The organism is Agromyces sp. P2_B3 (assembly GCF_056404815.1).
In genome coordinates, this window is the sequence record NZ_JBFUDH010000001.1 from 507,068 (window position 1) to 564,738 (window position 57,671).

Below are 57,671 nucleotides of genomic sequence, written 5' to 3' on the forward strand. Positions count from 1 at the left end.
GCGACGGATGCTCGGGATCGTTCCACTACGCCGTCGACCTCGGCACCGGATGCTCCGCGCCGATCTATGCGGCCAACAGCGGCGTCGTGACGTTCTCGGGGTGGTCGGGCACCTACGGCAACTTCATCAAGATCGACCACGGCGGCGGGATCTCCACGGGCTACGCCCACATCCGCGACGGCGGCCGGTTCGTCGGCGTCGGCGCGTGGGTCGAGGCCGGCCAGAACATCGCGTCGAGCGGCACCACGGGTGCGTCCACCGGATGCCACCTGCACTTCGAGGTCTACTCCGGCGGCAGCCGCATCGACCCGGTGCCGTTCATGGCCGATCGGGGGATCCGCCTTGGCTGACCACCGCACGCGTCCCGTCTCCCGGGTGAAGCCCGCGACCGTGTTCTCCACGGTGGCGGTCGGCGCGGTCACTGCGTCGGTCGTCGCGGCGGGCGGGCCCGCGATGGCCGAGCCCGACTATCCGTCGTGGAGTGAGATCGAGCAGGCCAAGCAGAACGAGCAGACCAAGCAGGCCGAGATCGACCGCGTCGGCGCGCTGCTGGTCGGCCTGCAGCAGGCAGCGGATGCCGCGGCGCAGGCGTCGATGATGGCCGACGAGGCGTGGCGCATCGCGATCGACCAGCGCGACCGCGCGGCCGAGCGGGAGCGCACGCTCGGCACGCAGGCCGACGAGGCCGACGCCGTCGCCGAGATCTCCAAGATGCGCGCGGGACTGCTCGCCGCGCACCTCGCGAAGACCGCGGGCGCCGACCTCACGGCCGAGCTCGTGTTCTCCGGCGACGACTCGACGAAGCTCCTGCAGCAGCTCGGCATGGCGTCGAAGCTCGGAGAGCAGTCGAACGAGGTCTACGAGCAGGCGGTCGCCGACCGCAACACCGCCGACTCGCTGCGCGACCAGGCAGCGGATGCCGCGGCCGAGCGCCAGCGCCTGGCCGCGTTGGCCGAGCAGCGCGCCGACGAGGCCCGAGCCGCCGCTGATGCGGCCGCCGCCGCGGTGGCCGAGCAGGAGCAGAAGTCGACCGAGCTCTACGCGCAGCTCGCGAGCCTCAAGGACACGACGGCCGACTTGGAGCGGCGACGCGTCGAGGGACAGGCGCAGGAGGCCGCGGAGGCGGCCGCCCGCGCTGCGGCCGCCGCAGCGGCGGCGGCAGCAGCAGCCCAGCAGCAACAGCCGGCCTCRCCGGGCGGCGGCTCCGGAGGCGGCGGAGGCGGCTCGGGCGGCGGCGCGCCCGCGCCGAACCCGGCACCGGCCCCGCCGAACTCGGGCGCGGTCGAGACGGCCATCTGGTTCGCGAGCCAGCAGCTCGGCGAGCCGTACCGGCTCGGCGGCGCAGGCCCCAACGTCTGGGACTGCTCGGGTCTCACGAAGGTCTCGTACGCGCAGGCGGGCATCTCGATCGGCACGCACTCGGCGACGAACCAGTACTACACGCTCGCCGGGCGCGGCCTCGCCGTGCCGATGTCGCAGATCCAGCGCGGCGACCTGCTGTTCTGGGGCTCGGGCGGCGACTACTACCACGTCGCGATCTACCTCGGCGGGGGCCGCATCCTCGAGGCCCCCCGCGAGGGCGTACCGGTGCGCGAGTACTTCATCTGGGGCTCGCCTTCCGCGGCCGCCCGCCCCGCCGGCTGACGCTCGGCGCCTCCTCGGCCGCAGCCCGGCCGGTTGCGGCCTCACTCCCGCCTCGGCCTTCGGCCTCGGTCCGAGCGCTCCATCCGAAATGTAGGAACTTCTGTCTGCTCGGCGGCGCGGCGAGCGCCGACGCGCCGCACGCACGCTCCAACTTCCTACATTTCGGTGGCGAGCGACGGCATCGCGAGCGCGGCCCGAACACGCGAGAAGGGGCGGGCCGCCAGGCCCGCCCCTTCGTCGTGACGGATGTCGCGCGCACGCGGCATCCGCTCAATTCATGCCCTGGTCAGTGACCGGGGAACTTCTCGATCGCCTTGGCGATGAGCGACTCGGCCTCTGCGGCGTCCGCCCAGCCCTCGGTCTTGACCCACTTGCCGGGCTCGAGGTCCTTGTAGTGCTCGAAGAAGTGCTCGATCTCCTTGCGCGTGAACTCGGGGATGTCGTTCACGTCCTGGATGTGGTTCCAGCGGGGGTCGCCGGCCGGCACCGCGACCACCTTGGCGTCGCCGCCGCCGTCGTCGGTCATGTGGAACACGCCGACGGGGCGCACCTTGACCCCGACGCCCGGGAACAGCGGGTAGTCGAGCAGCACGAGCACGTCCAGCGGGTCGCCGTCGTCGCCGAGCGTATCCTCGAAGAAGCCGTAGTCGGTGGGGTAGACGAAGGTCGTGTAGAGCACGCGGTCGAGGAACACGCGACCCGTCTCGTGGTCGACCTCGTACTTGTTGCGGCTCCCCTTCGGGATCTCGATGATCGCGGCGTACTCGCCCATGTGGTTCTCCTCGTGGTTGGAAGCTCGTGCTCGAACTCGGCCCGCGGCCCGGTCGGAACGGGGCGCGATCGGCGGAATAAGGTTACTTGATGCCTTCCGACGAGCTGCCTGCCGAGCGTCGTCCCCGCCTGACGCCGCCGATCGCCGACGTGCGCCGGGCGGTCAGGGCGGTGCTTCCGGATGCCGCGGGCGCCGCCTCGTCCGATGCCGCCCCGCTCGTGCTCGTGGCCCTGTCGGGCGGCGCCGACTCGCTCGCGCTCGCCGCAGCGACCGCCTTCGAGGCGCCGCGCGCCGGACTCAGCGCCGGCGCGGTGATCGTCGACCACGGGCTGCAGGATGCCTCCGCCGAGGTCGCCGCGCGAGCCGCCGACGCCGCGCGCGCCCTCGGGCTCGACCCGGTCGTGGTGCGCCGGGTCCAGGTGACGGGGGAGGGCGGCCCCGAGGCATCCGCCCGTGACGCCCGCTATGGCGCGCTCGATGCGGTGGCCGCCGAGACCGGCGCGGCGCTCGTGCTGCTCGGCCACACCCTCGACGACCAGGCCGAGACCGTGCTCCTCGGGCTCGCCCGCGGGTCGGGCACCGCGAGCCTCGCGGGCATGCCGGCCCGCTGGGGCCGCTACGCGCGTCCACTCCTCGGCATCCGCCGCTCGACCACGCGGCAGGCGTGCCTCGACGCGGGGCTCGAGCCGTGGGACGACCCGCACAACGCCGACCCCGCCTACACGCGCGTCCGCGTGCGGGAGCGGGTGCTGCCCGTGCTCGAGGCCGAGCTCGGGCCGGGAGTCGCCGAGGCGCTCGCCCGCACGGCCGAGCAGCTGCGCGAGGACGACGAGGCGTTCACCAGCCAGATCGACGAGTTCATCGAGGAGATCTGCGAGCCCGCCGAGGCCGGCATCGCGGTCTCGGTCGGGGTGCTCGAGGCGAACCCCGCGGCCCTCCGGCAGCGGATCATCCGGCACGTGCTGTCGAGCGAGTTCGGCGTCGCGCTCTCGCGTGCGCAGACGCTCGAGGTCGCCCGCCTCGTGACCGACTGGCACGGGCAGGGTCCGCTCGACCTGCCCGGCGGCGTGCGGGCGTCGCGCTCGGGCCGGCACGTGTTCTTCTCCACCACGGGCTCGACCGAGGTGCTGCCGCACGACCACTGAGCCCGCGACCACTGAGGCGGGCGGGCACAGCGTAGGCTCGTGGCATCCGTTCGCCCACGACACCAGGGAGCACAGGCATGGACGCGCGCGAGATCGAGGCCGACCTGACCGAGGTGCTCGTCACCGAAGCCGAGATCCACGCGAAGCTCGCCGAGCTCGCCCGGCGCATCGAGGCCGACTACGAGGGCAAGGACATCCTGCTCGTCGGCGTGCTGAAGGGCGCCGTCATGGTCATGGCCGACCTCGCCCGCGAGCTGCGACCGCACGTGAACATGGACTGGATGGCCGTGTCGTCGTATGGCGCGGGCACGCAGTCGAGCGGCGTCGTGCGCATCAACAAGGACCTCGACACCGACCTCACCGGGCGCCACGTGCTCATCGTCGAGGACATCATCGACTCGGGCCTCACCCTCAGCTGGCTGCTCGGCAACCTCGAGTCGCGCGGAGCGGCGTCGGTCGAGATCTGCGCGCTGCTGCGCAAGCCCGACGCCGCCAAGGTCGAGGTCGGCGTGAAGTACCTCGGCTTCGACATCCCGAACCAGTTCGTCGTCGGCTACGGGCTCGACTACGCCGAGCGGTACCGCAACCTCCGCGACGTGGCGATCCTCGCGCCGCACGTCTACAGCTGAGCGGGCGGCGCCGCCCGGCGGGTGTGCACCGCAGCAGGCTCGCGGGTGACCGCCCGGCTTCCGGCCCTGTGCCGGGGGCGACGCAGGCCCTAGAGTCATCGCCATGGGCGATGGCCGGCGCCGCACCACTCTGCGCGACGCTGGCGCTGCCTTCGCAAGCAACTGGCTGAACCCGAACCTGCGCCGTGCGCAGCTCAGCTTCCTCGGCGCCTGGACCGCCGAGTGGGCCTTCACCGTGGCGCTCGGCATCGTCGCCTACCGCGACGGTGGTGTGGCGGCCGTCGGGCTCGTCGGGCTGCTGCGCATGGTGCCCTCCGCGATCCTCGCCCCACTGCTCTCGCCGATCGCCGACCGGGGGCGCCGCGAGCGGGTCCTCATCCTCGTCTCCATCGTGCGCGGCATCGCGACCGCCGCTGCCGCCGTCGTCGTCGCGGTCTCGGGCCCCTCGGCGGTCATCTACGCGCTCGCCGTGCTGTCGACGATCGCGGCCACCCTCTACCGCCCGGCGCATTCCGCCCTCCTGCCCTCGCTGTGCAGCACCGGGCACGAGCTCGCCAGCGCCAACATGGTGCGCGGCCTGCTCGACTCCGCGGCGACCCTGGTCGGGCCGCTGCTCGCGGCGGTGCTCCTCCAGTTCACCGGGGTGGACGTCGTCTTCTGGGTCGCCGCGGGCGCCTCGTTCCTGGCGGCGGCCCTCCTGGTGCGATTGCGCTACGACGCCCCACCCCGGCCGGCCGCGCCGAGCCGTCCGAACCTCATCCGTGAGGCGGTCGAGGGGGTGCGGGCGGTCGCCGGCAATCGCGACCTGACCCTCATCCTCGGGCTCGCGGCGGCGCAGGCGCTGACCCGCGGGGCGCTGACGGTCTTCTCCGTGGTGGTCGCCATCGAGCTCCTGGGCACCGGCGAGCCCGGCGTCGGGGCGCTGATGACCGCGGTCGGGGTGGGCGCGGTGCTGGGGTCGCTCGGCGCGTCGCTCCTCGTCGGATCCGGGCGCCTCGGCGGGTGGTTCGCCGTCGGGGTGGGCCTCTGGGGGCTGCCGCTCACGCTCGTCGCCCTCGTCCCCCAGCAGTCGGCGGCGCTGGCGCTCCTGGCCTTCATCGGAGTGGGCAATGCCCTGATCGACCTCGCCGGCTTCACCCTCATCGCCAGGATGGCCCCCGACGAGGTGCTCGGACGCGTCTTCGGCGTGCTGGAGAGCCTCGTGGCGGTCTTCATCGGGATCGGTGCCGTCGTCGCCTCGACGATGATCGAGTGGTTCGGCGTCCAGACCGCGCTGATCGCGATCGGGCTGGTGTGCCCCGTGCTCGCCGTGGTGTCCTGGCGTCGCCTGCGCGGGCTCGACCGGTCCGTCGACGCGCTCGATGCCCAGATCGGGCTGCTGCAGCGGGTGCCGATGCTGCGGCCGCTGCCACTGCCGTCGATCGAGCGGCTGGCACGCGGCCTCGAACCGGTCGCCGTCCCCGCGGGCGCGGCCGTGTTCACGCAGGGCGACGTCGGCGACCGCTACTACGTGATCGCGTCCGGCGACGCCGACGTGGTGGGCGACGGCCGGGTGGTGGCGTCGCTCGGCCCGGGGGAGGGCTTCGGCGAGATCGCCCTGCTCCGGCGCACCCGTCGCACGGCGACCGTCGTGGCGAGGAGCCCGCTCGAACTGCAGTCACTCGGCTCCGAGCGGTTCCTCCCCGTGGTCCTCGGCTACACCGCGAGCGCGACCGAGGCCGCCGCGACGGTCGACGACCTGCTGCACCGCTACGAGCCGACGGAGTCGCACGGGGAGCCGCCGCCGCCCCCTCCGTGAGCGGGCGCCCCGAACGGGTTCATTGTGCACCGGGGGCTTTGGTGCGACCCTTGGGCATGGAATCCGGCCGCGCCGTCCTGCTCATCGCCGACATCGGTGGCTACACCGAGTACATGAGCACCCATCGGATGAGCCTCGCGCACGCCGAGGTGAACACCGCGCGCATGCTCGACAAGATGATCGACGCCGCCCCGGGCTTCGACCTCATCGAGATCGAGGGCGACGCCGCGTTCCTCTCGAGGCAGGCCGCCGACGATGACACGGATGCCGCGGTCGACGACATCCTCGACGCCGCCGTCGCGATGCACCGGGCCTTCCACCTCGAGCGGCGGTACGTCGCGGCGAACCTGTGCCCGTGCAACGGATGCAAGGGCGCCGCCGACCTCAAGCTGAAGTTCGTCGCGCATGTCGGCGACGTGGCCATCCAGAGCATCCGCGATCGGGTGAAGCTCGTCGGGATCGACGTCATCCTCGTGCATCGCCTGCTGAAGAACCCGGTCGGGGTCCCCGAGTACGTCCTCGTTTCCGAGGAGCTGTACCGCACGGGGGAGGACGCGATGCGCGGCCCCGTGCACGAGGTCGAACCCGAACTCGAGGGCTTCGGCCCGGTGCACGCCTACTTCGTCGACGTCGCCGACCTCGACGGCTCGGCGGAGCCGTTGCCCGCGCCTTCGCTCGGCGGCCGGCTCGGGCGCACCTTCGCGGCGGCCGGCAAGGGGCTGCCCTACATGGTGGGGCTCAAGGGGTATCGCGCCGCGGCATCCGCCGGCTGAGCAGCCGCGCCCGACGGCTGCTGACCAGCCCTCAGCGAACACGTGGCCTGCATCCAGCATCGCGACGGTAGCCTTGCACCACCATGAACATGAAGAAGATCCTGCGCGGGCCGATCATCTACATCCTGCTCGCGATCGTCGCCGTGTGGATCGGATCGAGCCTCATCACCGCCTCCGGCTTCAAGGAGGTCTCGACCCAGCAGGGCCTCGAGCTCCTCAGCGACGGCAAGGTGGCCTCGGCGAAGATCGTCGACGGCGAGAACCGCGTCGACCTCACGCTGGCCAAGCCCGATGACGAGCTCGGGTCGCAGGTGCAGTTCTACTACGTCACGCCTCGCGGCGAAGACGTGGTGAACGCGGTCGACGCGGCGAACCCGAAGGACGGCTTCAACGACGAGGTGCCGCAGCCGAACTGGTTCCTGTCGATGCTCGGCATCCTGCTGCCGCTCGTGCTGATCGGCCTCTTCTTCTGGATCATGCTGTCCGGCATGCAGGGCGGCGGCAACCGCGTCATGCAGTTCGGCAAGTCCAAGGCCAAGCTCGTCTCGAAGGAGAGCCCGAAGGTCACCTTCGACGACGTCGCCGGTGCTGACGAGGCCATCGAGGAGCTCCAGGAGATCAAGGAGTTCCTCAAGGAGCCTGCGAAGTTCCAGGCCGTCGGTGCCCGCATCCCCAAGGGCGTGCTGCTCTACGGTCCTCCCGGAACGGGCAAGACCCTCCTCGCGCGCGCCGTCGCGGGCGAGGCCGGTGTGCCGTTCTACTCGATCTCGGGCTCAGACTTCGTCGAGATGTTCGTCGGCGTCGGCGCGAGCCGCGTTCGCGACCTCTTCGACCAGGCCAAGCAGAACGCTCCGGCGATCATCTTCGTCGACGAGATCGACGCCGTCGGCCGGCACCGCGGTGCGGGCCTCGGCGGCGGCCACGACGAGCGCGAGCAGACCCTGAACCAGCTGCTCGTCGAGATGGACGGCTTCGACCCGAAGACGAACGTCATCCTCATCGCGGCGACGAACCGCCCCGACATCCTCGACCCCGCGCTGCTGCGCCCGGGCCGCTTCGACCGCCAGATCGGCGTCGACGCGCCCGACCTCAAGGGCCGCCAGCGCATCCTCGAGGTGCACTCCATGGGCAAGCCGCTCGCCAAGGGCGTCGACCTCGAGGTGCTCGCGCGCAAGACGCCGGGCTTCACGGGCGCCGACCTGGCCAACGTGCTCAACGAGGCCGCGCTGCTCACGGCGCGCTCGAACGCGCAGCTCATCGACAACCGTGCCCTCGACGAGGCCGTCGACCGCGTCATCGCCGGTCCGCAGCGCCGTACCCGCGTCATGAAGGACAAGGAGAAGCTCATCACTGCCTACCACGAGGGCGGCCACGCCCTCGCCGCGGCGGCGATGAACTACACCGACCCCGTGACGAAGATCACGATCCTGCCGCGCGGTCGCGCCCTCGGCTACACGATGGTGCTGCCGCTGGAGGACAAGTACTCGATCAGCCGCAACGAGCTGCTCGACCAGCTCACCTACGCGATGGGCGGCCGCGTCGCCGAGGAGATCGTGTTCCACGACCCCTCGACGGGCGCGTCGAACGACATCGAAAAGGCCACCTCGACCGCGCGCAAGATGGTCACCGAGTTCGGCATGAGCGCGAACGTCGGCGCCGTGAAGCTCGGCCAGTCGCAGGGCGAGGTGTTCCTCGGCCGTGACATGGGCCACCAGCGCGACTACTCCGAGGAGATCGCCGAGCGGGTCGACGCCGAGGTGCGCTCGCTCATCGAGCAGGCGCACGACGAGGCCTGGCAGGTGCTCAACGACAACCGCGACATCCTCGACCACCTCGCGGCCGAGCTGCTCGAGCACGAGACGCTCGACCACAACCAGATCGCCGAGATCTTCAAGGACGTGCGACGCCTGCCCGAGCGCCCGCTCTGGCTCTCGAGCGACCGTCGCCCCGTCTCCGACCGCCCGCCGATCGCCTTCCCCACCGCGAAGGCGCCGATCGACCAGGGCGCCGTCGACGGCGGCGTGGACTCGGGCGACACGCCCCTCGAGGAGCCGGCCGCATCCCGCGCATCCCGCTCGAAGCCGCGGCCCGCGACGGCGTAGTCGACCGACCCGAAGAGGGGGTGCCATGGCCGGTGTCGACACCGGGCGCATCGAGCGCGCCGTGCACGAGATCCTGCTCGCGATCGGCGAGGACCCGACGCGGCCCGGCCTCGAGCGCACCCCCCAGCGGGTCGCCGAGGCCTACGCAGACTTCTTCGGCGGGCTCCAGGTCGACCCGCTGAGCCACCTCGCCGACACCGTGCCCATCGGGGCGACGGATGCCGGGGTGCCGGCGACCTCCGACGCCGTCGTGCTGCGCGACCTCGCGTTCCGGTCGGTGTGCGAGCACCACCTGCTGCCCTTCGTCGGCACCGCCCACGTGGCCTATCTGCCCGGCGACCGGGTGGTCGGGCTCGGCCGCATCCCCGCCGTGATCGAGACGCTCGCGGCGCGGCCGCAGCTGCAGGAGCGGCTCGCCGAGGAGATCGCGGACACCCTCCAGGCGGGTCTCGACCCCAAGGGCGTGCTGGTGGTGCTCGACGCGCAGCACCGCTGCGTCACCACCCGTGGCTCCCGCCAGGAGCGCAGCTCGACCATCACGATCGCGAGCCGCGGCGCGCTCGCCGAGCCGGCCGCGCGCAGCGAGATCATCGCGCTCATCGGAGCCCACGAACGTGACTGATCCGGTGCCCACGCTGGTGATGGGCGTCGTGAACGTGACGCCCGACTCGTTCAGCGACGGTGGGCGCTGGTTCGACGCCGAGGCCGCCGTCGCGCACGGCCTCGAGCTCGCCGCCGAGGGCGCCGACGTGCTCGATGTCGGCGGCGAGTCCACGCGTCCGGGTGCCGCGCGCGTCGAGCCCGACGAGGAGCTGCGCCGGGTCGTGCCCGTCGTGCGCGAACTCGCCGGCCGCGGCATCCGGGTCAGCGTCGACACCATGCGGGCGGCCACCGCCGTCGCCGCCGTGGAGGCGGGGGCCGAGATCATCAACGACGTCTCGGCGGGGCTCGCGGATGCCGCGATGGCGCCCATCGTGGCCGAGACGGGCGCGCACTACGTGGCGATGCACTGGCGCGGGCACTCCGACCGCATGGACTCGCTCGCGGAGTACCGCGACGTGGCGGCCGAGGTGCGCGACGAGCTCGCGGCCCGCGTCGACGCGCTCGTCGCCGCGGGCGTGGCCTCCGACCGGATCATCCTCGACCCGGGGCTCGGCTTCGCGAAGCGCGGGGCGCAGAACTGGGAGCTGCTCGGGCGGCTCGACGTGCTCGGCGAGTTGGGGTTGCCCATCCTCGTGGGGGCCTCGCGCAAGCGGTTCGTGGGGTCACTGCTCCCCGAGGGGTCGCCGATGGAGGACCGCGACCTGCCGACCGCCGTCATCAGCGCCCTCTCCGCACAGGCCGGAGCCTGGGGGGTGCGCGTGCACGACGTGCGCGGCACGAGGCGGGCGCTCGACGTCCTCGGGGCGTGGCAGAGTGGACGACGTGGCTAGGACGCGCGACCGTATCACCCTCACCGGCCTGCGCGTGCGCGCGCACCACGGCGTCTTCGACTTCGAGCGCGAGCACGGGCAGGAGTTCGTGATCGACGTGTCCGTCGCGGTCGACCTCGCCGCCGCGGCATCCGGCGACGACCTCGGCAGCACCGTGCACTACGGCGAGCTCGCCGAGGCCGTGGTCGCGGCCGTCGAGCGCGACCCGGTCGACCTCATCGAGACGGTCGCCGAGCGGGTGGCCGCCGTCGCGCTGGGCTACCCGGCGGTCGACGAGGTCGAGGTCACGGTGCACAAGCCCGAGGCGCCCATCCCTGTGCCGTTCGCGGATGTCGCGGTCACCGTCGTGAGGGGGCGCGCATGAGCCGCGCCGTCATCGCCTTCGGCGCCAACCTCGGCGAACGCGAGGCCACGATCGCGTCCGCGACGCGCGCCCTCGCCGAGTCGCCGGGCGTCGAGCTCGTCGCGGTCTCGCCCGTGTACGAGACGGCCGCCATCACCGACGCGGGCGTCGACGCCGACGCGCCGGGCTACCTCAACGGCGTGGTCGTGATCGACACGGTGCTCGCGCCGCTCGACCTGCTCGACCTCCTGCAGGCCATCGAGACCCAGCACGGCCGCGTGCGCACGACGCACTGGGGCGATCGCACCCTCGACCTCGACCTCATCGACGTCGACGGCATCGAGCTCGCGAGCGAGCGGCTCACGTTGCCGCACCCGCGCGCCTGGGAGCGCGCGTTCGTGCTGCAGCCGTGGCTCGACGTCGACCCCGACGCCGTGCTGCCCGGCCGCGGGCCGGTCGCCGTGCTGCGCCGCGAGGCCCGCGACGAGGTGGTGCGCCGATGAAGCGCACCCACGCGTCCACGATCGTCGCGTTCGTGCTCGCCGGCGTCGTCGCGGGCTACCTGATCGATCTGGCCATCGTCTCCGCCGGGGCGAACGCCATCGTGCCGCCCCTGTCGCTGCCGATCACCCTCACGGGCGTCGGCGTGCTCGTCGTGGCGTTCGCGTGGCCGGTGCGCCGGGCCGTCAAGGGCAAGGCCACCAAGCACCTCGACCCGTTCCGGGCGATGCGCACGGCCGTGCTCGCGAAGGCGTGCAGTCTGAGCGGATCGCTCGTGTTCGGGTTCGGCCTCGGCATCACGGTGTTCCTCCTCACCCGCAGCGTGGTGCCCTCGCCCGAGACGGTCTGGATCGCGTTCGCCACCGCGATCGGGGCAGGCCTCCTGCTCGCCGGCGGCCTCGTCGCCGAGGCGTTCTGCACCCTCCCGCCCGACGAGCCCGAGACCGAGAAGGAAGGGCACGTGCATGCCTGAGATCCGCGACGCCCACGCCGGCGAGCCGCCGGCGGTCGAGCCCGCGGCACCCGGTGACACCGGCTGGCTGCGCGTCTCGCCGAAGTACATCGTCGTCGAGGTGGTCGGGTCGCTCATCGGCATGGTCGTGTTCGTCGGCGCCTTCACCATCGCCTACCTGCTGTGGGGCCAGTGGTGGGCGCTCTGGGCCGCCATCGTCATCGGCGTCGCGTCGCTCGTGGGCATCGCGTTCGAGCCGCGGCGCGTGCGGTCCATCGGCTACCGCCTGCGAGAAGACGACCTCCTCTTCCGGCGCGGCATCATGTTCCAGCGGCAGGTCGCCGTGCCCTACGGCCGCATGCAGCTCGTCGACATCACCCGCGGCCCAGTAGCGCGCGCGCTCGGCCTCGCCGACCTCAAGTTCGTGACGGCCGCCGCCTCGACCGCCGTGACCGTGCCCGGCCTTCCGATGGAGGAGGCCGATCGGCTGCGCGACCAGCTCGTCGCGCTCGCCGAGACCCGCCGGGCGGGGCTGTGACCGCACCGGTCCGGCATCCGCCGGTCACGAACCTCGCCGACGGCGAGTGGCACCGGCTGCATCCGGCGAGCCCGCTCCTGCGTGGCGGCCTCGTGTTCATCGCCGTGCTCGGCTTCATCATCGCCAACCTCCGCGAGCGCGTCGTCGACATGTTCCTCGTGCTCTTCGCACCCGACCTCGACGACGGCTTCGACGTGCAGTACGAGCAGTGGCAGGGCGACTGGGCGAACGACCCGATCGGCGGCATCGTCACGAACGGGCTCGTCGGCTGGGCCATCCTCGCCGTCGCCCTCGTCATCGTCGCAGTGATCATCGGGTTCTGGCTGTCGTGGCGCATGCACACGTTCCGCATCACGAACGAGGCGGTGGAGGTGCGCAGCGGCATCCTGTTCCGCTCGCATCGGAGCGCCCGGCTCGACCGCATCCAGGGCATCAACGTCACGCGTCCGCTTTTCGCGCGCCTGTTCGGCACGGCCAAGCTCGAGGTCTCCGTGGCGGGGCAGTCGGCCAATGTCCAGCTCTCCTACCTCGGGTCGGCCCTCGCCGACGGACTGCGCGCCGACGTGCTCCGGCTCGCGTCGGGCGCGCGCGCCGAGCGGGCGGCGCTGGCTGCGGATGCCGCGGGCGCGACGCTTCCCGACTCGTCGAACCCTGCGCCCGGCACCCAGCAGCGCGCCAACGTCTCCGCGGTGCTCGGCCAGCGGGTCGACGAGTTCCTCGCGCCCGAGCTGGACCCGTCGCTCGCGCCCCCAGAGTCCGTGGTGCACCTGCCCCTCGGCCGGGTCATCGGCTCCACGCTCCTCGGCGGCTCGACGGCGTGGGCGGTCATCCTCGTCGCGATCATCGTGGTCGGCGTCACCACGGGGCAGCTGTGGGTGCTGTTCTCGTTCGTGCCCGCCGCGATCGGCCTCGTGAGCTACGTCTGGTCGCGCATCACGAAGTCGCTGCGGTACTCGATCGCCGGCACGCCCGACGGGGTGCGCATCGGCCACGGCCTGCTCTCGACCGGCAACCAGACCATCCCGCCGGGGCGCATCCACGCGATCGAGGCGAACCAGTGGATCCTCTGGCGCGCATTCGGGTGGTGGACGATCCGCATCAACGTGGCGGGCCAGTCGGTCAGTGCCGGCAACGATGCCGCGCAGCGCACCCTCGTGCTCCCCGTCGGCACGGTCGCCGACGTGCACCGGGTGCTCGGACTCCTGCTGCCCGACTCGGCGGCGGCGGTCGATCCGCTCGTCGACGCGGGCCTCACCGGCCGCGACGGCGGCGGGGGATTCTCGCGCACGCCGCGCCGGGCCGCCTGGCTGCGTCCGTTCTCCTGGCGCCGCATCGGGTGGGCGGCGGGCGACGGCGTCGTGCTCATCCGCCGGGGGTGGCTGCTGCGCAGCCTCGCGTTCGTGCCGCTCGCCCGCATGCAGTCGGTCGCCGTGAGCGTCGGTCCGGTGCAGCGGATGCTGCGGCTCGCCTCCGTGCGCATCCACACGGTCGCCGGCCCGGTCGTGCCGAACCTGCCCGACGCCGAGCGCGACGAGGCCGATCGCCTCTTCCAGCGGCTCGCCGACGAGGCCGTGGAACGGGCCGCGAGCGACACGTCGCACCACTGGGGCGCGCCCACGATCACCGGGGAGTCCACCGATGCCGGCTGAGCGCGCGGGCCGGCTCGGCGTCGGCACGATCGGCGCGGGGCGGGTGGGCGCCGTGCTCGCGTCCGCCCTGGCCAACGCGGGGCACGCGCTCACCGGCATCGCGGCGGTCTCGGCGCCGAGCCGCGAGCGAGCCGCGGTCATGCTGCCGGGCGTCCCCGTGCTGCCCATCCCCGACATCGTCGAGCGCAGCGAGCTCGTGCTGCTCGCCGTGCCCGAGTCCGACCTCGCGGCCCTCGTGGGCGGGCTCGCCGATGCCGGGGTCTGGCAGCCGGGGCAGCTCGTGCTGCACACGGCCGCCCGGTTCGGCACGGGAGTGCTCGACCCGGCACGACGGGCCGGGGCGATCCCGCTCGCCGCGCATCCCGCCATGTCGTTCACGGGCACGAGCATCGACCTCGCCCGCCTGCCGGGCACCTGGTTCGCCGTCACCGCGCCCGCGCCCGTGCTGCCGATCGCCCAAGCGCTCGTCGTCGAGATGGGCGGCGAGCCGTTCGTGGTCGCCGAGGACGACCGCGCGGCCTACGCGGAGGCGATCGACACCGCGGTGTCGTTCTCCACGGCGATCGTCGACCAGGCGAGCGGCCTCCTCGACGGCATCGGCGTCGGTCGCCCCGGCGCAGTCCTCGCGCAGCTCGTGCGCAGCTCCGTGGAGAACGCGCTCGCCAGGCACGACGCCGGACCGCTCGTCGACGGGGCGGGTACGATCGACGAGGTCGACACGGATCGGCCGCTGGGAGGTGGCGAGTGACCGAGGTCGCCGCGGGCACGCGCACGGTGCCGACCATCGCGGAGCTCAGGGCCCTGCTCGACGAGCGACGCGCCGCCGGGGCATCCGTCGCCCTCGTGCCCACGATGGGCGCACTGCACGACGGCCATCTCGCCCTGGTGCGCCGCGCACGGGAGCTCGCCGACGTGGTCGTGGTGTCGATCTTCGTGAACCCGCTGCAGTTCGGCCCCGGTGAAGACCTCGACCGCTATCCGCGCACGCTCGACGCGGATGTCGCGGCGCTCGCCGGGCTCGGCGTCGACATGGTGTTCGCGCCGTCGGTCGACGAGATGTACCCGCGCGGCCGTGACGCCGGCACGACGGTGCAGGCCGGACCGATCGGCGAGCGCTACGAGGGTGCGTCGCGCCCCGGGCACTTCAACGGGATGCTCACCGTCGTGGCGAAGCTGTTCGGCATCGCGCAGCCCGACGTGGCGCTCTTCGGGCAGAAGGACGCCCAGCAGGTGCACCTCGTCTCCCGCATGGTCGCCGACCTCGACCTGCCGCTGCGCATCGAGACGGTGCCCACGGTGCGCGAGCCCGACGGCCTGGCGCTCTCCAGCCGCAACCGCTTCCTCGGCGAGGCCGAGCGACGCGCCGCGCTCGTGCTCGCCGAGTCGCTGCGGGCCGCCGAGGCCGCAGCCGGCGAGGGCCCATCAGAGCTCCTCGCCGAGGGCGTGGCGGCCTTCGGCGACCACGACGGCGTGAGCCTCGACTACTTCGTCGTCGTCGACCCCGACACGTTCCTCCCCGTATCCGAGGACTTCCGCGGACGTGCCCTCGTGCTCGTCGCGGCGCTGGTCGGGTCGACCCGCCTCATCGACAACGCGTACGTCGAGGTCGGCGCGGCGGGCTGAGGTCTCGAGGCTTGGGTCTCGAGGCGTGAGGTCCCGTGGGCCCAGGCCCGCGACATCCGCTCAGGCTCGCCCAAGTAGGCTGGTGCACGCACGTTTCCGCGAACCGAGAGTGAACGATGGCCCAGACCCAGACGGATGCCGCGACCGAGCCCACGGCCCCCGAGACCGGCGCCGACGAGATCAGCGCCGACGAGATCTCCGAGCAGAAGGCCGTGCGGCTCGCCAAGCGCGAACGGCTGATCGCGGCATCCGATGACCTCGGGCTGGGCGCCTACCCGGTGCGCCTGCCGATCACGGCGACGATCCCCGAGGTGCGCGACCGCTTCGTGGGTCTGGGCGTCGACGAGGCGAGCGGCGAGCATGTCGGCCTCGCCGGGCGCGTCGTCTACTCCCGCAACACGGGCAAGCTCTGCTTCGCGACCCTCCAGTCGGGCGATGGCAGCCGCATCCAGGCGATGGTGTCGCTGGCAGAGGTGGGCGAGGAGTCGCTCGCCGAGTGGAAGGAGCTCGTCGACCTCGGCGACCACGTCTTCGTCGAGGGGGAGGTGATCACGAGCCGCCGCGGCGAGCTGTCGATCATGGTCAACGGGTGGCGCATCGCATCGAAGGCGATCCTGCCGCTGCCGAACCTGCACAACGAGCTGTCCGAGGAGACGCGCGTGCGCAGCCGCTACCTCGACCTCATCGCTCGTGAGCAGGCCCGCCGCAACGTCATCGACCGCGCCAAGGTCAACGCGAGCCTGCGCCGCACCTTCGACGGGCTGAGCTTCATCGAGGTCGAGACCCCGATGCTCCAGGTCATGCACGGCGGCGCCTCCGCCCGCCCCTTCGTCACGCACTCGAACGCGTTCGACACCGAGCTCTACCTGCGCATCGCGCCCGAGCTCTACCTCAAGCGCGCGGTCGTCGGCGGCATCGAGCGCGTCTACGAGATCAACCGCAACTTCCGCAACGAGGGCGCCGACTCCACGCACAGCCCCGAGTTCGCGATGCTCGAGGCGTACGAGGCCTACGGCGACTACACGACGATGGCCGACCTCACGCAGCAGCTGATCCAGGATGCCGCGATCGCCACGAGCGGCTCGCACGTCGTCACGTGGGCCGACGGCACCGAGTTCGACCTCGGCGGCGAGTGGGACCGCATCTCGATGTACGGCACGCTGTCGGATGCCGTGGGGGAGCCGATCACCGCCGAGACGCCGATCGAGCGGCTCAAGGAGCTCGCCGACGCCGAGGGCATCGAGATCGACCACCCGCTGCCCGGCAAGTTCGTCGAAGAGCTCTGGGAGCACCACGTCAAGGGCTCCCTGCACCGCCCCACGTTCGTCATGGACTTCCCGCTCGACACCTCGCCGCTCGTGCGCGCGCACCGGTCGACGCCGGGCGTCGTCGAGAAGTGGGACCTCTACGTGCGCGGCTTCGAGCTGGCCACCGGCTACTCCGAGCTCGTCGACCCGGTCGTGCAGCGCGAGCGCTTCGTCGAGCAGGCGAAGCTCGCGGCGGGCGGCGACCCCGAGGCGATGCGCCTCGACGAGGAGTTCCTGCGCGCGCTCGAGTTCGGCATGCCGCCGTCGGGTGGCATGGGCATGGGCATCGACCGGCTGCTCATGGCGCTCACCGGCCTCGGCATCCGCGAGACGATCCTCTTCCCACTGGTCAAGTGAGCCGACCTTCCCACCGATGAGCGGATGCCGCAGATGAACGACTACCTCCCGAAGCGCGAGCTCGAGCCCGACCCCGACCCGAAGCGCCCGTCGAACACGCGCCTCGCGATCTGGATCATCGTGGGCGCGATCGGCCTGTACCTGCTCGGCTCGGGCATCTGGGGCATCGTCACCGGCGGCTGACGCCGAAACCGGGCCGAACCCGTATCCTTGAGGGGCTATGAACGAATTCTGGGCGAACGCCATCTGGTCGGTCGCGCCGACCGTGCTCATCGGGCTGATCTTCTGGTTCGTGATGCGCGCGATCATCCGCGCCGACCGCAGTGAGCGCAAGGCGTACGCCCGCATCGAGGCGGAAGAGCGAGCCAAGCTCGGGCGCGAACACCCCGCCGGATGACGATCGACATCACGACGTCGCAGATCACTGCGCTCGTCGCTGCTGCGGTCATCCTCATCGACCTCGTCATCCGCGTCATCGCGGTCATCGTCGTGCCGCGCAATCGCCGGCCGACGGCGGGCATGGCGTGGCTGCTCGCCATCTTCTTCATCCCCATCCTCGGCATCCTCGTCTTCTGGCTGATCGGCAACCCGAAGCTCCCGAAGCACCGCCGTGAGAAGCAGGCCGAGGTCGACGAGTTCATCCGCGAGTCGACGCACGGCGTCGAGCGGGTCAGCGACAGCACCACGTGGCCGCGCTGGTTCGACGGGGTGGTGCGCCTCAACCGCACGCTCGGCGCGATGCCCCTCATCGGCTCGAACAGCGCCAGCCTGATCGGCGACTACCAGGGCTCGCTCGACGCCATGACCGAGGCGATCGACGGCGCCGAGCGCTACGTGCACGTCGAGTTCTACATCTTCGCCTACGACCGCACGACGGCGGCGATGTTCGACGCGCTCGGCGCTGCCGTCGCGAGGGGCGTCGAGGTGCGGGTGCTGCTCGACCACATCGCGTCGTTGCGCGTGAAGGGCTACCGCAAGACCCTGAAGCGCCTCGACCGCATGGGGGTGCGCTGGCAGCTGATGCTGCCGGTGCAGCCCCTGAAGGGCCGCTACCAGCGGCCCGACCTGCGCAACCATCGCAAGATCCTCGTCGTCGACGGCGAGGTCGGCTTCATGGGCTCGCAGAACATCATCGACCGCTCGTACAACAAGCGGTCGAACATCCGTCGCGGCCTGAAGTGGAAGGAACTGGTCGCCCGCGTCGAGGGCCCGATCGTCTCGGGCCTCGAGGGGATCTTCCTCACCGACTGGTACCTCGAGACCGGCGAGGCGCCGATGCGCGAGATCGTGCCGCTCGGGCAGGCGGGCGAGGCGCAGGACTTGGACTGCCAGGTCGTGCCGAGCGGACCGGGGTACAACAACGAGAACAACCTGAAGCTGTTCCTCGCCCTGATGTACGCGGCGCAGGAGCGCATCATCCTCACGAGCCCCTACTTCGTGCCCGATGAGGCGATGCTCCGGGCGATCAGCGGCGCCACCCAGCGCGGCGTGCACGTCGAGCTCTTCGTCTCGGAGATCGGCGACCAGGCCCTCGTCTACCACGCGCAGCGGTCGTACTACGAGGCGCTGCTGCGCGCCGGCGTGAAGATCTGGCTCTACCAGTCGCCGTTCATCCTGCACTCGAAGCACTTCACGATCGACGAGGACGTCGCCGTCATCGGGTCGAGCAACATGGACATCCGTTCCTTCGAGCTCAACATGGAGGTGTCGCTCCTCGTGCGCGGCGCGTCGTTCGTGCGCGAGATGCGCGCGGTCGAGGACGGCTACCGGCGGAACAGCCGCGAGCTCACGCTCGACGAGTGGCTGACCCAGCCACTGCGGTCGACGATCCTCGACAACCTCGCGCGGCTGACCTCCGCGCTGCAGTAGGCGTCACCCGTCGGCGCCGGACGGTCGGCCGGATTCTGAGGAATCGTTCCGTTTCTTCCGCAGAGTCGATAGAGTCCGACTGAGGCAGCACCCCGCGAACTCCGAGTGCTCGGGGTCTCGGGGTGCGGCTGAGAGGACGTTCATGTCTCGCACCCGGGCCGTCTCCCTTGCGGCAGTCGCTGCGTTGCTCGGCGCCTTCCTCGCACCCATCGTGGTGGCCGGGCCGGCGAACGCCGCGACGCTCACGCCCTCCGGTCTCGACACGGGGTTCCAGCTCGATGGCGACAAGACGGGCGGCACGCCGCCGAACACCTTCGACTGGGACAGCTTCCTGACGCCGCCTCAGCCCGACGGCGATTTCACGTTCACCCCGACCGGCGCCTACACGACCGCCGACGGGTACCCGTCGACGGGCATCCTCGACGCCACGTTCGACTGGGACAACGGCTCGCTCGCCGCCTCGTGCTCTGCCACGGGGACGGATGCCACGGGCGCGCCCGGCAGCCAGACGCCGAACACCATCCCGTGGGCGCCCGGACCCTCGAACGTGAACGACAAGGGCGATCTCTGCAGCACGGCGTCGGCCTACGAGGTCGTGACCTCGCCCGACGGCATCCGGCACCTCGTGCTCTACAACTACTGGACGCGGCTGGTCGGCAACGGCAGCCTCAGCGTGCTGCAACTGCTCGAGGGGCCGGCGCTGGGCCGTTGCGACGACATCCTCGTGGTGTTCGACTACGACTCGAGCGGGTCGACCGTGACCGTGCAGTTCCGGCGCTGGGCACCCGTCCTTGGTGATGCGTGCGCGAACCCCAATGCTCCCGGGGCGTGGCTCCCGACGGGCGACCCGATCGACTTCGCATGGGCCGTCGGCGTGCGCACCGAGGGTCCCCTGCCGGTCGGGAACCAGCCGCAGGCGACGTTCGGCGAGTTCGGCGTCGACCTCACCGCCGCCGGTCTCTTCAGCCCGCAGGAGTGCACGACGTTCCGGGTCTCCACGATGCTCACCCGCACGGGCGCGGACTTCGGCGCGCAGACGCAGGACTACTACGTGCCCGACGCGGACGCGCTCACCGTGGCGAACTGCGGCACGCTCAGCGTCACGAAGGACACGCTGCCCGCCGGCATCGACAGTGACGATCGCTTCGACACCCTCATCGACCGCACTGGCGGAGGGATCGTGCTGCCGGCGACGGACGCGACCGAGATCGCCGACGACATCGGCATCGGCGAGACGAACACCTACGAGGGCGTGCTCGCGGCCGACGATTACCAGTTGGTCGAGACCGTCTCGGGCCCGTGGGCGATGCAGTCGATGCGCTGCGCCACGGTGCAGCCGGGCACCAGCCAGGCCATCGAGTTCGTCCTCGACGATCCGTCCGACGTGTTCACCGTGTACCCGTCGACCATCACGACGTGCCGCATCGTCAATGCCACCTCGACGGTGACCGTGACGAAGCAGACCCTGCCCGACGGTGCGGCCCAGGCCTTCGCCTTCGACATCGGCGGGCAGTCGGCATCGCTCAGCGACGGCCAGAGCGCGACGTTCGCCTTCGCGCCCGGCACTGAGGTGGACATCTCCGAGGTGGTGCCCGACGGCTGGCTCGACAGCGCCGAGATCACCTGCAACGCCCCCGGCGCGATCGTCGACGAGACCGTTCCGAGTGCGACCGTGACGACGGTCGCCGGACTGGATGTCGCGTGCACGTTCACGAACACCCAGCTCGCCACCATCCGCATCGCGAAGGAGCTCTTCGACCCGGCCGGCGGCGGCACGTTCGACTTCACCGGCGACTGGACGACCGGGGACCCCCTCCTTCCGGCCGACGGCTCGTTCTCGATCGACGCCGCGACCGGCGACGGCGTCGACTACTTCGCCACCTTCACGGGCGTCGAGCCGGGTGACTACAGCGTGACCGAGCTCCCCGACGCCGACACCCTCTTGGTGACGCTCCTCTGCACCATCGACGGCCAGGACGTCTTCTTCGAGGACACGCCGACCGCCGACTTCACGCTCGCCCCCGGGGCGACGGTGACCTGCTACTACACGAACGCGGTTCCGGGCCAGATCTTCGTGCTCAAGGAGACCGTGCCGTTCGAGTACGACCAGGACTTCGCCTTCGAGTTCGAGTCCGAGGGCGACCCGACCGTCCCGTTCACGCTCAACGCCGGCGTGCAGGACCAGGCGACGTGGGCGAGCGACCCGCTGCCGGGAGGCACCTACACCGTCACCGAACTCGGCGGCGTCACAGACTGGGCGCTCACCGACATCACGTGCAACGTGCCCGGCGGCAGCTTCACGCCGAATCTCGACGATGGCACCGCGGTGATCGAACTGCCCGACACCGGCATCGCCGGATGCCGCTTCACGAACACCGCGACACCCGGCCAGGCGACGGTCACGAAGACCGCGACCGGGATCGCCGACGGATTCGACTGGTCGTTCGACTTCGACCTCGTGAACGACGACACCGGGGAGGTGCAGACCCTTCCGGTCGACACCGCGAATCCGGCCGCGACGTTCAGCGACCTGATGCCGGGCGTGAACTACACGCTGCGCGAGGTGCCGGCGGCCGGCTGGACCTCCACGCTGGCGTGTACCGGCCTCGACGACCTCGACCCCGCGACGGTCGGATGGCAGTTCGTCGGGCCGCCCGCCTTCGACCTCGAGTGCACCGCCGAGAACACGGCGACTCCCGGGGACGTCACCATCACCAAGAGCGTCACCACGGTCGCCGACACGCTCGACTGGGGCTTCGAGTTCACCCTCGATCCGGCCGACGGCGTCACGCCCGGCGCCACCCAGACCGTGACCGGCACGGGGCCCACGACGGGATCGGCGACGTGGCAGGGGCTCCTGCCGGGAGTGACCTACACGCTCGTCGAGACCGATGCCGACGGCTGGATCGAGGGCCAGATCCAGTGCCAGGCGGGTCAGCTCGCCGACCTCGACACCGCCGCGGCGGGCTTCCAGTTCGTCGCCCAGCCAGGGCTCAGCCTCGCCTGCACCGTGTCGAACACGCCGGAGCCCATCGACCTGACCATCACCAAGACGGCGCTCGGCGGTGACGGCACCTTCCAGTTCGTGCTGACGCCGATCGATCCCGTGGGCGAGGCGATGGTGGGCTCCACCGCGACGAGCGGCGGCACTGGCGTCGCAACCTTCACCGACCTCGTCGCGGGCACGACCTACCGGCTCGAGGAGCTCGAGTTCGCCGACTGGATCAGCGGCGAACTCGTGTGCGACGTCACCCGGGCCGGCGGCGGAATAGAGGACCTCGTCCTCACGGCCTTCACGGTGCAGGCGGGCGACAACGTGGCGTGCTCGATCACGAACGAGGCCGTCGGCACGATCGTCATCGCGAAGAACGTCGAGGGCGACGACGGCACGTTCTCGTTCGTCGGCGACTGGGCCGAACCGCCCGACTTCACGATCGAGACGACGGAGGGCACCGGTTCGGCCGTGTTCCCCGGGGTCGCACCGGGCACCTACACGGTCGAGGAGCTCGCGCAGGCCGGATACGAGAACACCGACCTCGTCTGCGTCGACGGTGACGACGGCGGCACCCCGTCGAGCGACCAGGGACTCGTCGGCACGATCGAGCTCGATCCGGGCGAGACCGTCGTCTGCACCTACACGAACGCGCAATGGGGGTCGATCGTCGTCGACAAGACGACGGTACCCACCGGCTCGCCGCAGTCCTTCGACTTCGAGTGGGGGCCTGACGGTGAGGCATTCTCGCTGACCGACGAGGCGGACCCGTACTCCACCGGGCTGGTCCCGCCGGGCACCTACACGGTGACCGAGACCTCCGAGCACCTCCGGTGGCGGCTCACCGGACTGGAGTGCGTCGGCGCCGAGGTCGAGCCGATCGTCGACGGCCGGTCCGTCGAGGTGGTGGTGCCGCTGGCGACCACCGTGTTCTGCACGTTCGAGAACACCGAGCTCACGGGCGTGACGGTGCAGAAGGACCTCATCGGAGCGCCGGTCCTCGACGGCAGCGGCAACGTGACGGTGCGCTACGGGATCACCGTGACGAACACGTCGTCGTTCGAGCAGCCCTACGACCTGCGCGACCGGATCCGGTTCGGCGGGGGCATCACCATCCAGAGCGCCACGGTCGCCTCGGCCGACGGCGTCGTGGTGAACAGCGGCTGGGACGGACGGAACGACGTGCTCGTCGCCGCGGCGGCGCTGCTCGGCTCGAGCGCGGTGCACACCTACACGGTGACCGTGGTCGCGCACGTGCCACCGAACCTCACGCTCGAGCAGGCCGACTGCGCGGTGGCCTCCGGACAGGAGAACTCGGGCTTCCTCAACACCGCGACGATCTCGTTCTGGGACGGCGAGGGCTCCGACGAGGATGACGCGTGCGCGAGCGTGCCCGTCGCGGTGCCGACGGTGCTGTCGTCGACCGGCGTCAGCCTCACGGCGCTGTGGGTCGGCCTGCTGCTGATGCTCGGCGGAGCAGCCGCACTGCTGGCGCGCCGGGCGCGTTCGCAGCGTCGCTGACGACCGGATGCCGCCTCGCCGCCGTCAGTGACGGGGCTTCAACCGCACGGTCGACAGCTCGGGCGCGGGGAGCGGGTCGCCGTCGAACCCGTCGACCGCGCCGAAGCGCCCGTCGGGGTTGTCGCGTCCGATCACGTCGGCCTGCCACTCGCGCCGGAACTCCACGATCTCGTCGTGGTTGCGGCCGATGAAGTTCCACCACATCACGAGCTCCTCGCCGAACGGCACGCCGCCGAGCAGCACGACCCGAACCGGCTGCGCGCCGGCCTCGAGCACGAGCCGCCGACGACCGGGCTCGACGTACGCGAGCTCCGACCAGGCGACCTGGGTGGTGGCATCCGCACCGTCGATCTCGATGGCCACCGGCCCGGCGTCGACGAGCACGCCGTGCTCGAAGGCGGGGTCGAGCTCGAGCTCGGTGCGCCCATGCGCGGGCAGGTCGACCTGGGCACCGAGCAGGGGCGAGAAGACGGTCACGTCGGAGTCGACGCCGGCGAGCGTGCCGACGAACACTCGCACGGTGGCGTCGCCGACCGCGACGGGCACGGTCTCGGCGTGCTCGAAGAACGGCCCGATGTGGCGGGATGCCTCGGGCAGTGCCACCCACAGCTGCACGCCGTGCAGGCGCGTCGTTCCCTGCGTCGAGATCTCGGAGTGCGAGATGCCGCGACCGGCGGTCATGAGGTTGACGGCGCCAGGACGCACCAGCTCGTGGCTGCCCGCGCTGTCGCGGTGCTCGATCTCGCCCTCGAACAGCCAGCTCACCGTCTGCAACCCCGTGTGCGGATGCGGCGGCACGACCATGCCGCCCGACTCGGAGACGTCGTCGGGGCCGTAATGATCGGCGAAGCACCACGCGCCGATGGTCGTGCGCCCCCGCTGCGGGAGCGTGCGCCGCACGCGCATGGCCCGGGGGCCGCCGAGCGGGACGTCGCGGGGCGCGAGCACCTGCACGACCGGACCGGTCGGTGCGTCGGGCGGGCACAGGAGCTCGACCGGATCGCGTTCGAGGTTGCTCATGTCGGCATGCTACCCGCGCCACAGGACACCGGTGCGGGATGCGCGCAGCGAGGGCCACGCAACTCGCGTCGGAGCCCTCGTTTTGCCGCTGCCGCCCGCTAGCATGGCGGCATGGCTCCCTCCGTGCGTCTCCGTCGCGTCGGCTTCGCCGCCGTCGCGCTCGCGTCCGTGTTCCTGCTCTCCGCGTGCAACCCGTCGGGCAACGTCGCCGAGAGCTTCTCCGGCCTCCCCGTGGCCGAGGAGGCCGAGCCGATCGACGTCGACCCCGAATCGGGCGGCGAGGTCGACGACGCCTCCGAGGAGGAGGTCGAGGGCGTCGAGTGGGACAGCGACAGCGGTCAGCCCCAGGTCGCGTGGTGGGAGCAGGGCGGCCAGATCGTCATGGTGGTCTTCGGCAGCTCGACCTGCCCGACCGTCGGCCAGCAGATCCGCACCCTCGAGAAGGCCGGCGAGGGCAACCGCGTCGCCATCGACCTCGTGCAGCGCCCCGAGACCGAGGTCTGCACCCAAGACCTCGTGCCGCACACGACGGTGTTCTGGACGCCGACCGACGTCACCACGACCGAGCCGCTCGTCGTCGAGGTCGCCGGCGACGAACTCACCATTCCCATCAAGTAGCCGATCGGCTGAGCGGGTCGACGGCTCACGGTGTCGATCGGCGCAGCACCAGCAGGTCGCCGATCTCGCAGCCGAGCACCTCGCAGATCGCCTGCAGCGTCGAGAAGCGGATGGCGCGGGCGCGGTCGTTCTTCAGCACGCTCAGGTTCACCACGCTGACGCCGACCCGGTCGCTGAGTGCCTTCAGCGTCATGCCGCGCCGTTCGAGCAGCTCGTCGAGGCGGCAGTGCACGTCGGAGGCGTCGTCGGGCTCGGCCGGGGCCATCAGACGAGGCCCTCGGTGTCGCGCTGCAGGCGCTCGCCGACCTGGAATGCCGCGCCCACCACGCCGAGCGCCATGATCCCCCAGAATGCGACCCAGTCGGTCGAGAACAGCACCCCGTCGTAGCCGTACTCGCTGACCGCCGACAGTGCTCCGTTGACTCCCATCGTCGTGAAGAGCCCGCCGAGGATCCAGCCGACGAGGAGGGTGAAGGTCGCCCACCAGATGACGCGCACGTTGGCCCTGCTGAACGCGCGGCCCCGCCCGACGTTCCAGGCGAAGGCGGCGAGCAGCGCGATCACCACGATCGTCGCGAGGCCGGCCACGATGGGCTGGGCGACGAGCGCGAACTGGGTTGCGGCCGCGGGGTGCGGCACCGTGACGACCGCCTGGGTGACCTCGACCTGCACCGGTGCGCCGTCGGGGCCGATGGGCAAGGGTGCGGTCTCGTCCATGAAGGGCACAAGCACCGGCACGTCCCGCGCCGGCAGCACCTCGAGGAGCCGCGCGACCGTGGCCCACGCCGTGCCGACGATGCCGAGTACGGCGAACCCGATGGTGACGAACATGGCCGCCTGATCGCTGCGGCGCAGGGCCGTCGGCGAGGTGCTGAGGGACATCCGGATCTCCATATCGATCTTCGATACCAACGAATATCGATATGGTAGGGCTGGGCTCCGGTCTGGTCAAGCGGTGCGCCCACGGCGAACACCCGCCCACGCGGCATCCCGAGTGTTTACGCTCGATGTATCGACGCCCCCGAATCCAGCCGGCGCCGGTGAGGAGTTGAGGATGTTCGAGAGATTCACCGACCGAGCCCGTCGTGTCGTCGTCCTGGCCCAAGAAGAGGCCAAGATGCTGAACCACAACTACATCGGCACCGAGCACATCCTGCTCGGTCTCATCCACGAGGGTGAGGGCGTTGCCGCCAAGGCGCTCGAGTCGCTCGGGATCTCGCTCGACGCGGTGCGCGAGCAGGTGCAGGACATCATCGGCCAGGGCCAGCAGCAGCCGACGGGGCACATCCCGTTCACGCCGCGCGCGAAGAAGGTCCTCGAGCTCTCGCTGCGCGAGGCGCTCCAGCTGGGCCACAACTACATCGGGACCGAGCACATCCTGCTCGGCCTGATCCGTGAGGGCGAGGGCGTCGCCGCCCAGGTCCTCGTCAAACTCGGCGCCGACCTCAACCGCGTGCGCCAGCAGGTCATCCAGTTGCTCTCCGGTTACCAGGGGAAGGAGCAGGTGCAGGTGGGGGCGAACGACCAGCAGCAGCCGCAGGGCGGCTCGCAGATCCTCGACCAGTTCGGGCGCAACCTCACGCAGGCCGCGCGCGAGTCGAAGCTCGACCCCGTGATCGGGCGCGAGAAGGAGATCGAGCGGGTCATGCAGATCCTCTCGCGTCGATCCAAGAACAACCCGGTGCTCATCGGCGAGCCCGGCGTCGGCAAGACCGCCGTCGTCGAGGGCCTCGCGCAGGCCATCGTGAAGAACGAGGTCCCCGAGACGCTGAAGGACAAGCAGCTCTATTCGCTCGACCTCGGCTCGCTCATCGCCGGTTCCCGCTACCGCGGCGACTTCGAGGAGCGCCTGAAGAAGGTCACCAAGGAGATCCGCACCCGCGGCGACATCATCGTCTTCATCGACGAGATCCACACCCTCGTAGGTGCGGGCGCCGCCGAGGGCGCAATCGACGCCGCGTCGATCCTCAAGCCGCTCCTCGCGCGCGGTGAGCTGCAGACGATCGGCGCGACCACGCTCGACGAGTACCGCAAGCACTTCGAGAAGGACGCCGCGCTCGAGCGCCGATTCCAGCCCATCCAGGTGCAGGAGCCCTCGCTGCCCCACACGATCAACATCCTCAAGGGGCTGCGCGACCGCTACGAGGCGCACCACAAGGTGTCCATCACCGACGGCGCGATCGTGGCCGCGGCGAACCTCGCCGACCGCTACATCAGCGACCGCTTCCTCCCCGACAAGGCGATCGACCTGATCGACGAGGCCGGCGCCCGCCTGCGCCTCTCGATCCTCTCGTCGCCGCCCGAGCTGCGCGAGTTCGACGAGAAGATCGCCGTGGTGCGCGCCGCCAAGGAGACCGCGATCGAGGAGCAGGACTTCGAGAAGGCCGCGTCGCTGCGCGACGAGGAGAAGAACCTGCTCGGCGAGCGCCTGCGCCTCGAGAAGCAGTGGAAGTCGGGCGACGTCAAGACCACCGCGGTGGTCGACGAGGGCCTGATCGCCGAGGTGCTCGCGCAGGCCACCGGCATCCCCGTCTTCAAGCTCACCGAAGAGGAGTCGTCGCGACTCGTCTTCATGGAGAAGGCGCTGCACGAGCGCGTCATCGGCCAGGAGGAGGCGATCTCCGCACTGTCGAAGACCATCCGCCGCACCCGCGCCGGACTGAAGGACCCCAAGCGTCCCTCGGGCTCGTTCATCTTCGCCGGGCCGACCGGCGTCGGCAAGACCGAGCTCGCCAAGGCGCTCGCCGAGTTCCTGTTCGACGACGAGGCGGCGATGATCTCGCTCGACATGTCGGAGTACGGCGAGAAGCACACCGTCTCGCGACTGTTCGGCGCCCCTCCCGGGTTCGTCGGCTTCGAGGAGGGCGGCCAGCTCACCGAGAAGGTGCGGCGCAAGCCGTTCAGCGTCGTGCTCTTCGACGAGATCGAGAAGGCGCACCCCGACATCTTCAACTCCCTCCTCCAGATCCTCGAGGAGGGCCGTCTCACCGACGGCCAGGGTCGCGTCGTGGACTTCAAGAACACGGTCATCATCATGACGACGAACCTCGGCACGAAGGACATCTCGAGCGGCCCAGTGGGCTTCCAGCTCGAGGGTGACACCCGCACCGGCTACGACCTCATGAGCGGCAAGGTGAAGGAGGAGCTGAAGAAGCACTTCAAGCCCGAGTTCCTGAACCGCGTCGACGAGATCATCGTGTTCCCGCAGCTGTCGAAGCCCGAGCTCCTGCAGATCGTCGACCTGTTCCTCAAGCGCCTCAGCGAGCGCCTGCTCGACCGGGACATGACCGTCGAGCTGACAGTGCCCGCCAAGGAGCGGCTGATCGAGGTCGGCTTCGACCCCGCTCTCGGCGCCCGGCCGTTGCGCCGAGCGGTGCAGCGCGAGGTGGAGGACCGCCTGTCGGAGAAGATCCTGCACGGCGAGCTCAACTCGGGCGATCACGTGCACGTCGACTTCCGCGACGGCGAGTTCGTGTTCACCACGTCGCAGCGGGCCCTGCCCGTCGGCGTGGGCGTGAACACCGGCGCCGCGATCGGCGCCGGGCCTGTGAGCCCCGACCTCGCGGCGGCTGCGGGCGAGTAGCCCACCCACCACCCACGGTTCGAAGAGCGGATGCCACGCGGCATCCGCTCTTCGCCGTTTCGGCCGCGGGTTCCGCTGCCGTGCCGGCTGCCGCTCGCGCGGACGGTGTCGGTTCGTGGCGGCCTCCGCGCCGCCCGCCTGCCGGGCGCGGATAGCATGACGTGATGACCGACTTCACGGTGCGCCGCGCGCGCACGAGCGACGTGCCGAAGATCATCGCACTCGTGGAACCGCTCGTGTCCCGGCGCATCCTGCTCGGCAAGGAGCGGGTCGACCTCTACGGCTCGGTGCAGGAGTTCCGCGTCGCCGAGGCCGCCGACGGCGAGGTCATCGGGGCGGGCGCGCTGCACGTCATGTGGGAGGACCTCGGCGAGGTGCGCACCCTCGCGGTCGACGACGCGTGGCTCGGACGAGGCGTCGGCCACGCCCTGCTCGAGACGCTCGAGTCGGAGGCACGCGAGCTGGGCCTCAGCCGGCTGTTCTGCCTCACCTTCGAGGTGGGGTTCTTCGGGCGGCACGGATTCGAGGACATGGGCGACGAGACCGTCGACCCCGACGTGTACGCCGAGCTCGTGCGCTCGCACGACGAGGGCGTCGCCGAGTTCCTCGACCTCGCCCGCGTGAAGCAGAACACGCTGGGCAACACGCGCATGCTGAAACGGCTCTGACCGGGCATCCGGCGCGCCGGGCGACTGCCGGGACGATTGGCCTCCCGGTCGTACCCTGAGGGCATGTCGACGAATCCCGCACCGGCACGGCGGCAGTCGCCGCAGGTGTACCGACGTCGTCGGCTCCTGGTGCTCCTCGGACTCGTCGCGGTGATCATCGCGATCGTGCTGGTGATCGTGCGGCCGGGTTCGAGCCAGGGCGATGAGCCGGATGCCGCGGCCGGCGCCGCGCCCACGGCCACCCCCGACGCCACCGGCGAGCCGACCGCGCCGCCGACCGTGATCCCCACCGAGGCGACCGAGGTCGACGGCGACCCCTGCACCGCGAAGAACGTGGTGGTCGAAGCCGTCACCGACAAGACGGTGTACGAGGCGGGCGAGCAGCCGCAGCTCTCCGTGACGATCACCAACACGGGCAAGAACGTCTGCGTGCTGAACGCCGGGACGAACGCCCAGGTGTTCACGATCAAGAGCGGCGAGGAGCTCTACTGGCAGTCCACCGACTGTCAGGTGGACCCGATCGACGCCGAGGTGTCGCTGACGCCGGGCACGCCGATCTCGTCGAGCGTGCCGATCGTCTGGGACCGCACCCGGTCGAGCGCCGAGACCTGCGAGGGGCCGCGCGAAGCCGTGCCCGCCGGCGGGGCGTCGTATCACCTCGAGGTCACCGTCGACGGCATCGCGTCGGAGGCATCGAAGCAGTTCCAGCTCTACTGAGCCGCCGACCGAGGAGTGTCCCCCGAAACGCCGACACTGGAACGTCTCGCGCCCTTGTAGGGTGAGCGGCAGTTCGAGTGACTGGGCTCATTGCGCTTGGACAGCCTTCACCCACCGGCGATCGTCGGTGGGTGAAGGCGATCTGGGGGCCGTGACACGCCCGCTCGCACGTCTCGCTCGGCCTCGACGCGTGTTCCGCGCCGGAGTAGAATTCGCACGAGTTGCTTGGCCCGGACCCCGCTGAGTGATCGTGATGCATGCTGTCGCCTCGGCGTCGCCCGTGCCATGCGGGTTGCTTCGTTCTCGAAGGTGGGATGCAGCATGGGACGCTTCGTGTACGACCGCGATGCCACGGTCGAGATGGATGATCGCACCTTGGCGCACCTGCAGGTGGTGATCATCAACAAGCTCCGCAGGCAGGAGAGCTTCGCGCTCACGCTTCGCGATGATCAGCGGACGCTGAGCGTCTGGGTCTGCCCGCAGACCGCCGTGCAGTTCGTGTACTCGGGCAACAGGCACCCCACGCTCAACCGCGAGTGGATCGAGGAGCTCGCGGTGTCGGCGAACTCCATGGGCGGCCTCAGGTTGGTCCCCGAACCGTCGGCCGTGGCACACCACGAACTCGCGACACCGATCGTCGAGGAGGCGGTCACCACCTGAGCCGGTTGTTCACAGCGGACTCACCGCCTATGGCGGGGGAACCGACCTAGGCTGTGCTCGCAGCCGGAATCGTGAGGGTCCGAGGCGCGTCGACGAAGACGAAGGCGGCCCCGTCGACCCCACGATGCCGGCTGCGAGCCGCCCTCGTCGCGGCATCCGCTCGGTACGCTGGAGGCATGGCCCAGCGCAAGAAGTCCGGCAAGCCCAGCGCACCCGTCGAGTTCCGGTCGCAGGCGCTCGCCGAGGCGCTCGAGCGGCAGGACATCGCCGCGGTGGCCCTCGCGCTGCGCCATGGCAACACGGTGGTGCCACTGGTGAAGCCCGGCCCGCGCGACACGCCCCTCGACGGTGGCGAGGTGTGGACCTACCGCGACCCGAGCACCGGCGACGTGGCGTTGCTGCTGTTCAGCGACGCCGCGAACAAGCCCGCGAACCTGCCCCCGGCCGTGGGGCTGCAGAGCCCGGCCTGGTTGCGCAGCTTCCTCACCCGGTACGAGTCGACGATCACCACGGTGTTCCTCGACATCGCGGGACCGCACCCGATGCAGGCGCCCCCGGGGGAGCTGCTGCGCGCGCTCGAGGCGTAGGATCCGACGCGCGCCGGGCCGTCAGAACGCGGCGTCGAGCTCGCGCTCGCGACTCGAGGCCGACGCCATCATCGCCTGCTCGACGGCCGCGCGCACGCTGCCGGCCTCGACGTCGAGGATGGTGGAGTAGCCGAGCCGGCGTGCTTCGCTGCCGCGCTGCTTCGCCGAGGTGACGGGGCGCACCTCGCCCGCCAGGCTGATCTCGCCGAACGCCGCGAGTTCGTGCGGAACGGCGCGGTCGCGCATGGCCGACGCGATGGCCACCGCGATGGCGAGGTCGGCACCGGGCTCGGCAAGGCGGACGCCGCCGACCGTGGAGACGTAGACGTCGTGCTCGCCGAGCTGACGGAGGCCCGCGCGGCGCTCGAGCACGGCGATGATCATCGCGACGCGCGACGGGTCGACGCCGTTGACCACCCGGCGCGGCTGCGGCGCCTTCGTCGAGACGACGAGTGCCTGCACCTCGACGGGCAGCGCTCGCCGGCCTTCGAGGGCGACCGTGACGCACGTGCCGCTCACGGCGTTGCGCGAGCGGCTCAGGAACAGGCCGGACGGGTCGGGCACCTCGGCGATGCCGTCGCCGGTCATCTCGAAGCAGCCGACCTCGTCGGTGGGACCGAAGCGGTTCTTCAGTGCGCGCACGAAGCGGAGGGCCGTCTGCCGGTCGCCCTCGAACTGGCAGACGACGTCGACGAGGTGCTCGAGCAGCCGGGGGCCGGCGATCGAGCCGTCTTTGGTGACGTGCCCGACGAGGAGCACGGGCAGTTGCCGCTCCTTCGCCACGCGGATGAGGGTGGAGGCGACCTCCCGGACCTGGCTCGGCTGGCCGGGCAGGCCGTCGGACAGCGAGCTCGACACGGTCTGCACGGAGTCGACGATGAGCAGCTCGGGGGAGACCTGGTCGACCTGCCCGAGGATCGTGGCGAGGTCGGTCTCGGCGGCGAGGTAGAGCTCGTCGTGCAGGGCCCCCGTGCGGCCGGCACGGAGGCGCACCTGGGCGGTGGACTCCTCGGCGCTGACGTAGAGCACGCGCCGGCCGGTGGCGGCGACGCGGGCGGCGACCTCGAGGAGCAGCGTGGACTTGCCGACGCCCGGCTCGCCCGAGAGCAGGATGGCTGCGCCCGCGACGATGCCGCCGCCCAGCACCCGGTCGAACTCGCCGATGCCGCTCGGGCGGTGCGCCGCGGAGTCTTCGACGTCGACCTCGCTGATGGGTCGCGCGGCACGCGCCGCGGACGGCGTCACCGCCTGCAGGGAGCGCAGGATGCCGGTCTGCTCGGCCGCGTCGACGACGGTGCCCCACTGCTGGCACTCGGCGCACCGGCCGACCCACTTGACGGTGCTCCACCCGCATTCGGTGCAGCGGAATGCGGAGGTGGGCTTGGCCATGCCCCGAGCCTAGGCGTCGCCTCCGACAACCGCGGGCGCGACATCCGGAGCCGTCGTCTCGGGTGTCGGGAACCGCTCGACGAGCTGCGCCGCGAGCGACGGCGCGAACGCGTCGGCCCACACCCGATAGCCATGGTCGTTGGGGTGGAACATGTCGATCGCGAACTGCGTCAGCATGCCCGGGATGCCCTGGTGGCGCGTCTCGGTGTGCAGCGGCACGACGGTGAGCCCGTGCTCGGCGGCCACCGCCCGCACGATTCGGTTGGCCACGGCGACCTTGCGCTCGTTGCGCGGGAAGTAGAAGAACGGCAGGTTCGCGACCAGCGCGTGCTGGGGCAGGGCCGCGAAGATGGTGCGGATGCCGCGTTCGAACGCCGCGGGATCCCACTGCGCGATGTCGTTGGCCCCGATCGCGACGGTCACGACGTCGGGCTTCAGCTTCAGGAACCGGGGCAGTTGGTCCTGCACGGCGAGCTCGACCGTCGCGCCCGACACGCTGAGGTTCACGACGCGCACGCTGCGGCCGGTGATGGCGCCGATCTCCTCGGCGAGCACGCCCACGTAGCTGCGGTCGGGGCTCGACGCGCCGATGCCCTGCGCGGCGCTGTCGCCGATGGCGACGTAGAGCAGCTCGCCCCGCACCTTCGCGCGGTCGCGCCACCACTTCGAGTGCACGGGGAGCGTCTCGTTCAGCACGAGGGAGTTCGCCGTGAGGCGGGCGCGGAAGCGGCGCCATCCGAGGGTTGCCGCCGCTCCGGCAGCCGCGATCGCGGCCGCCACGGCGGTCGTGCGGAGGAGCCGGTCGGACGTCGCCACGCCGTCGACCGTATGGGAGCACGCTGGACGGTCGCTGAACGCCCGGGTCCGGCATCCGCTCGTTTTGGTCGTCGCCGCGATGTCGTCTAAGATCGTCCTCGGTACCGTGTCCGAGCGGCCGAAGGTGCAACTCTCGAAAAGTTGTGTGCGTGAAAGCGCACCGTGGGTTCAAATCCCACCGGTACCGCCACCAGATCCCCCGGAGTCGTTGAGACTCCGGGGGATTTTCGCATCGTCGGCGGCGGTGCATCCGGGCGGAACGACCGACATGCAGGACGCGGCATGCGTCGGAATCGCTCCACGCATCGGTCGTTCGGCGACCCGAGCTGGCCCCCGAACTGGGGCGCGGTCTGCGCGTCCGAACCGCGTGGCGGTCATTGACGCTGGCCTCAGGCCGGGCGTACTGTCCTCGACTGAGCCTTCTCAACCCGGCGCAGGAACGATGGCTGTTCCAGCGCATCCCCGGAGGAAGTTCGACGTACTGCACGCAGGTCACCGCATCCGCGGCGACAGGAACGGCAGGCGCTTTCGCCTGCTCGCCTCCACTGACGTACGACCGAACCACGGGGAACGGACGCATGGCATCGAACGCGCTGGGACGCACGACACGGACGGCTGTCGCCGCCGTCGTCGCGTTCCTCACGGCGTTCGTGATGAGCATGCCGGGCACGAGCCCCGCCGCCGCCCTCGCATCTCCGACGAGCGCCGCCCAGGAGCTCTCGGTGCCCGTGACGCTCACGTCCGAGCAGCTGTTCGAGCTGCTCCAGCGCGGCGAGCACCAGGACGCCCCCGACGTGGGCCCGGCCCCGGGAACCGGCGTCATCTCCGACGGCGACCTGTGGGCCGCCGCCGGATCCGCTGCCGCGCAGTGGCCCGGCTGGGACGTCAGCTGGGCGGGGCTGTACCTCGAGGACCTGCCCGGTGCCACGCTCGCCGTGACCTACGGCGACAGCATCGCGGTCGACCCCGACGCAGCCGGCTGGGGCTGGTCGGCGTACGGCGGCGCGATGGACCTGTCGACCGTGCTCGCGCACGAGTACGGCCACATCGCCGGCTTCGGCGACCTCGAGGGCGGCGGCGACCTGATGAGCCGCGTGCTCTCGCCCGGCGAGCAGCGCTGGAACAGCGACGACCGGATGTACCCGGCCCCGGCGCCCGAACCCGAGCCCGAGCCCGCGCCGGCACCTGAGCCCGCCCCGGCACCGGAGCCCGCTCCGGCTCCGGCTCCCGCTCCCGATGCCGTCCCGGCGCCCGCCGCGGGTGACCAGGCCGGCGAGCCGGGGGCTGCGACCGGCGGTGTCACCACGTCGGGCGACGCCGCCTCGACGGATGCCGCGTCCGCGCCGTCCACGACGGCCGAGGCGCTGCACGACGACCAGCCCGCCGGCCCGGCCGGCCCCGGGGCGACCGGCACCGCCGGAGGCGCCGCGCCCGAGGCATCCGGCCCGCCGATGCCGGCCGTCTGGCAGCTCACGATGGACGGCTCCGCCGACACCCTCGTGTTCAACGCCGACGGCACGGTGACCTTCGGCGACGAGACGCGGTCGCTCGCGGGCATCACCGAGATCCGCATCCTGGGCTCGGCGGGGGACGACGTGCTCACCCTCGACCGCCGGGCGTCCGACGCGGCCATCACGGTCGTGTTCGACGGTGCCGACGGCTTCGACACGCTCGTCACCGTCGGCGCGGGCTCGCTCGTGTCGCTGCCCGCCGACGGCTCGTCGGGCATCCTGCACCTCGGCGCGACGACCGTCGTGTACTCGCACATCGAGCCCATCACGAACGTGGGCACCGCGACCGACGTCGTCTTCACCCTGAGCGGCAACGACGACCAGGCCGTGCTCGAGTCCATCGTCGGGGGCCTGCGCCTGCGCAGCACCAACGGCTCGTTCGAGCAGACCGACTTCACCGGCCCGACCGTCTCGCTCACGATCAACGGCGGCGACGGGCACGACACCATCACCATCCTCGGCACCATCGCCCTCGCCGGCGCCAACCTCGTCATCAACGTCGAGCAGATCACCGTGAACGGCGCGATCTCGACGACGGGCGACGTCACGTTGACGGCGGCCGAGACCACGACCGAGGGACTGAACGCGGCCGACTGCACCGACTTCGACGATTTCTCGATCATCGGATGCCTCGACCACGACGCCGACGTGTCGATCGTGATCGACGGCGGCTCCATCACCGCCGACGACGTCGTGCTCGATGCCGACGCGACCGTGATCCCGGATGCCACGGCCGCCACCGCCTACGCCGCGATCGTGAACTCGAGCGCCACCATCGAACTGCGCGGCGGCGCGACGATCACCGCGACCGGCGACGTGACCATGACCGCCGACTCGATCGTCGGCCCCTTCACGCTGAACAAGCAGTACGGCGATGCCGCCATCGTCTTCTCCGACGCGACCGTCACCGTCGGCGGCTCCTCGGTCGTGACCGCGGGCGGCGACGTCGCACTGACGGCGACCTCGACCGTCGACGCCGGCGCCACGCCCCAGGCCGACGCCGGCAAGGACGAGGGCAGCGCCGGCGCCGACGGGAGCTCGGCGAGCTTCGACGCCGCCGTCGCGGTCGTCACCGTGACCGCCACCTCGAAGAGCCTCGTCACCGGGACCGCGCGCCTCGCCGTGACCGGCGGCCTGGGGATCACCGCGTCGAACCACGCGACCCTCACCGGCGTCGGCGACGCCAAGGAGGCCACCGCCGGAGCCGGCGTCGCGATCGTGCACCTCGACCAGACGACCGAGGCCGGCATCACGTCGACGAGCGCCGCCCCGACGACCGCGTCGTCGCTCGCGATCCTCGCCGAGCAGGAGGCATCCGTCACGGCCACCTCGAAGGCCGGCAAGGGCGGCGCGACCCAGAACAACCAGAACGCGAACTCGCCCGGCCGCGGCAACGGGCAGTCGTCCACGTCGGACGGCAGCATCGACATCGCGGGCGCCCTCTCGGTCGCCGTGCTCAGCACCGACACCAAGGCGCACATCACCGGGGCCAAGGTGACCACGACCGGCGCGCAGAGCGTGAAGGCGACCGCGAAGAACACCGTCGCCACGACCGCCGACGCCGGCACCGCCGACGGCACCACCCAGGGCAGCAACGGCTTCGGCCTCGCGATCGGCGTCGCCATCAACGTCATCGACCTCGCCACCGCCGCCTTCATCGGGGCGGGCGCGGCACTCCAGGCCGCGAGCGTCGCGGTCGACGCGCAGGGACCGGCCACGGGCGACTCGAGCTTCGCCGCGACGAGCATCTCAGGCCGCAAGAACAGCGGCAGCGTCGGCATCGCCGGATCGCTCGCCCTGAACTCCGTGACGGCCGACACCGCCGCCGAGGTCCGCGGCTCCGGCAACTCCCTGAACAACGCCAACCTCGCGCTGAGTGCGCGCGGCAGCCACACGAACGCCGCCAAGGCCACCTCGAAGCAGGACGGCGGCTCGGTCGGCGTCGGCGCGTCGGTCGCCATCAGCCTGATCAACGTCGCCGTGCGGGCGGGGCTCGCCGCGACCTCCGCCATCACCGGCGTCAAGGCGCTGAACATCGTGGCGACCGGCCTCGACGACACCACCACCGAGACCCAGGGCGGCGCCGGCGGCGGCTCGACGGCCTCGCTCACGGGCGTCGCGAGCATCGCCATCTCGAACGTGCGCACCGTCGCCTCGATCCTCGCCGGCCCCGCGCTGACGACGTCGGGTGCGATCACCGCGAAGGCCGACCAGACCGCGAAGGCCACCACGACCGCCACGGGCGCGACGACCGCGGGCAGCGGCTCCAGCCTCGCCGCCACGATCTCGTTCGCGCTCACCTCGGCCGACCACGAGTCCGACTCGTCGATCCTCAGGAACCTCACCTCGGGCGGGGCGGTGAGCATGGCCGCCGACGGCGTCTCGACCACCGCCACGAGTGCGACCGCGAGCGCCGCGGCCGCACCCGACGAGAACAGCGACTCCACCGGGACGAACGCGAACCAGAAGTCCGACGCCAAGCTCGGCAACGCGTCGAGCCGCTCCTCGGGCGGCGGCGCGTCGAGCACCCCGGCCGCGCAGAACGAGGACGGCACGGCCGTCACCGTCGCCGCGGCCATCGCGTTCAACCTCGTCGACTCGACGACGACTGCCCGCCTCGGCGACGGCGTCGTGCTCGTCGCGACCGGCGCGGCGTCGTTCACCACTCGCAACAACACGGATGCCTCGGCCACGGCCGACGGCTCGTCCACCGGCGCGACATCCGTCGGCGTCGGCGCCGGCCTCGCCGTGAACCGCGTCACCCTCCGCAACGAGGCGAGCACTGGGGTCGGCGCCGCGCTCACCGCGAACGGCCTCACGCTCAGCGCGACCGTGAAGCCCGTGGCATCCGACACGACCCACACCTTCCAGGCGATCGCCAAGGCCGGAGCGACCGACGGGTCGGGCACGCTCGGCATCGCCGGCGCGTTCGCGCTCAACCTGGTCGACGCCACCACCCTCGGCGTCATCCACGGCAGCCAGGCCCCCGGATCGGCGCCGAGCCCCACGCCCGGGATGGTCATCACCGGCGGTGGCGCGGTCACGCTCATGGCCCAGTCGAAGACCGTCGACAAGGCCTCGGGCAAGGCGACCCAGTCCGGCACCGGCACCGTCGGCATCGGCGCCGCGTTCGCGCTCAACCTCGTCACCCACCGGGTATACGCGGGCATCGACCAGGTGCTCGATCCCACCCGCGGCCCCCCGCTCACGGGCGCCGGCGCACTCACCATCACCGCGACCGAGGACCTGACCCTCACCACGGAAGCGGAAGCCGGCGGAGCATCCGGATCGGTCACCGTCGTCCCGGCCATCGCGATCACGCTGGCCACCGTCCGCACCAGCGCATCGCTGGGCGGCAGCACCACCGCACTCACCGCCTCGAGCGTCACCGCCCAGGCCACCCAGGGTGTGAAGGCCGGCACCACCGCCAAGGGCGACACCCAGGCGGGGTCCACCGCCGGCATCGGCGTCTCGCTCGCACTCGCCGTCCTCGACAGCGTCGTCGTCGACTCGGGCAGTGCTCGCAGCATCACCGCCACCGGCGCCGTCACGTTCGGCGCCACGCAGGCCGTCGAGGTCACGACGCTCGCCGAGGCATCCGCGAAGGGCGCGTCCCCGTCGGAGGGCAAGGACGGCGGCGGCAAGGACGTCAACCAGAAGGCCGACGCGAACCTCGGCAACGCGAACCAGTCGCGGAACGGCAACGGCGGGCAGACCCAGTCGTCGTCGACGCCGAAGGCCGCCTCGAACGAGGACGGCGGCAACTCGCTCTCGATCGCCGGCGCCATCGCGATCAACGTGGTCGTCACCACCTCGCGCGCCTGGTTCGGCAACGGCGTCGTCATCGCGTCGGGTGGCGTGGTCACGCTGAAGTCGCTCGCGAACACGGATGTCTCGGCGAATGCCAAGGGCGACTCGGCCACCGACGGCTCGGTCGGCATCGGGGCGGGCGTCGCGGTCAACTCGGTCGGCATCGTGAACCGCGCCGTGACGGGAACGGCGACCATCACGGGCACCGGCCTCGTGCTCACCGCGGGTCTCGCGGGTGGCGACGCGAACGACGTCATCCGACGCTGGACCGGCACCGAGTGGAAGATCGTCGACGAGGGCAAGGAGCTGCCCGGCCCGTCGAAGGACGACCTCGCCTACGTGAAGACCAACGGCGGCACGGGCGGCAACGACGGCATCTACAAGTACAGCGGCTCCGACTGGACGATCGAGACCGACACCACCATCGCGAGCGGTGCGGCGCTGCCCGGATCGCCCGCGAACGGCGACTACTTCCTCCTCACCACCGCCCGCGACGGGAAGCCCGCCCAGAGCGTGTGGACGTACAACGGCACCACGTGGGTGTGGGTCACCGCCGACGTCTACAACGAGAAGGCCGAGCTGCCGAAGGACGAGACGGCAGAGGGCGACTGGTTCCGCCTGACCGAGCAGGACGGCTCGAAGGCGCCCGGCTTCTACAAGCGCAACGGGTCGCACGAGTGGATCCTGCAGGCCGGCGCGACCGTGACCGACGGCGACCACTTCCCGGGGAGCCCGACCACCGACCAGCTGTTCCGGCTGTGGGAGCACGAGGTCACGGCGACCGCCCGGGCCGGCGCGAGCAAGTCGACGAGCGTCGGCGTCGCCGGAGCCCTCGCCATCAACGTCCTCGACAACACCACCGAGGCGCTCCTGCAGACGGGAGCCTCGGCGACCCTCACGAGCGGCGCGGTCACCATCTCGGCGCAGAGCAACGAGCGCGACGCGGCATCGGCGTCGGGCAAGGCCGAGGTCGGATCGGCGACCGGCGTCGGGGCATCCGTCGCCCTGCAGGTCATCGACGGCAGCGACGTGCGCGCCGAGGCGCAGAACGGCTCGACGCTCACCGGCGGCTCCGCGCTCACGGTCGACGCGTTCGGGTTCCGCGAGCTGATCACGACGGCCGAGGGCGGCACCGAGGGCGGCACGGCCGTCACTCCGGTGGTCGCGCTCGTCGTGAGCGTCGGCGACCGGGTCACCGCGCGGCTCGGTACCTCGGGCACCGCCTACGTCGGCAGCGGCGTCGTCACGGTGCGGGCGACGCACCTCACGCACATCGTCACCGAGGGCAACGCGGATGCCGCGGGCAAGAGCACCGCGGTCGGCGCCGACCTCTCGATCAACGCCGTCGTCGACTGGGCCACGCTCGCCGAGATCGCACGGAACACCACGGGCAGCGCCGTGAACGTGCTGGCGATCTCGGAGATCCGGTCGGAGGCCAAGGCCGTCGCGAGCGCGAAGGGCGCCGACGAGTCCGACTCGAACGGCGACCAGAAGTCGAACGAGCAGGTCAACGGCTCGAACCCCAACACGCAGGGCACCTCGTCGAGCACCGCCGCGATGCCCTCGTCGAACGGCGGCACGAACGGCTCGAATGGCGCCACGGGCGCGAGCAGCCAGTCGTCGAGCCAGTCGGGCACCGGCAGCGGCACCACCGCCGTCGCCGCGGCCGTGGCCGTGAACTGGGTCGTCGCCACGAGCACGGCGCGCATCGCCGCGAACGTCGACGTGACCGCGACGACCGGGGCGGTCGTGGTGCGCTCGACGCTCTGGGCCAACGCGAAGGCCCTCGCGATGGGCTCGGCCATCGACCTCTCGTCGAACGGCACCCGCGTGGGTGCGGCGATCGGCCTCAACGTGCAGGACCTCACGAACCGCGCCCAGGTCGGCGCCGACGCGGGGGTCAACGGCCACTCGGGCATCACGGTCGAGGCGACGACGCCGGTCGTCGGCGGGGTGCCGCAGCGCAACGACTTCGTGGTGTGGGGCTTCGCGGCCGGCGGAGGCAAGTCCACCTCGTTCGCGGGCAGCGCCGCCGTCCAGATCCTCCTGCTCACCACCGAGGCGCTCGTCGGCCAGGGTGCCGACCTCGACGCACCGGCCGGCGGCATCACGGTGGGCGCAGCGCAGCTCATGGGCCTGCAGAACCTCGCCATCGCGGGGGCGCTCTCGACCGGCAACGACGCCGCGATCGGCGCGGCCTTCTCGGTCAACTACCTGGAGATCACGACCAGGGCCGCCATCGACTCGGCGACCGGAGCCGGCAACGTCACGACGGCCGATGCCTCGGGCGCGATCGCCGTCACCGCCACCTCGACGCTGCGCTCGCTCGTGCCCGAGGTGCCGGCGCCGCTCGACGGGAAGATCGACTGGCTGAAGCTCACCTCGGTCGCGATCGCCGGCGGTGCGAGCTCGGGCGGCGCGGCGGTGTCGGGCGCCTTCATCATCGAGATCTTCGACTTCGACACGCAGGCGTGGATCGGCAACGGCGCCCAGGTCAACCAGGCCGGCGCGATCGGCGGGGCCGGCCAGACCGTCACCGTACGGGCCGAGGACAGCCTCACCGTCGACGACGTGGGCGGCACGCTCTCGCTCAGCCAGAGCTCCGCGAGCGTCGGCATCACCGTGATCGTCGTCGTCGCCAACTCCAACGTGCTGGCCTTCATCGGCGACTCGGCCGACGTGCGGGCCGGCGGCGCGGTGACGGTCGACGCCGGCGCCGTCGAGGACTGGTTCCTCCTCGCGATCGCGGGCGGCGTCAGCCTCAACTCCGTCGCGGTCACCGGCGCGGTCATCGTGTTCGTCGTCAACCAGGGCGGATCGAGCCCGAAGGTGCGCGCGCACATCGGCGCCGCGACCGACGTGCACGCACTCGGCGCGGTGAGCGTCACCGCCAGCCGCGACGCCGACGCCGACGTGGCCGCCGGAAACCTCGCGATCGGCGGCGGCTCGGCGGGCGTGGGGGCATCCGCAGTCGTCGTCGTTCGCGGGTCCGTCGTCGAGGCGCAGGTCGCCGCGGGCGCGGACATCCAGGCGGGTGGCGCCGGCCTCACCATCGCGGCGACGCAGTCGAGCGACCTCCTCCTCATCGCGGTGGGCGGCTCGGGCGGCGGCACCGCGGGGGTCGCGGGCTCGGTCGTCGTGAACACGACGACGGATGTCACGAGGGCGAGCCTGCTCGGCAGCGTCAGCCAGCCGACGACGAACGTCGCGGTGCTCGCGACCGACGACACGACGACCCTCTCGCTCGCGGGCCAGCTCACCTACGGCGGCACCGCCGGCGTCGGCGCGGGCGTCGACGTGGAGGTCCTCCACAAGACCACCGAGGCCTGGATCGGCAAGGGCTCGGTCGTGCGGGCGAGCGGCAACCTCACCGTCGACGCGCGCTCCACCGAGGGCATCGACTCGCTCTCGGTCGGTGGCGGGTTCGGCGGCACGGCCGCGGTCAACGTGAACGCCGGCGTCTCGGTCATCACGGTCGACACCACGGCCTCCGTACAGGACGGCACCTCGGCCGCGGACCGCGCCGACCTGCAGGTGTCGGGCAGCGTTCGCGTGTCGGCCGACGACCGCCTGCGCCTCAACGTCATCGCCGGCAACATCTCGGGCGGCGGCACGGCGGCGGTCGGTGCGGCGGTCGGCGTTCCCGTCGTCACGAAGCACACGCGGGCCTCCCTCGGCGCGTTCTCGGTCGTCGTTGGTCTCGGCAACGGCACCGCGCTCAGCGTCGCGACCGGGGGCTACACGGTCACCACGCAGGACACCCGCTTCGACGCCTCGGTCGCCCTCGAGGGCGGCGGCGTCATCAACCTCGGCTTCGCCCACGGCTTCCAGAACGGCGACGAGGTCATCTACGACTCGGGCTACGGCGCGAACATCACCGGCCTGAGCGACACCTCCGGCGACGAGGTGACGCCGCAGCAGGTCTACTACGTCGAGGTCGTCGACGCGTTCCGGGTCAAGCTCCACAAGGTGCAGAACCTGTCGGATGCCGCGATCAACGTCTCGGGCGGAACAGGGGAGAGCCACCGGCTCATCCCGACCGACCAGGCCGGCGTGCGTCAGGACGAGTCGCTGCGGTTCAACCCGCTGAAGGGCAGCGCGGTCACCGGCGGCAGCCTGATCACCCTGCCCTACGACCACGGCTTCGCCGACGGCGACACGATCGTCTACAGCTCGGGCGGCGGCGTGCCGATCGGCGGGCTCATCGACGGTGCCACCTACTACGCCGAGACCACGGGCCTCGCCCCCAACCAGCTGAAGCTGCGCAACAAGCCCGAGGACAAGGGCGGCGTGATCATCACCGGCCTGAACGTCACCTCCACCACGGGTCGCAGCCACAGCATCGTGAAGAGCGGCGTCACCCCCGGCGGCGACGCGGCCGCCTACGGCCCCCGGGTCATCACCGCCGGCACCGACACGTTCCGCGGGGTCGCGGTCACCGCGAACAGCAGCGACGACATCGCCGTGGTCGGCATCTCGGCCGGTGTCGCCGGCACCGCCGCCGTGAACCTGGCCGGCGCCGTGAACGTCGACGACATCCACACCTACGCCTGGATCGGCGCGAACGCCAAGATCAACTGCAACGCCGGCTGCACCGACGTCGCCGTCGGCTCCAACGCCGCCCAGTCGGTACGGGTCGCCGCGGCCGGCCAGTTCTACCACCTCGGCATCGCCGGGGCCCTGTCGATTGCCGGCACCGCGGGCGTGGCCATCCCGATCGGCGTGCGGGTCGTCAACCTGAACACCCGCGCGCACGTCGGCAACGGTGCGATCGTGCGGGCCCGGAACGACATCGCGATCATCGCCACCGCCACCGACGCGGTCGTCTCGGTCGTGGTCGGCGCGGGCGGCGGCACCGTGGGCGTCGCCGCGACGCTCGCCGTGACGATCCTCAACACCCGCACCTTCGCCTGCACCGGTGACCCGGCCGGCGACGGGGTCGCCTGCACCACCGGGGGCGCCACGCTGAAGGCCGGCAACAACGTGCTCGTGCTGGCGGGCGACGACAGCAAGGCGATCCTCATCACCGCTGCGCTCGCCGGAGGGCTCGTCGGCGTCGGCGCCGCGGTCGGCATCGCCCTCCTCGACAAGAACACGCAGGCCTTCCTCGGCGCCGGCTCCGTCGTCGACGCGCTCGCCACCGGCACCGGGCTGCCCGACGTCTACAGCGGCACCATCGTCGGCAACGGCTTCGGCCGCTACGGCGCGGGCGCCTCGTTCCACGGCGTCGCGGTGCAGGCCTACTCCTCGGAAGACATCTTCGGGCTCGTGCCCGCGATCGGCGGCGGCTTCGTCGGGGTCGCCGGCGGCATCGCCGTCACCCTGCTCCACGTGATCGTGAAGGCGTTCATCGGCGGCGGCTCGCAGGTGAACCTCGACTCCGGGGCATCCGCATCGCAGAGCGTCAACGTCTCGGCGGTCGACCGCTTCAAGTCCCTCACCATCGCGGGCGGCGCGGCCGGCGGGTTCGTCGGCGTCGCCGGCGGCATCGACATCGGCATCGCCGACACGAGCGTGCAGGCCTCGATCGGCTCGGGCGCGACCGTGAAGGCCAACGACGACGTCGAGGTGTTCGCCCTCTCGATCAAGGACGTCAGCTCGATCGCCGTGAGCATCGCCGGTGGCGCGGTGGGTCTCGCGATCTCGCTCTCGATCTGGGCGATCGGCACCCAGCAGTCGGGCACCTACCACGAGGCCGACGGCGGGCCGTTCCGCGGCGAGTTCTCGGCCGCCACCGCGGGCGACGTGAACCTCTTCTACCGCAAGGGCGACGTGGTCACCTCCGGCGGCAAGCGCTGGGCGGCGACGCAGGAGCACGCGACGAGCACGCCGGGCACCGACGGCCAGTGGCAGGGCGAGACGGATGCCGCGCCCACCGCCAAGGACAACACCGACGAGGCCGACGACATCGCGAAGGGCGACGGCGGCTACAAGGACGCCCTCGGCGGCACCACCAGCACCCGCACGTACGCCGCGTGGAACGCCGCGACCTCGTACGACATGGACGACGCGAACTCGTACGTGACCTTCAACGGCCACAAGTACCGCGCGAAGGTGCACGCCACGACGGTCGGCGCGAACCCCGAGGCCACGCCGAGCGAGTGGATCATGGTCGACGGCGAGGAGAAGACCAACGACCGCGTCTCGGCCGCCATGGCGGGCGCCTCCTCGGGCATCGCCGGGGCAGCCCCGACGAACGGCCTCACCGCGAGCGCCCTCGGCACCCCGCCGAGCGACGGCACCACGGCGAGCATCGACGGACTCGTGACGGCGGGGCACTCGGTGCGGGTCTGGGCGATCGACGACCTGCAGGTGCTCGGCATCGCGGGCGCCATCGGCGGCGGCTTCGTCGGCGGCGGCGGCTCGGTGCTCGTGCTCAACATCAGGAGCCGCACGGATGCCTCGATCGGCTCGACCGCGGTCATCACGGCCGGCGGCGGCGGGTCCGACGAGATCAGCGTTCGCGCGATCATGGTCGAGGACTCGCTGGCCTTCGGGCTCGCGGCAGGTGGCGGCTTCGTCGGCATCGGCGGCCAGGTCGCCGTGATCAAGGACACGGGCACCCAGCGGGCGCACATCGAGGGCGGAGCGGAGCTGCGACGGGCCGGACTCGGCATCCTCGTGGAGTCGAGCGCGAACCGCACGCTCAACGTCTACTCGATCGGCGTGGCCGTCGGCGCCGGGGCGGTCGGCTTCGCGATCGCCTACGTCAGCGTGGCCGGCGACAACCGGGCCGAGACCCTCACCGGAACCGTCGCCGTGGGCGGCGCCGGCACCGTCGGCCGCTACGTCGCGAAGGTCACCGACCACGTCACGATCGACGCCCTCGCCATCTCACTCGCCGGCGGCGCGATCGGCATCGGCGGCGTCATCACCTTCGTCGACCTCTCGGGCACCGCGGCGGCCTCGGCGGCCCCCGTCGGCACCATCGGCAGCGGCGGCGTCTCGATCACCGCCGACGGCGATCGTCACGTCACGGTGAAGACCCTCAACGTCACGATCGGGGCATTCGCGCTCGGCATCACCGTCGCCCGGGCGAACTCCTCGCGCAACCTCGAGGCCGTGCTCCGCGGGGCGACCACGACGACCGGCGCGGTCACCGTGCGCGCGACGGCCGACAACGAGGCGGCGGTCGTCGCCCCGGGTGGCGGCGGTGGCGGTGTCAGCGTGCAGATCCAGGTCGTGTTCGCGGTGCTCTCGGGCCACACCCTCGCCGAGATCGCCGGGAACGTGCTCACCGCCTCGAGCATCACCGTCGAGGCCGATGCCGAGAACCGGGCCACCGCCGACACGTTCATGGGCGCCATCGCCCTCATCGGCATCAGCGGCGCCTGGGCCAGCACCGAGATCACCGGCGACGCGTGGATCCGGGCACTCGTCTCGAGCGGCACGCTCTCGTCGACCGGCACCATCCGCGTGACCGCGAAGACCCACGGCGACGGCAACCTCGCCAAGAGCATCGTCGACGCCGTGTCGGGTGGGCTCATCGACCTGAAGGCCATGATCGCCCTCGCCGACGTCGACAACGAGGTGCGCGCGAGCATGAACGGCGCTATCACGAGTGCCGGCCTCGTGCAGGTGACGGCGAACGCGCACAACACCGCCGAGGCGCGGGTGCTCACCGCCGCCGTGGCGCTCGCGAGCCTCGCGGTCGGCATCGCCCACGCCGAGGTCACCTCGGCCGTCTCGGCGACGGGAGCCGGTTCGATCGCGGCATCCGGTGCCGACGTCTCGTTCATCGCCACGTCGGTGAACTCGGCCACCGCGGTCTCGAACGTCATGACCATCGGCGCCTTCGCGGGCATCGCGGTCGGAGCCCCCATCGCCACGATCGCCGCACCGACCACCGCCCGCTGGGACGGCACCATCACGGCGGCCAGGAACGTCACGATCGAGGCCGACGGCACGAACACCGTGTATGCGAAGCTCACCGCCGTCGCCGCCGGCCTCGCCGGGGTGAACGGCGGCGAGGCCACCGCGAAGATCACGAACGCCACGATCACCGCCGCCCTCGTCGGCGACCCGGCCGAGATCTCGGGCGTCACCCAGAAGCTCACCCTGTACGCCCACGCGCTGAACCGCGCGACCGCCGTCTCGGGAGGCGTCGCGTTCGGCGGCGTGAGCATCAGCACCGTCTCGCCCACCGCGATCGACAACGCGGTCACGAAGGCCGAGCTCGACGGCGACGTCGGCTCCACCCACGTCGATCCCGCCGCCGGCAAGGTCGGCGATGCAGGCGCCCTCGTCATCGAGGTCAAGGCCATCGGCAACGACGCCACCAACTCGAGCGTCGACAGCTTCTCGGTCGGCATCCTCGCCGTGAACGCCTCCACGGCCGAGGCGAACACCGCGCCCACCGTGTCGGCGCGGCTCGGCGGCGGCGAGGTCACCGCCACGCAGACCCTCACGGTGCTCGCCCAGTCGCTGACCGACGCCGACTCCTTCGCGAACGCGACCACCGGCGGGCTCATCTCGATCACCGCGGGCTTCACCGCGAAGTCGGTCGACAAGCCGACCGTCTCGGCCACCGTCACCGGCGGGTTCGCACAGGCCGGCGGACTGCTCTCGCTCACCGCGCGCCACGGCGCCGCGCTCGCCACCCTCTCCGACGGCACGATCCTCGCCATCAACTGCAACGGCGCCGACACCATCTGCTTCTCCCTCCCGCACGGCATCGACACCGGCAGCACGATCACCTACAGCGCACCGGCATCCACCGACCCCGACGTCGAAGACGGCACGATCCCGAACCCGAACGCGATCGCGGGGCTCGGCGACGGCCGCACCTACGGCGTCATCAAGGTCGACGACAACACCCTGCGCCTCGGGGTGCAGTTCAACGCGGCGGGCATCGTCTCGGTCGCCACCGCCACCCTCCACTTCCCGGGCGGGCACAACCTGCGCACCGGCGACAAGGTCGTCTACAGCTGCAACGGCGGCGGCGCACTCGGCACCCTGCCGGTCAGCGGCCTCACGTGCGGCAACGCCTACTACGTCTACGCGGTGAACGAGTTCGACCTGCGCCTCTCGACGACGCCGCTCACGCAGGCGGGCAGCACCGTCGTCTCGCTCGTGGACCCCGACGTCACCGGGGGCAGCGTCTTCACCGTCGGCAGCACCGCCGGCCTCGACGGACGCGCCGTCGTCTACCACGCGCCCGCGACCATCGACTTCAAGTCGAGCCTCGTCGACATCCACACCGACGGCGCGGGCAAGCTCGACCAGAGCTCGGGCGCGATCAGCCATACCGCCTCGTGGAACACGATCTACGCGCCGAGCCACGGCGCGATCGACGACTCCGAGTGGATCTACACGGTCACGGGCGGCCCGGCGATCGGCGGCCTCTTCAACGGCCAGCACGTGTGGATCGTGCTCGAGAACATCAGCGGCTTCGGGGCCGGCGACCACATGATCCGCCTCGCCGACTCGGCCTGCCACGCGGGCATCGGCACCTACGACCCGACTCCCGGCGGACCGAACAACGCCGACAACAACACCCCGTGCAGCACGAACATCCAGATCATCGCGCTCGTACCCGACACCTCCGTCGCCGGGCTCAAGGCCGACCACCGGCTGCGCCGCGTCGGCCACGAGTCGATCGGCCTGGTCGAAGGGAACATGTACTTCATCGACGTGCTGAACGGCACGCAGTTCCAGCTCCTCGACGCCGCCGGCACCGTGCAGACCGGGCTCGTCGACAAGCTCGGCAGCCACCGCCTGGTCGACGAGGGCATCGCGACCGTCTCGGGCGGCACCGGCACCCAGCAGCTGTACCTCGACCTGCCGGGCGGCGCGCTCGTCGGCGCCCCGCACGTGCTCATCGGCGTCGGCGGCCCGGGCGCCCTGCTCGCCGACCTCAGCGGCACGGTGAACGGCGTGCCGAGCGCGACCTCGACGGGCATCGGCGGCGGCGGCTTCGACTTCAAGGACGTCTTCTCCGAGGTCGACGTGCGGCCCACCGTCACGGTGGACGTGCAGGGCGGCCTCCTCCGCGGCGGCTCGGTGAAGCTCAACGGCACCTCGTACGCGAACGCCGCGGTGAGCTCGGTGGCCAAGGGCGGCGGGTTCGTCGGGTTCGGCGCCGCGAACGCCAACGCCGACGTCGTGAACACCGTCACGGTCACCCTCGCCGACGGCGCCTCGATCTTCTCCTCGAGCGATGTCGAGATCACGGCCGTCGGGTTCATCACCGCGAACGGCGAGGGCGTGAACCGCACCGGCGGCCTCATCTCGGGCGCCGACACCGACATCGACCTCGAACTCGGCTTCAACGTCGCGACCCATGTCGCGGGCGACATCTTCGCCAACCGCACGGTGCTCGTCGATGCCGCCGCCGGATTCGACGCCACGGCGAACGCCTCCTCGGGTTCGGGCGGGCTCGGCACGAACGCCGACGCCAACGACGACTCGGGCCAGGGCGTGCAGGTCGGCCATGACCACGCGGCATCCGTCTCGACGACCGTGGCCGGCACGGGGAGCATCCTCGGCGGCGACATCCAGCTCTCGGCCGCCGTCGGCCGCCAGTACACGGTGAACGGCGCCAACGGCGACATCCAGGGCGCGCTGCTCGAGGCACGCGGCATCGCGCGGTCGACTGCCGACGCGTACGCGCTCGGCGCCGACTCCGACGCCGGGGCATACGTGAAGCTCAACAGCACGGCGACGGTCAGTCTCCTGACGGGCTCGTCGGTCGAGGGTGCCGACATCTTCATCCGTGCCGCGCACGAGAACCTGAACCTGCAGGCCGACGCGAACGCGAACTGCGGCTGCGGCGGCGGCGACACCGACGCCCGCGCTGACGTGAGCGTCAGCACCACCTCCGCGGTCGTGGGCGCCGACGAGTCGGTGCTGCGCACCTCGGGCCTCCACGTTGCGGCCTACCAGTACTTCTCGAAGCTCTACGTGCACGCGCACCGCTCGGGCGGCCTGTTCGACTTCGGCAGCGCCGACGCGACGCTCGGCTACGCGCCGATCCGCGACATCCTGTGGGAGTCGACCGTCTACCTGCTGGGCGAACCGAACCCGATCCTCATCGTCGATGCGAGCGGCACGATCATCGCGAAGACCGACAATGTCACCGTTCGCGCGACCGAGTTCGGGCCGGCGCTCGGCATCGGCGACACCATCGGCGGCGGCACCATCTGGATCGACCCGATCCTCTACGACGAGCAGCCCGAGGCGCTCTTCGAGGCCAACCACCCGGGCAGCTGCACGAGCTCGTGCAACGGCGTCATCCACGGCACCCAGGGCATGTTCTTCATGCAGGAGACGTGGAACACGCTGCTCATCCGCAACTCCTCCGACAAGGCCATCTTCATCAAGGGCACCGCCGGCGCGCCGAGCCAGTCGATCAACACGCTGAACTCGCACCTGACCACCACGCCCGAGGCGACCATCAACGTGTCCGTCGACAACGGGCCGCACGCGCCCCCGGCCACGCTCTGGTTCTGGCACGTCGAGCACATCTTCCCCGCCACCGACGTGGTGATCGAGAGCCTCCGCGAGGCAGCGACGACCGGCTTCACCCTCACGATCGACGGCGACATCGTCAACACCATCGGTTCCCTGCGCATCACGAACGATCGCGGCTCCATCCTCCGGGGAGCGGATGCCGGATCCGAGACCTTCTACGCCAACCGCGTCACCCTCGATTCGGAGCTCGGCTCCATCGGCACGGTGGCTCAGCCCATCACCCTGGTGCTCTTCCAGATCACCCACACGGGCGAGGTCGGCGTTCCCGCGACACTCAAGCTCATCCACCTCGACGCAGAGGCGGGCGTCGACCTCTTCCTCGACGTGACCACGATCCGCCGCGACTCGCTCTCCGCGAACACCGCAGCGCTGAACCCCGTCATCGGCTCGATCAAGGCCGGTCACGACGCGGTCGTCGTCCTCCGCGACAGTGCCGAGGGCATCGCCCCGGCCGTCGTCGGCGACGTGAACGTGCAGATATTCACGCCCGACAACCTCCCGGGCGACGCGGTGCTCGAGAGCGTGCCGACCACCTGCTACTTCCGTCCCGACGGCCCCGGATGCTCCGGCGGTGTCGACGCCCCCGTGATCGTGGGCGGCCAGGTCGTGCTCGTCGCGTTCGGCAGCGACCTCAGCCCGCGGAAGTCGAACTACACCTTCAGCGACATCCGCGCCGGGCACAACATCGCGATCTTCCACCCGTCGGCCGCCACCGAGCTCACGGTCACCGCGTACACCGACGTGGATGCCACATGGACCGACGATGAGACGTCGGCGAGCCACGGCGTGACCGACGGCTCGGGCAAGATCGACGTGCTCACGAACGGCAGCATCGTCGTCGTCGAGCAGAGCGGCAAGGGCGACCTGCGGGTCGGCCACATCCACGCGACCGGGCTCTGCACCGGCGCCGTCGCGACCGCGTGCGGTCAAGCGGTCATCGACGCGGATGTCACGCTCCGGTCGCCGCGCAAGATCCTCGACGCCGAGCTCGACGCCGGCATCCTCGACACCGATGACGACCGCACCTGCGTCGACGCCTACGACCTCGACTGCGCGGCCGGCACGCCGAACGGCGTCGACGTGACGGGCCGCAACATCACCCTCTTCGCCGGCGACAACCTCCTCGGCCAGCCGGGGAGCGTCTCGGGCGTCGGCGGGATCGGGCTTCCCGACAACTTCCTCGAGATCCAGGTCAACGCCGTCGGCGGGCCGCTCGGCGACCTCGACGCATACGACACGGCGGCCGACGACGACAAGACCTTCGGCATCTTCATCGACCAGGTCGCCGGCGACCTGCAGATCGGCATCGTGCACACCGAGGGCGACGACTCGCTCTCGACCGGCAACGTGTCGCTCCGCAGCCGCGCCGGCTCGATCCTCGACGCGCAGAACGACGCGGCCGCCGATGTCATCGGCCAGACGATCGACATCGACGCCCACGGCGGCTCGATCGGGACCGCGGCGAACGACCTCGAGATCGACTCCCTCGTCGACTCGCCGTTCGCGTGCACCAACGTGAACTGCGCGAACAACCCGAACGGCACCTCGGATGCGGGTCTCGCCGCGATCGCCGACGACGTCGCGCTCGAGGCATCCGCCGGCATCTGGCTCACTGAGACCGACGGCTACCTGCGCCTGCTCTTCGCCCACGCGACCGCGGGGAACATCCGGATCACGGTGCGCGAGTCGGCCGAGCTCGACGAGGACCTCTACCTGATCCGCAACGGCAGCGCGAACTTCGCCGAGGACAACTCGACGGTGCCGGGCAACACCCCAGACCACCTGCGCGACATCCCGAACGGCACGGTGTTCGCCGAGCAGGGGAGCGTCGAGCTGCGCGTCGGCGACGACATCACGCTGCACCAGAACTCGCAGGTCCTCGCCGACCTCTCGATCGATCTCCGCGGCGACTTCGGCAACCTCGACACGAACGGCACGCTCGCCGTGCCCGACCCCGAGCACGGCACCACGATGATCCTCCGCGGTCGCATCATCGCCGACTGCGTGGTCACGCTCGGCGGCACCTCCGGCTACCCGCTTGGCACCTGCGCACCGTCGGCCGCGAACCCGGTGGCCGGCCGCCAGACCAACGTCTGGGGCGGCGGCGACGTCGACCTGATCGACCTCGGCGACCCGAGCGGCCTCGACCTGGCGCAGACGACGAACGCGGCGCTCAACAAGGAGCAGCTGGGCGACCCGGGGTACATCTTCTTCGGCTCGAAGACGACGATCCACGGCAACGCGACGCTCGCCTCGGGCACCGCCGACGGCGAAGACCGCATCACGGTCTGGTACCTCCAGTCGATGAACGTCGTGACGAGCCCGACCGGACTGCAGACGGGCACCGGCGCCGGCCACACCCTGAACCTCGACGGCCAGGGCGAGAGCGACTACTACGCCGTCTACACGAACGGCAGCCACGGCAACATCCGCAACTACGTCATCAACGTGCTCGACACGGGCGCACCCGACGCGGGTATCGACGAGCTCGCGATCTACGGCTCCGACAACCTCGCCGCTACCTACAACGGGTACCTGCCGGGCACGACCACGAACGCCGCGGCCGACGACATCTTCCTGCTGCGGGCGCTGAAGTGCATCGACAACGAGAGCCCGTTCGCGCTGAGCGCGGGCGTGCCGAGCGGATGCCTCACTCCCACCGAGATCGCGAACAGCCCGGCGTTCATCGCGCTCCTGGCCGGCAGCGGGGCGGCCGACGGCGGCATCGGCAGCTACCGCGACCGCATCGCCGGCAACGAGCCGAGCGCCCTCGTGCAGCGCATCAACTACGACACCGCGATCAACGGCCGCATCTCGGTCTTCGGGCAGGGCGGCAACGACGCCTTCTACGTCGACGACACGACGGCGACGATCACCCTCGACGGCGGTGCGGGCAACGACACGTTCCAGATCGGGCAGATCTTCGGCACCCAGCGCGACGGGCAGTCGGCTCCCGATGGCGGTGCGCTCCTGCCGGCCGACACCTTCCCCTCGCTCGTGCCCACGACGCGCGGCTGGCTGAGCCCGGGCACCCACGCGCCGCTGCTCGCCACGGGCGGCACAGGCAACGACCGGTTCACGGTCTACTCGAACCAGGCGGAGATCCAGCTCAACGGCGACGACCACAACGACCTGTTCGTCGTGCGGGCCTTCGCGATCGCCGCGGTCTGCGACACGAACGCCGACAACATCGCCGGCTGCGGGCTCAGCGACGTCGACTACCGTCCGGCGAACGGCGTCTTCCCGATGGATGCCGCCGATGGAGCCGACGACGGCAAGTGCGTGCTCGCGGGCGGCTACATCCGCTTCGACAACAACAACGACAACGTCTGCAACAACGCCGACGCGCACCTCACTTTCACCCACCTCGTGGGCTCGAACATCGACCTCGACAACACGATGTGGGAGGACGACGTCATCCCGCTAAACGCGAACGGCGTCGCGGTGCCCGTGATCGGCCTCGGCTTCTCGACCTCGCGCCCGCTCGACATCCGCGCCGGCGGCGGCGAAGACGAGGTGCAGTACAACGTCAACGCCCCGGTCAACGTCGACGGCGGCACCGGCTTCGACAAGCTCGTCATCCTCGGCACCGAGTTCGCCGACGACTTCGCCATCACCGACAAGGCCATCTACGGCGGCGGCCTGAACGTGAAGTACACGACCGTCGAGATCGTCGAGATCGACGGGCTCGAGGGCGACGACCAGTTCTTCGTGCAGTCCACCGCGTACGGGGTGGCCTACCGCGTCATCGGCGGCCTCGGCTCCGACCTCATCAGCGTCACGGGCGACGTCACCGCCGACATCGTGACGCGCGAGCTCGAGGGGCTCTCGGGCGCGGTCGACCACATCGTCACGGCGCCGAACGACCCCGGCTACGACGGCCTGCCGACCGACGGCGTGCCCTACAACGTGGCCACCGGCGAGGGCGGCATCGTCGTCATCCGCGAGCACACCGGCGGCACCGCGGTGCGCGAGGGTGCGCTGGGCACCGAGGTCATCAGGAGCTACGACTCCTACACCGTCGAGCTCGCCGTGAAGCCCACCGCGAACGTCTACGTGACCGTCTCGGCGGCGTGGTCGCCGTCGCAGGAGGCGAACGGCGCCGACCTCAACCCCGCCCCGCTCGCCGACGGCATCGGCGACACGGTCTGGCTCTGCATCGGCACCGCCGACAGCCAGTGCGACGAGTTCAGCGAGTTCCAGCGGCACAAGATCGTGAACGGCGTCGTGGTCGACGAGAACGGCCGGGCGGTCGTGCTCACCTTCACCACCGTCGGCGACAACTGGAAGACCCCGCAGCGCGTCTACCTGTGGGCGGTCGACGACCCCCGCGCCGAGGGCGACCGCGTCGTGGTCATCCAGCACTCCGTCATCAGCCAGGACCTCCGGTTCAATGGCGCGGCCGTGCGCCAGGTGAACGCGCTCGTCTACGACAACGACACCCCGGGTGTCTACGCGGTGCCGGTGACGCCGGGCGGCAGCACGGTCGACGGACGCACGATCGTCATCGAGGGCAGCGCCGCGACCGAGCGCACCGACGACATCCTGCTCTCGCTCGCGAAGAAGCCGGCCGTCGGCGACACGATCTGGGTGCGCATCTGGATGGACGCCGACAGCCAGCGCCTCATCACGCTCGACTTCTCGGCGGTGCCCGCAGCTCGGTGGCAGCAGTTCTCCGACGGCAACGGCGGCACCTCCTACGCCGTGAGCTTCGACTCGACGAACTGGAACGTGCCGCTTCGCATCATCGTGCACGCCCGCAACAACTCCGACCCGGGCGACCCGCTCACCGCGGTCATCAACTACCAGCTCGACACCCTGCTCACCCTTCCGGCCGCCGCAGCCGCCTACCCGTTCCCGAACCTCCGCAGCGGCCCGCAGCGCACCGACGTGCTCGTCTACGACGACGAGACCCCGAATGTTGTGTCGATCCCGACCGGCACCGACACCGTCATCATCAAGTGCGGCAACGAGGCCTGCACGATCCCCGGCGGCACCGATGGCTACACCATCCGCCTCACGAAGGCGCCGAACGGCACCGTGACGATCGCCCTCATCACCGACGGCCTCGTCGACGTGGTCTCGGTCGGCGGCGTCGCCGTCACCCCCGCCGGCTACCAGGTCGTCGGCGGCGACATCCCGAGCCGCCGCTTCCTCGGCAACCTCGGCTTCGCGGGCAACACCGTGACCCGGGCGAACGGCAGTGACCTCGGCAGCTTCGTCGACGAGGGCTTCGTCGCCGGCCAGCGCATCCGCATCTCCTCCTGCGGCGTCACCGTCTACACGATCGTGAGCGTGCCGGCCGACGGCAAGAGCCTCGTGCTGAACGCGTCGGTCGCGGGCTGCGGCTCGGGCACCGGCGCGAGCATCAACCTCCTCACCCGCTCGGGCATCTGGGACGGCACGGCGACGACCGAGTTCGTGGGCGGCGCCTGGCGCCTCGTGCGGCCGCTCTCGGGCAGCTGGCTCGCCGACGGCTTCCTCGAGGGCCAGTGGGTGCAGATCTGCCAGGGCGCCACGTGCATCCGGGCGAAGATCGCGGTCATCCGCGGCGACAATGCCGGCCACGACGAGAAGCTCGAGCTGCGGGCCTTCGGTCTCTCGGGCGACTCCCTCGCGGCATTCCTCTCGGGCGGCCAGTTCAGCGTCGTGCGCATCGCCGCGGTCGTCACGTTCACCGCCGCCGGCAACGACTTCGCCGCCGAGAAGTTCATCGAACTCGCAGCGGATGTCGCGTACAGCCAGCCGCTGCAACGCCAGGGCGTGAAGATCTTCCCGTCGTCGACGCACCTCGTCTCGAAGCTGCGCGGCCCGCTCGCCGTCGAGGGCGGTGTCACGGGCGCCGACCGTTCGCTCGAGCTCGGACTGAAGCTGCCCGGCGAGCAGGACGGCCCGCTGTTCGCGATCGCGACGCAGGCGCCCGAGACCAAGCAGATCGACATGCTGAACATCTACAACGACTCGAGCCAGGCGCACGGCCGCGGGGTCATGAACAGCACCTCGCTGACGGGCTTCGGCATGGCGAAGGACCTCGACTTCGGGCCGGCGTACGGCGGTGCCGAGGGTCAGACCTTCGGTGAACCGCAGGTCTTCCCCGGCGGCATCAGCTACGGCACCGTGCAATTCGTCGACGGCCACTTCGTGACGAACGGCGCGAAGAGCTCGATCGAGATCTTCAACCTGATGCTCGGCGTCGGCAACGACCGGTTCGACATCCAGGGCACGCTGCAGCCCGACGACGCGGTCAAGCTCACGGGCACCGTCGTGCTCGGGGCATCCGCGGGTCAATTCGGCTCGACGCATCGCCTCAGCAGGCAGACGCCGTTCGACTGGAAGGCGCAGGGTTTCCTCGTCGGCATGCCCGTGACGATCAGCGGCATGACCGGCCTCTGGAGGGTCGTCGGCTTCGGCGACGACGACCCGGGCGACACGACCGACAACACGGTCATGTACCTCAAGCTGCTCAGCGGAACGGCGGCGACCGGCACGGCGCTGCGTACGATCATCGGCACGGATGTCCCGGTGACGACGACGACCCCCGTCGTGATCACACCCAACATCTCGGGCGACGGCGGCACGGTCACCCGCTCCACCGGGAGCTGGATCGCCGACGGGTTCGTCGTGGGCCAGCTCGTCATGATCCAGGGCCTCACCGGCCAATGGCGGCTCATGGCGATCTCCGCCGACGGCAGGACCCTCACCCTGCAGCGCGGCGACGTCATCGCGGCCCCCGTGGCCGGTTCGCCGACCGTGTTCGTGCCCGGCCCGCACGGCGGCATCACCGCGGTGCACGGCGGCGGCAACTCGCCCATGCAGAACTCGTTCGCGATGGTGCGCTCGCTGCCCGGCGCCGGCGCCCCGGCCGGCACGGCGCTCGTGCTCACCCGGCTCGACGGCTTGCCGTGGGGACTCACGCCGTTCCTCGCGGGCAGCGGCTACGTCGTCGGCAACCCCTACGGCACCGGCCCGCAGCACATCCAGCTCGCCGGCGAGAGCTTCACGCGCCTGATCCTCGGCTTCGGCAACGCGCCGTGCCCCTACGCCGACCCGTTCCCGCACTGCGGCGAGGGCGCGGTCATGTACCTCTCCGGCCCGGTCTACGCCGGCCCGCTCGGTACGGTCGCGACGACGGTGCACGTGGCGAAGCCCGTGGAGGTCACGGTCACCGCGCCGATCCAGGTGCACACCGACCATCTCCTCCGCACCGACGGCGGCTCCTTCCTCACCGATGGCTTCAAGCTCGGCATGCAGGTGCGCGTCTCCGGCCTGCCAGGCGTCTACACGATCACGGCGATCTCGGCCGACGGCAAGAAGATGACCTTCGCGAACGTCGCCCTCCAGCCGACGGTGTCGCTGAACGCCGCGGGGGTCGC

At 71.2% G+C, this 57,671-nt stretch carries 34 protein-coding genes and 1 tRNA gene (2 of these 35 running past the window's edge); 29 read left to right on the forward strand and 6 right to left on the reverse strand.

Going from position 1 to position 57,671, the window contains the following annotated elements:
• Positions 1-350, forward strand: the end of a protein-coding gene (locus AC1DZA_RS02330) for a peptidoglycan DD-metalloendopeptidase family protein (protein ID WP_476771558.1). Its footprint begins 985 nt before the window's first position; 350 of the gene's 1,335 nt are visible here — the last part of the coding sequence; its start codon lies beyond the left edge, outside the window; its stop codon occupies positions 348-350.
• The gene (locus AC1DZA_RS02335) at positions 343-1,644 is read left to right on the forward strand and encodes a C40 family peptidase (protein ID WP_476771559.1); all 1,302 of its coding nucleotides are present in this window, start codon (positions 343-345) and stop codon (positions 1,642-1,644) included. The genes AC1DZA_RS02330 and AC1DZA_RS02335 overlap by 8 nt, the downstream gene beginning before the upstream one ends.
• Positions 1,645-1,930: 286 nt before the next feature.
• Here the strand turns inward: AC1DZA_RS02335 and ppa are convergent, their stop codons facing one another.
• Complete coding sequence (gene ppa, locus AC1DZA_RS02340; protein ID WP_159607326.1) at positions 1,931-2,416, reverse strand: inorganic diphosphatase; 486 nt, start codon at positions 2,414-2,416, stop codon at positions 1,931-1,933.
• Between the two features lie 89 nt (positions 2,417-2,505).
• On the opposite strand from ppa, the gene tilS reads away from it, so the two are divergent.
• The 19 genes from tilS (at position 2,506) to AC1DZA_RS02435 (ending at position 23,447) form a co-directional block, all read left to right on the forward strand.
• A complete protein-coding gene (gene tilS, locus AC1DZA_RS02345; protein ID WP_476771560.1) occupies positions 2,506-3,561 on the forward strand; it encodes a tRNA lysidine(34) synthetase TilS in 1,056 nt (351 codons plus the stop codon).
• Positions 3,562-3,638: 77 nt separating this feature from the next.
• Positions 3,639-4,190: a hypoxanthine phosphoribosyltransferase gene (gene hpt, locus AC1DZA_RS02350; RefSeq protein WP_476771561.1), complete on the forward strand. Its 552-nt coding sequence runs from the start codon at positions 3,639-3,641 to the stop codon at positions 4,188-4,190.
• 103 nt (positions 4,191-4,293) lie between these two features.
• Positions 4,294-5,988, forward strand: a complete 1,695-nt coding sequence (locus tag AC1DZA_RS02355) for an MFS transporter (protein ID WP_476771562.1) — start codon at positions 4,294-4,296, stop codon at positions 5,986-5,988.
• A gap of 56 nt (positions 5,989-6,044) precedes the next feature.
• Positions 6,045-6,761 (forward strand): DUF2652 domain-containing protein, encoded by a 717-nt coding sequence (locus tag AC1DZA_RS02360; protein ID WP_476762739.1) that lies wholly within the window; start codon positions 6,045-6,047, stop codon positions 6,759-6,761.
• 83 nt (positions 6,762-6,844) lie between these two features.
• A complete protein-coding gene (ftsH, locus tag AC1DZA_RS02365; RefSeq protein ID WP_476762738.1) occupies positions 6,845-8,863 on the forward strand; it encodes an ATP-dependent zinc metalloprotease FtsH in 2,019 nt (672 codons plus the stop codon).
• Positions 8,864-8,888: 25 nt separating this feature from the next.
• Positions 8,889-9,485 carry a GTP cyclohydrolase I gene (gene folE / locus AC1DZA_RS02370; RefSeq protein WP_476771563.1) on the forward strand — a complete coding sequence of 199 codons (597 nt, stop codon included), beginning with the start codon at positions 8,889-8,891 and terminating at the stop codon, positions 9,483-9,485.
• A gap of 19 nt (positions 9,486-9,504) precedes the next feature.
• The gene (gene folP, locus AC1DZA_RS02375; protein ID WP_476771632.1) at positions 9,505-10,296 is read left to right on the forward strand and encodes a dihydropteroate synthase; all 792 of its coding nucleotides are present in this window, start codon (positions 9,505-9,507) and stop codon (positions 10,294-10,296) included.
• The gene (gene folB / locus AC1DZA_RS02380; RefSeq protein WP_476771564.1) at positions 10,289-10,660 is read left to right on the forward strand and encodes a dihydroneopterin aldolase; all 372 of its coding nucleotides are present in this window, start codon (positions 10,289-10,291) and stop codon (positions 10,658-10,660) included. Before folP ends, folB begins: the two co-directional genes overlap by 8 nt.
• Positions 10,657-11,142: a 2-amino-4-hydroxy-6-hydroxymethyldihydropteridine diphosphokinase gene (folK, locus tag AC1DZA_RS02385; protein ID WP_476771565.1), complete on the forward strand. Its 486-nt coding sequence runs from the start codon at positions 10,657-10,659 to the stop codon at positions 11,140-11,142. The genes folB and folK overlap by 4 nt, the downstream gene beginning before the upstream one ends.
• Positions 11,139-11,612, forward strand: coding sequence for a DUF3180 domain-containing protein (locus AC1DZA_RS02390; RefSeq protein WP_476771566.1), 474 nt, complete (start codon positions 11,139-11,141; stop codon positions 11,610-11,612). The genes folK and AC1DZA_RS02390 overlap by 4 nt, the downstream gene beginning before the upstream one ends.
• Complete coding sequence (locus tag AC1DZA_RS02395; protein ID WP_476763585.1) at positions 11,605-12,129, forward strand: PH domain-containing protein; 525 nt, start codon at positions 11,605-11,607, stop codon at positions 12,127-12,129. Before AC1DZA_RS02390 ends, AC1DZA_RS02395 begins: the two co-directional genes overlap by 8 nt.
• Positions 12,126-13,778 (forward strand): PH domain-containing protein, encoded by a 1,653-nt coding sequence (locus AC1DZA_RS02400; protein WP_476771567.1) that lies wholly within the window; start codon positions 12,126-12,128, stop codon positions 13,776-13,778. The genes AC1DZA_RS02395 and AC1DZA_RS02400 overlap by 4 nt, the downstream gene beginning before the upstream one ends.
• Positions 13,768-14,526, forward strand: coding sequence for a Rossmann-like and DUF2520 domain-containing protein (locus AC1DZA_RS02405; RefSeq protein ID WP_476771568.1), 759 nt, complete (start codon positions 13,768-13,770; stop codon positions 14,524-14,526). Before AC1DZA_RS02400 ends, AC1DZA_RS02405 begins: the two co-directional genes overlap by 11 nt.
• A complete protein-coding gene (gene panC, locus AC1DZA_RS02410) occupies positions 14,523-15,401 on the forward strand; it encodes a pantoate--beta-alanine ligase (RefSeq protein WP_476771569.1) in 879 nt (292 codons plus the stop codon). The genes AC1DZA_RS02405 and panC overlap by 4 nt, the downstream gene beginning before the upstream one ends.
• A 116-nt stretch (positions 15,402-15,517) precedes the next feature.
• Positions 15,518-17,065: a lysine--tRNA ligase gene (lysS, locus tag AC1DZA_RS02415; RefSeq protein ID WP_476771570.1), complete on the forward strand. Its 1,548-nt coding sequence runs from the start codon at positions 15,518-15,520 to the stop codon at positions 17,063-17,065.
• A 33-nt stretch (positions 17,066-17,098) separates the two neighbouring features.
• The gene (locus AC1DZA_RS02420) at positions 17,099-17,248 is read left to right on the forward strand and encodes a hypothetical protein (protein WP_309977178.1); all 150 of its coding nucleotides are present in this window, start codon (positions 17,099-17,101) and stop codon (positions 17,246-17,248) included.
• Between the two features lie 37 nt (positions 17,249-17,285).
• Positions 17,286-17,462 carry a hypothetical protein gene (locus AC1DZA_RS02425; RefSeq protein WP_203230693.1) on the forward strand — a complete coding sequence of 59 codons (177 nt, stop codon included), beginning with the start codon at positions 17,286-17,288 and terminating at the stop codon, positions 17,460-17,462.
• Positions 17,459-18,934, forward strand: coding sequence for a cardiolipin synthase (gene cls, locus AC1DZA_RS02430; protein ID WP_476771571.1), 1,476 nt, complete (start codon positions 17,459-17,461; stop codon positions 18,932-18,934). Before AC1DZA_RS02425 ends, cls begins: the two co-directional genes overlap by 4 nt.
• 142 nt (positions 18,935-19,076) lie before the next feature.
• Positions 19,077-23,447: a prealbumin-like fold domain-containing protein gene (locus AC1DZA_RS02435; protein ID WP_476771572.1), complete on the forward strand. Its 4,371-nt coding sequence runs from the start codon at positions 19,077-19,079 to the stop codon at positions 23,445-23,447.
• A 24-nt stretch (positions 23,448-23,471) separates the two neighbouring features.
• Here AC1DZA_RS02435 and AC1DZA_RS02440 read toward each other — a convergent pair whose 3' ends face one another.
• Positions 23,472-24,467: a pirin family protein gene (locus AC1DZA_RS02440; RefSeq protein ID WP_476771573.1), complete on the reverse strand. Its 996-nt coding sequence runs from the start codon at positions 24,465-24,467 to the stop codon at positions 23,472-23,474.
• 111 nt (positions 24,468-24,578) lie between these two features.
• On the opposite strand from AC1DZA_RS02440, the gene AC1DZA_RS02445 reads away from it, so the two are divergent.
• Positions 24,579-25,085, forward strand: a complete 507-nt coding sequence (locus tag AC1DZA_RS02445) for a hypothetical protein (protein ID WP_476762425.1) — start codon at positions 24,579-24,581, stop codon at positions 25,083-25,085.
• A 25-nt stretch (positions 25,086-25,110) separates the two neighbouring features.
• Here AC1DZA_RS02445 and AC1DZA_RS02450 read toward each other — a convergent pair whose 3' ends face one another.
• Positions 25,111-25,350, reverse strand: coding sequence for a helix-turn-helix domain-containing protein (locus AC1DZA_RS02450; RefSeq protein ID WP_476762426.1), 240 nt, complete (start codon positions 25,348-25,350; stop codon positions 25,111-25,113).
• Positions 25,350-25,967, reverse strand: a complete 618-nt coding sequence (locus tag AC1DZA_RS02455) for a hypothetical protein (RefSeq protein WP_476771574.1) — start codon at positions 25,965-25,967, stop codon at positions 25,350-25,352. Before AC1DZA_RS02455 ends, AC1DZA_RS02450 begins: the two co-directional genes overlap by 1 nt.
• Positions 25,968-26,139: 172 nt before the next feature.
• Between AC1DZA_RS02455 and AC1DZA_RS02460 the strand changes: the two genes are divergently transcribed.
• From AC1DZA_RS02460 to AC1DZA_RS02480, 5 genes are all read left to right on the forward strand, one after another.
• Entirely contained in the window at positions 26,140-28,668 is a 2,529-nt protein-coding gene (locus tag AC1DZA_RS02460) for an ATP-dependent Clp protease ATP-binding subunit (protein ID WP_476771575.1), read from the forward strand.
• A 164-nt stretch (positions 28,669-28,832) separates the two neighbouring features.
• Positions 28,833-29,336, forward strand: coding sequence for an amino-acid N-acetyltransferase (locus AC1DZA_RS02465; RefSeq protein ID WP_476771576.1), 504 nt, complete (start codon positions 28,833-28,835; stop codon positions 29,334-29,336).
• A gap of 63 nt (positions 29,337-29,399) precedes the next feature.
• Complete coding sequence (locus tag AC1DZA_RS02470; protein ID WP_476762429.1) at positions 29,400-30,053, forward strand: hypothetical protein; 654 nt, start codon at positions 29,400-29,402, stop codon at positions 30,051-30,053.
• Between the two features lie 321 nt (positions 30,054-30,374).
• Complete coding sequence (locus AC1DZA_RS02475; RefSeq protein WP_476771577.1) at positions 30,375-30,713, forward strand: DUF7882 family protein; 339 nt, start codon at positions 30,375-30,377, stop codon at positions 30,711-30,713.
• A 176-nt stretch (positions 30,714-30,889) separates the two neighbouring features.
• Positions 30,890-31,300 (forward strand): dehydrogenase, encoded by a 411-nt coding sequence (locus AC1DZA_RS02480; protein ID WP_309977196.1) that lies wholly within the window; start codon positions 30,890-30,892, stop codon positions 31,298-31,300.
• Positions 31,301-31,321: 21 nt separating this feature from the next.
• Here AC1DZA_RS02480 and radA read toward each other — a convergent pair whose 3' ends face one another.
• Entirely contained in the window at positions 31,322-32,689 is a 1,368-nt protein-coding gene (gene radA / locus AC1DZA_RS02485) for a DNA repair protein RadA (RefSeq protein WP_476771578.1), read from the reverse strand.
• Positions 32,690-32,698: 9 nt separating this feature from the next.
• Entirely contained in the window at positions 32,699-33,505 is an 807-nt protein-coding gene (locus tag AC1DZA_RS02490) for an SGNH/GDSL hydrolase family protein (RefSeq protein WP_476771579.1), read from the reverse strand.
• 100 nt (positions 33,506-33,605) lie between these two features.
• On the opposite strand from AC1DZA_RS02490, the gene AC1DZA_RS02495 reads away from it, so the two are divergent.
• Positions 33,606-33,695 (forward strand) — tRNA-Ser (locus AC1DZA_RS02495).
• 388 nt (positions 33,696-34,083) lie between these two features.
• Positions 34,084-57,671, forward strand: the 5' portion of a protein-coding gene (locus AC1DZA_RS02500; protein ID WP_476771580.1) for a hypothetical protein. 5,179 nt of this gene lie beyond the right edge of the window; 23,588 of the gene's 28,767 nt are visible here — the first part of the coding sequence; it begins with the start codon at positions 34,084-34,086; its stop codon lies beyond the right edge, outside the window.

Excerpts from the sequence above, each read along its gene's own strand:
- ppa (WP_159607326.1), bottom strand. The coding sequence starts at position 2,416 with ATGGGCGAGTACGCCGCGATCATCGAGATCCCGAAGGGGAGCCGCAAC.
- tilS (WP_476771560.1), top strand. The coding sequence starts at position 2,506 with ATGCCTTCCGACGAGCTGCCTGCCGAGCGTCGTCCCCGCCTGACGCCG.
- hpt (WP_476771561.1), top strand. The coding sequence starts at position 3,639 with ATGGACGCGCGCGAGATCGAGGCCGACCTGACCGAGGTGCTCGTCACC.
- AC1DZA_RS02355 (WP_476771562.1), top strand. The coding sequence starts at position 4,294 with ATGGGCGATGGCCGGCGCCGCACCACTCTGCGCGACGCTGGCGCTGCC.
- AC1DZA_RS02360 (WP_476762739.1), top strand. The coding sequence starts at position 6,045 with ATGGAATCCGGCCGCGCCGTCCTGCTCATCGCCGACATCGGTGGCTAC.
- ftsH (WP_476762738.1), top strand. The coding sequence starts at position 6,845 with ATGAACATGAAGAAGATCCTGCGCGGGCCGATCATCTACATCCTGCTC.
- folE (WP_476771563.1), top strand. The coding sequence starts at position 8,889 with ATGGCCGGTGTCGACACCGGGCGCATCGAGCGCGCCGTGCACGAGATC.
- folP (WP_476771632.1), top strand. The coding sequence starts at position 9,505 with ATGGGCGTCGTGAACGTGACGCCCGACTCGTTCAGCGACGGTGGGCGC.
- folK (WP_476771565.1), top strand. The coding sequence starts at position 10,657 with ATGAGCCGCGCCGTCATCGCCTTCGGCGCCAACCTCGGCGAACGCGAG.
- AC1DZA_RS02390 (WP_476771566.1), top strand. The coding sequence starts at position 11,139 with ATGAAGCGCACCCACGCGTCCACGATCGTCGCGTTCGTGCTCGCCGGC.
- AC1DZA_RS02395 (WP_476763585.1), top strand. The coding sequence starts at position 11,605 with ATGCCTGAGATCCGCGACGCCCACGCCGGCGAGCCGCCGGCGGTCGAG.
- AC1DZA_RS02405 (WP_476771568.1), top strand. The coding sequence starts at position 13,768 with ATGCCGGCTGAGCGCGCGGGCCGGCTCGGCGTCGGCACGATCGGCGCG.
- lysS (WP_476771570.1), top strand. The coding sequence starts at position 15,518 with ATGGCCCAGACCCAGACGGATGCCGCGACCGAGCCCACGGCCCCCGAG.
- AC1DZA_RS02420 (WP_309977178.1), top strand. The coding sequence starts at position 17,099 with ATGAACGACTACCTCCCGAAGCGCGAGCTCGAGCCCGACCCCGACCCG.
- AC1DZA_RS02425 (WP_203230693.1), top strand. The coding sequence starts at position 17,286 with ATGAACGAATTCTGGGCGAACGCCATCTGGTCGGTCGCGCCGACCGTG.
- cls (WP_476771571.1), top strand. The coding sequence starts at position 17,459 with ATGACGATCGACATCACGACGTCGCAGATCACTGCGCTCGTCGCTGCT.
- AC1DZA_RS02435 (WP_476771572.1), top strand. The coding sequence starts at position 19,077 with ATGTCTCGCACCCGGGCCGTCTCCCTTGCGGCAGTCGCTGCGTTGCTC.
- AC1DZA_RS02440 (WP_476771573.1), bottom strand. The coding sequence starts at position 24,467 with ATGAGCAACCTCGAACGCGATCCGGTCGAGCTCCTGTGCCCGCCCGAC.
- AC1DZA_RS02445 (WP_476762425.1), top strand. The coding sequence starts at position 24,579 with ATGGCTCCCTCCGTGCGTCTCCGTCGCGTCGGCTTCGCCGCCGTCGCG.
- AC1DZA_RS02450 (WP_476762426.1), bottom strand. The coding sequence starts at position 25,350 with ATGGCCCCGGCCGAGCCCGACGACGCCTCCGACGTGCACTGCCGCCTC.
- AC1DZA_RS02455 (WP_476771574.1), bottom strand. The coding sequence starts at position 25,967 with ATGTCCCTCAGCACCTCGCCGACGGCCCTGCGCCGCAGCGATCAGGCG.
- AC1DZA_RS02460 (WP_476771575.1), top strand. The coding sequence starts at position 26,140 with ATGTTCGAGAGATTCACCGACCGAGCCCGTCGTGTCGTCGTCCTGGCC.
- AC1DZA_RS02465 (WP_476771576.1), top strand. The coding sequence starts at position 28,833 with ATGACCGACTTCACGGTGCGCCGCGCGCGCACGAGCGACGTGCCGAAG.
- AC1DZA_RS02470 (WP_476762429.1), top strand. The coding sequence starts at position 29,400 with ATGTCGACGAATCCCGCACCGGCACGGCGGCAGTCGCCGCAGGTGTAC.
- AC1DZA_RS02475 (WP_476771577.1), top strand. The coding sequence starts at position 30,375 with ATGGGACGCTTCGTGTACGACCGCGATGCCACGGTCGAGATGGATGAT.
- AC1DZA_RS02480 (WP_309977196.1), top strand. The coding sequence starts at position 30,890 with ATGGCCCAGCGCAAGAAGTCCGGCAAGCCCAGCGCACCCGTCGAGTTC.
- radA (WP_476771578.1), bottom strand. The coding sequence starts at position 32,689 with ATGGCCAAGCCCACCTCCGCATTCCGCTGCACCGAATGCGGGTGGAGC.